This window comes from Bacillus sp. z26, from assembly GCF_058313635.1.
Genome location: NZ_JBZFQM010000002.1, coordinates 534837 through 592507 on the forward strand (window position 1 = coordinate 534837; position 57671 = coordinate 592507).

General features: G+C 36.0%; 53 protein-coding genes and 1 riboswitch (2 of these 54 cut by a window edge). Of the genes, 16 read left to right on the forward strand and 37 right to left on the reverse strand.

Going from position 1 to position 57671, the window contains the following annotated elements; all coding sequences use genetic code 11:
* The 3 genes from AC4G3K_RS07820 to AC4G3K_RS07830 form a co-directional block, all read right to left on the reverse strand.
* On the reverse strand, positions 1-561 hold the beginning of the coding sequence (locus AC4G3K_RS07820; protein WP_491132948.1) for an MDR family MFS transporter. 954 nt of this gene lie to the left of the window's left edge; the window shows 561 of its 1515 coding nt (coding positions 1-561); the start codon lies at positions 559-561; the stop codon falls past the left edge of the window.
* 247 nt (positions 562-808) lie between these two features.
* Complete coding sequence (gene cbpB / locus AC4G3K_RS07825) at positions 809-1255, reverse strand: cyclic-di-AMP-binding protein CbpB (RefSeq protein WP_491076739.1); 447 nt, start codon at positions 1253-1255, stop codon at positions 809-811.
* Positions 1256-1470: 215 nt separating this feature from the next.
* Positions 1471-1710, reverse strand: a complete 240-nt coding sequence (locus AC4G3K_RS07830) for a DUF1797 family protein (protein WP_491076738.1) — start codon at positions 1708-1710, stop codon at positions 1471-1473.
* Positions 1711-2168: 458 nt separating this feature from the next.
* Between AC4G3K_RS07830 and AC4G3K_RS07835 the strand changes: the two genes are divergently transcribed.
* Positions 2169-2408 carry a glutaredoxin family protein gene (locus AC4G3K_RS07835; RefSeq protein ID WP_491076737.1) on the forward strand — a complete coding sequence of 80 codons (240 nt, stop codon included), beginning with the start codon at positions 2169-2171 and terminating at the stop codon, positions 2406-2408.
* A 55-nt stretch (positions 2409-2463) separates the two neighbouring features.
* On the opposite strand, the gene AC4G3K_RS07840 is transcribed toward AC4G3K_RS07835, so the two are convergent.
* The 3 genes from AC4G3K_RS07840 to AC4G3K_RS07850 all read right to left on the reverse strand — a co-directional run bounded on the left by AC4G3K_RS07840 (position 2464) and on the right by AC4G3K_RS07850 (position 4989).
* Entirely contained in the window at positions 2464-3105 is a 642-nt protein-coding gene (locus tag AC4G3K_RS07840; protein ID WP_491132949.1) for a DUF3993 domain-containing protein, read from the reverse strand.
* Between the two features lie 486 nt (positions 3106-3591).
* The gene (gene fadH, locus AC4G3K_RS07845; RefSeq protein ID WP_491076735.1) at positions 3592-4356 is read right to left on the reverse strand and encodes a 2,4-dienoyl-CoA reductase; all 765 of its coding nucleotides are present in this window, start codon (positions 4354-4356) and stop codon (positions 3592-3594) included.
* 423 nt (positions 4357-4779) lie between these two features.
* Positions 4780-4989 carry a hypothetical protein gene (locus tag AC4G3K_RS07850; RefSeq protein ID WP_491076734.1) on the reverse strand — a complete coding sequence of 70 codons (210 nt, stop codon included), beginning with the start codon at positions 4987-4989 and terminating at the stop codon, positions 4780-4782.
* Between the two features lie 232 nt (positions 4990-5221).
* Between AC4G3K_RS07850 and AC4G3K_RS07855 the strand changes: the two genes are divergently transcribed.
* On the forward strand, positions 5222-6100 hold the full coding sequence (locus tag AC4G3K_RS07855; RefSeq protein WP_491132951.1) for a metallophosphoesterase: 879 nt from the start codon (positions 5222-5224) through the stop codon (positions 6098-6100).
* A gap of 92 nt (positions 6101-6192) precedes the next feature.
* Here AC4G3K_RS07855 and AC4G3K_RS07860 read toward each other — a convergent pair whose 3' ends face one another.
* The 3 genes from AC4G3K_RS07860 to AC4G3K_RS07870 all read right to left on the reverse strand — a co-directional run bounded on the left by AC4G3K_RS07860 (position 6193) and on the right by AC4G3K_RS07870 (position 9139).
* Positions 6193-8304: a sensor domain-containing protein gene (locus AC4G3K_RS07860; protein ID WP_491132952.1), complete on the reverse strand. Its 2112-nt coding sequence runs from the start codon at positions 8302-8304 to the stop codon at positions 6193-6195.
* Positions 8305-8399: 95 nt separating this feature from the next.
* Complete coding sequence (locus AC4G3K_RS07865; RefSeq protein WP_491132953.1) at positions 8400-8762, reverse strand: fluoride efflux transporter FluC; 363 nt, start codon at positions 8760-8762, stop codon at positions 8400-8402.
* On the reverse strand, positions 8759-9139 hold the full coding sequence (locus tag AC4G3K_RS07870; RefSeq protein ID WP_491076730.1) for a fluoride efflux transporter FluC: 381 nt from the start codon (positions 9137-9139) through the stop codon (positions 8759-8761). Before AC4G3K_RS07870 ends, AC4G3K_RS07865 begins: the two co-directional genes overlap by 4 nt.
* Positions 9140-9321: 182 nt before the next feature.
* On the opposite strand from AC4G3K_RS07870, the gene AC4G3K_RS07875 reads away from it, so the two are divergent.
* On the forward strand, positions 9322-9816 hold the full coding sequence (locus tag AC4G3K_RS07875) for a YkyB family protein (protein ID WP_491076729.1): 495 nt from the start codon (positions 9322-9324) through the stop codon (positions 9814-9816).
* Between the two features lie 27 nt (positions 9817-9843).
* Here the strand turns inward: AC4G3K_RS07875 and AC4G3K_RS07880 are convergent, their stop codons facing one another.
* On the reverse strand, positions 9844-10749 hold the full coding sequence (locus AC4G3K_RS07880; RefSeq protein ID WP_491132954.1) for a chemotaxis protein: 906 nt from the start codon (positions 10747-10749) through the stop codon (positions 9844-9846).
* A gap of 249 nt (positions 10750-10998) precedes the next feature.
* On the opposite strand from AC4G3K_RS07880, the gene AC4G3K_RS07885 reads away from it, so the two are divergent.
* Positions 10999-11172, forward strand: a complete 174-nt coding sequence (locus tag AC4G3K_RS07885; RefSeq protein ID WP_491076727.1) for a hypothetical protein — start codon at positions 10999-11001, stop codon at positions 11170-11172.
* Between the two features lie 97 nt (positions 11173-11269).
* On the opposite strand, the gene corA is transcribed toward AC4G3K_RS07885, so the two are convergent.
* A complete protein-coding gene (corA, locus tag AC4G3K_RS07890) occupies positions 11270-12229 on the reverse strand; it encodes a magnesium/cobalt transporter CorA (RefSeq protein ID WP_491132955.1) in 960 nt (319 codons plus the stop codon).
* A gap of 162 nt (positions 12230-12391) precedes the next feature.
* Between corA and AC4G3K_RS07895 the strand changes: the two genes are divergently transcribed.
* Entirely contained in the window at positions 12392-13546 is a 1155-nt protein-coding gene (locus tag AC4G3K_RS07895) for an aminotransferase A (RefSeq protein ID WP_491132956.1), read from the forward strand.
* Between the two features lie 53 nt (positions 13547-13599).
* On the opposite strand, the gene AC4G3K_RS07900 is transcribed toward AC4G3K_RS07895, so the two are convergent.
* From AC4G3K_RS07900 to AC4G3K_RS07915, 4 genes are all read right to left on the reverse strand, one after another.
* Entirely contained in the window at positions 13600-14481 is an 882-nt protein-coding gene (locus tag AC4G3K_RS07900) for an NAD(P)-dependent oxidoreductase (RefSeq protein ID WP_491132957.1), read from the reverse strand.
* 159 nt (positions 14482-14640) lie between these two features.
* A complete protein-coding gene (gene ptsP / locus AC4G3K_RS07905) occupies positions 14641-16362 on the reverse strand; it encodes a phosphoenolpyruvate--protein phosphotransferase (RefSeq protein WP_491076723.1) in 1722 nt (573 codons plus the stop codon).
* The gene (locus AC4G3K_RS07910) at positions 16362-16628 is read right to left on the reverse strand and encodes a phosphocarrier protein HPr (RefSeq protein WP_491076722.1); all 267 of its coding nucleotides are present in this window, start codon (positions 16626-16628) and stop codon (positions 16362-16364) included. The genes ptsP and AC4G3K_RS07910 overlap by 1 nt, the downstream gene beginning before the upstream one ends.
* Positions 16629-17015: 387 nt before the next feature.
* Positions 17016-17759 carry an SDR family NAD(P)-dependent oxidoreductase gene (locus tag AC4G3K_RS07915; RefSeq protein WP_491132958.1) on the reverse strand — a complete coding sequence of 248 codons (744 nt, stop codon included), beginning with the start codon at positions 17757-17759 and terminating at the stop codon, positions 17016-17018.
* Between the two features lie 215 nt (positions 17760-17974).
* Here AC4G3K_RS07915 and AC4G3K_RS07920 point away from each other — a divergent pair, with 215 nt between their 5' ends.
* Positions 17975-18472, forward strand: coding sequence for a sigma-70 family RNA polymerase sigma factor (locus AC4G3K_RS07920; protein WP_491132960.1), 498 nt, complete (start codon positions 17975-17977; stop codon positions 18470-18472).
* A gap of 71 nt (positions 18473-18543) precedes the next feature.
* Here AC4G3K_RS07920 and ykzS read toward each other — a convergent pair whose 3' ends face one another.
* Entirely contained in the window at positions 18544-18738 is a 195-nt protein-coding gene (gene ykzS / locus AC4G3K_RS07925) for a protein YkzS (protein ID WP_491076719.1), read from the reverse strand.
* A 269-nt stretch (positions 18739-19007) separates the two neighbouring features.
* On the opposite strand from ykzS, the gene AC4G3K_RS07930 reads away from it, so the two are divergent.
* Together AC4G3K_RS07930 and map are read left to right on the forward strand one after the other, a co-directional pair.
* The gene (locus AC4G3K_RS07930; RefSeq protein ID WP_491077180.1) at positions 19008-19187 is read left to right on the forward strand and encodes a YkvS family protein; all 180 of its coding nucleotides are present in this window, start codon (positions 19008-19010) and stop codon (positions 19185-19187) included.
* Positions 19188-19355: 168 nt separating this feature from the next.
* Positions 19356-20099, forward strand: coding sequence for a type I methionyl aminopeptidase (map, locus tag AC4G3K_RS07935; RefSeq protein WP_491076718.1), 744 nt, complete (start codon positions 19356-19358; stop codon positions 20097-20099).
* Positions 20100-20189: 90 nt separating this feature from the next.
* Here the strand turns inward: map and AC4G3K_RS07940 are convergent, their stop codons facing one another.
* The 6 genes from AC4G3K_RS07940 to AC4G3K_RS07965 form a co-directional block, all read right to left on the reverse strand.
* A complete protein-coding gene (locus AC4G3K_RS07940; RefSeq protein WP_491132962.1) occupies positions 20190-21215 on the reverse strand; it encodes a YkvI family membrane protein in 1026 nt (341 codons plus the stop codon).
* A 292-nt stretch (positions 21216-21507) separates the two neighbouring features.
* Positions 21508-21942 carry a MarR family winged helix-turn-helix transcriptional regulator gene (locus AC4G3K_RS07945; protein WP_491076716.1) on the reverse strand — a complete coding sequence of 145 codons (435 nt, stop codon included), beginning with the start codon at positions 21940-21942 and terminating at the stop codon, positions 21508-21510.
* A 571-nt stretch (positions 21943-22513) separates the two neighbouring features.
* On the reverse strand, positions 22514-22684 hold the full coding sequence (locus AC4G3K_RS07950; RefSeq protein WP_491076715.1) for a Spo0E family sporulation regulatory protein-aspartic acid phosphatase: 171 nt from the start codon (positions 22682-22684) through the stop codon (positions 22514-22516).
* Between the two features lie 207 nt (positions 22685-22891).
* A complete protein-coding gene (locus AC4G3K_RS07955; RefSeq protein ID WP_491132963.1) occupies positions 22892-25063 on the reverse strand; it encodes an ATP-binding protein in 2172 nt (723 codons plus the stop codon).
* Between the two features lie 186 nt (positions 25064-25249).
* The gene (locus tag AC4G3K_RS07960) at positions 25250-27550 is read right to left on the reverse strand and encodes a thiamine pyrophosphate-dependent enzyme (RefSeq protein ID WP_491132964.1); all 2301 of its coding nucleotides are present in this window, start codon (positions 27548-27550) and stop codon (positions 25250-25252) included.
* A complete protein-coding gene (locus AC4G3K_RS07965) occupies positions 27550-28563 on the reverse strand; it encodes a 2-oxoacid:acceptor oxidoreductase family protein (RefSeq protein WP_491076712.1) in 1014 nt (337 codons plus the stop codon). The genes AC4G3K_RS07960 and AC4G3K_RS07965 overlap by 1 nt, the downstream gene beginning before the upstream one ends.
* 341 nt (positions 28564-28904) lie before the next feature.
* Between AC4G3K_RS07965 and AC4G3K_RS07970 the strand changes: the two genes are divergently transcribed.
* Positions 28905-29975 carry an acyltransferase family protein gene (locus tag AC4G3K_RS07970; RefSeq protein WP_491132965.1) on the forward strand — a complete coding sequence of 357 codons (1071 nt, stop codon included), beginning with the start codon at positions 28905-28907 and terminating at the stop codon, positions 29973-29975.
* Between the two features lie 195 nt (positions 29976-30170).
* On the forward strand, positions 30171-31928 hold the full coding sequence (locus tag AC4G3K_RS07975) for a B12-binding domain-containing radical SAM protein (protein WP_491132966.1): 1758 nt from the start codon (positions 30171-30173) through the stop codon (positions 31926-31928).
* A gap of 33 nt (positions 31929-31961) precedes the next feature.
* Here the strand turns inward: AC4G3K_RS07975 and ykzP are convergent, their stop codons facing one another.
* Positions 31962-32117, reverse strand: coding sequence for a protein YkzP (gene ykzP / locus AC4G3K_RS07980; protein WP_491076709.1), 156 nt, complete (start codon positions 32115-32117; stop codon positions 31962-31964).
* Between the two features lie 193 nt (positions 32118-32310).
* Between ykzP and AC4G3K_RS07985 the strand changes: the two genes are divergently transcribed.
* Entirely contained in the window at positions 32311-32505 is a 195-nt protein-coding gene (locus AC4G3K_RS07985) for an alpha/beta-type small acid-soluble spore protein (protein ID WP_491076708.1), read from the forward strand.
* Between the two features lie 179 nt (positions 32506-32684).
* Here the strand turns inward: AC4G3K_RS07985 and AC4G3K_RS07990 are convergent, their stop codons facing one another.
* The 4 genes from AC4G3K_RS07990 to AC4G3K_RS08005 form a co-directional block, all read right to left on the reverse strand.
* Complete coding sequence (locus tag AC4G3K_RS07990) at positions 32685-33461, reverse strand: TerC family protein (protein ID WP_491076707.1); 777 nt, start codon at positions 33459-33461, stop codon at positions 32685-32687.
* Positions 33431-33640, reverse strand: a riboswitch (yybP-ykoY riboswitch). (Overlaps the previous gene by 31 nt.)
* 71 nt (positions 33641-33711) lie before the next feature.
* Complete coding sequence (locus tag AC4G3K_RS07995) at positions 33712-35256, reverse strand: aldehyde dehydrogenase family protein (RefSeq protein ID WP_491076706.1); 1545 nt, start codon at positions 35254-35256, stop codon at positions 33712-33714.
* Between the two features lie 16 nt (positions 35257-35272).
* Complete coding sequence (locus AC4G3K_RS08000) at positions 35273-36370, reverse strand: SDR family oxidoreductase (protein ID WP_491132968.1); 1098 nt, start codon at positions 36368-36370, stop codon at positions 35273-35275.
* Positions 36371-36502: 132 nt separating this feature from the next.
* Positions 36503-38083 carry a peptide chain release factor 3 gene (locus AC4G3K_RS08005; RefSeq protein ID WP_491076704.1) on the reverse strand — a complete coding sequence of 527 codons (1581 nt, stop codon included), beginning with the start codon at positions 38081-38083 and terminating at the stop codon, positions 36503-36505.
* 632 nt (positions 38084-38715) lie between these two features.
* Here AC4G3K_RS08005 and AC4G3K_RS08010 point away from each other — a divergent pair.
* Positions 38716-39555 carry a formate/nitrite transporter family protein gene (locus AC4G3K_RS08010; protein WP_491076703.1) on the forward strand — a complete coding sequence of 280 codons (840 nt, stop codon included), beginning with the start codon at positions 38716-38718 and terminating at the stop codon, positions 39553-39555.
* A gap of 65 nt (positions 39556-39620) precedes the next feature.
* On the opposite strand, the gene AC4G3K_RS08015 is transcribed toward AC4G3K_RS08010, so the two are convergent.
* Together AC4G3K_RS08015 and AC4G3K_RS08020 are read right to left on the reverse strand one after the other, a co-directional pair.
* Complete coding sequence (locus tag AC4G3K_RS08015) at positions 39621-43142, reverse strand: AAA family ATPase (protein WP_491132969.1); 3522 nt, start codon at positions 43140-43142, stop codon at positions 39621-39623.
* A gap of 3 nt (positions 43143-43145) precedes the next feature.
* On the reverse strand, positions 43146-44411 hold the full coding sequence (locus AC4G3K_RS08020) for a metallophosphoesterase family protein (RefSeq protein ID WP_491132970.1): 1266 nt from the start codon (positions 44409-44411) through the stop codon (positions 43146-43148).
* 248 nt (positions 44412-44659) lie between these two features.
* Between AC4G3K_RS08020 and AC4G3K_RS08025 the strand changes: the two genes are divergently transcribed.
* Both AC4G3K_RS08025 and AC4G3K_RS08030 read left to right on the forward strand, forming a co-directional pair.
* Positions 44660-45301, forward strand: a complete 642-nt coding sequence (locus AC4G3K_RS08025) for a Bax inhibitor-1/YccA family protein (RefSeq protein ID WP_491132971.1) — start codon at positions 44660-44662, stop codon at positions 45299-45301.
* Positions 45302-45467: 166 nt separating this feature from the next.
* Entirely contained in the window at positions 45468-46691 is a 1224-nt protein-coding gene (locus AC4G3K_RS08030; RefSeq protein ID WP_491132972.1) for an MFS transporter, read from the forward strand.
* A 265-nt stretch (positions 46692-46956) separates the two neighbouring features.
* Here AC4G3K_RS08030 and AC4G3K_RS08035 read toward each other — a convergent pair whose 3' ends face one another.
* The 6 genes from AC4G3K_RS08035 to ligD (AC4G3K_RS08060) form a co-directional block, all read right to left on the reverse strand.
* On the reverse strand, positions 46957-48495 hold the full coding sequence (locus AC4G3K_RS08035) for a solute symporter family protein (protein WP_491132973.1): 1539 nt from the start codon (positions 48493-48495) through the stop codon (positions 46957-46959).
* Entirely contained in the window at positions 48496-48831 is a 336-nt protein-coding gene (locus AC4G3K_RS08040) for a DUF485 domain-containing protein (protein WP_491132974.1), read from the reverse strand.
* Positions 48832-49040: 209 nt separating this feature from the next.
* The gene (locus AC4G3K_RS08045; protein WP_491132975.1) at positions 49041-50453 is read right to left on the reverse strand and encodes a murein hydrolase activator EnvC family protein; all 1413 of its coding nucleotides are present in this window, start codon (positions 50451-50453) and stop codon (positions 49041-49043) included.
* A gap of 433 nt (positions 50454-50886) precedes the next feature.
* The gene (ku, locus tag AC4G3K_RS08050; protein WP_491076695.1) at positions 50887-51714 is read right to left on the reverse strand and encodes a non-homologous end joining protein Ku; all 828 of its coding nucleotides are present in this window, start codon (positions 51712-51714) and stop codon (positions 50887-50889) included.
* Between the two features lie 79 nt (positions 51715-51793).
* Entirely contained in the window at positions 51794-52999 is a 1206-nt protein-coding gene (gene ligD / locus AC4G3K_RS08055; RefSeq protein WP_491132976.1) for a non-homologous end-joining DNA ligase, read from the reverse strand.
* Positions 52996-53937, reverse strand: coding sequence for a non-homologous end-joining DNA ligase (gene ligD, locus AC4G3K_RS08060; RefSeq protein WP_491132977.1), 942 nt, complete (start codon positions 53935-53937; stop codon positions 52996-52998). Before ligD (AC4G3K_RS08060) ends, ligD (AC4G3K_RS08055) begins: the two co-directional genes overlap by 4 nt.
* Before the next feature lie 393 nt (positions 53938-54330).
* Here ligD (AC4G3K_RS08060) and AC4G3K_RS08065 point away from each other — a divergent pair, with 393 nt between their 5' ends.
* Positions 54331-54678 carry a short-chain dehydrogenase gene (locus AC4G3K_RS08065; protein WP_491076692.1) on the forward strand — a complete coding sequence of 116 codons (348 nt, stop codon included), beginning with the start codon at positions 54331-54333 and terminating at the stop codon, positions 54676-54678.
* A gap of 230 nt (positions 54679-54908) precedes the next feature.
* Here AC4G3K_RS08065 and AC4G3K_RS08070 read toward each other — a convergent pair whose 3' ends face one another.
* Positions 54909-55697, reverse strand: coding sequence for an SDR family oxidoreductase (locus AC4G3K_RS08070; protein ID WP_491132978.1), 789 nt, complete (start codon positions 55695-55697; stop codon positions 54909-54911).
* A 215-nt stretch (positions 55698-55912) separates the two neighbouring features.
* Between AC4G3K_RS08070 and AC4G3K_RS08075 the strand changes: the two genes are divergently transcribed.
* Positions 55913-56953, forward strand: a complete 1041-nt coding sequence (locus tag AC4G3K_RS08075) for an AI-2E family transporter (RefSeq protein ID WP_491132979.1) — start codon at positions 55913-55915, stop codon at positions 56951-56953.
* Between the two features lie 217 nt (positions 56954-57170).
* Here AC4G3K_RS08075 and AC4G3K_RS08080 read toward each other — a convergent pair whose 3' ends face one another.
* Positions 57171-57671, reverse strand: the 3' portion of a protein-coding gene (locus tag AC4G3K_RS08080; RefSeq protein ID WP_491132980.1) for an ABC transporter ATP-binding protein. 204 nt of this gene lie beyond the right edge of the window; only the last 501 of its 705 coding nucleotides appear in the window; its start codon lies off the right edge, out of view; the stop codon is at positions 57171-57173.

The following is a 57671-nucleotide window of genomic DNA, read 5'->3' on the forward strand; positions in this document are numbered from 1 at the left end:
AGAGAGCACTCCAAGCGGGATATTCATCCAAAAGATCCAGCTCCATGATAGATACTCAATCAATAAACCACCTAATACTGGTCCTAAAATAGCAGATATACCCCAAACACTGGATAAATACCCTTGTATTTTTGCCCTTTCTTCTTTCTTGTAAATATCCCCGATAATTGTCATCGCAACCGGAGTAATGGCTCCAGATCCAAAGCCTTGGATTAATCGAAAGGTAATTAAGCTTTGCATGGACCATGCATACCCAGAACCAAGAGACCCCACCAAGAAGATGGTCATACCAAATAACAACACCGGTTTTCTTCCAAATAAATCAGATAGCTTGCCATATATTAATACAGTTACCGTGTTCATTAGCAAATAGGCAGAGAAAACCCAGCTATATAAAGAGAAACCTCCCAGCTCGCCAACGATTTCAGGCAGGGCCGTTGAAACGATAGTCCCTTCTATAGCACCCATAAATAAGGCCAATATAATTGAAATTAGTACAAGCAGCCTCTTTGTTTCCCTACTATCCCTTTTAGGTTTATGCAATGAATTGTATACCTCCATCCTTCCACACTCCCCCCTCCTCCCTTTCATTTTAACTAATTTCGATCCTTAATAAAGAAAACACCAGTTATTTAACTTCGCAGGAGGACTAAGTCACTGTAATCCATACTACCGCTTTTTCTTTCCTCATTACTTTTTATGTACTTTCTTAAAGGTTTATACAAATTAAAAAACGCCCGGAAAATTTATTCCAGACGTTTTATTAAAATTTACCCTATTTCGTAATCATTGATAGAGATGACTGATTTTAATTATATTTAATGATTTTTAATATACGGTTGGTTTGCTTCATAACTTGCCTTCTGGTCAATATTCCTTCGAACGTTCCTGCCGTACCCACAACACATATAAACGGATGGTCAATAAGTAAGTCCATCGCCTTCTCAATCGAATCATTTTCTTTGAGACTTGGAAGACTTGAATCCATCACTTCGGCAACCTTCATCTCTTCCAGTTTTTCAAATTCAATTCGCTCAAGACCCAATATAGCATCCATAATCTTGGGTGTACTGATCAAGCCATGCAATTTATAATCATGGCCCAGTACCGGTATGGCAGTATATCCACTTCGTGTTAGTACCAGTAAAGCATGTTCCAGATTATTTTCCTGTTGCACATGAGCAACACGTTCAGATGGAATCATTAAATCCTTCACAGTCAGGTCAAATCCATCTAACTTTTGTATATCTAACATGGTTAAGAACCCCTTATATAGTTAATTCCTGTTCATCCACTTTTGATTTGGCTTGGAAGACTCAATTGTTCAAACCGACAGTAAGAAATCCTGCTTCTCGAACATCTGGCTTAATTCAATTAGAGCTTTTCAGAGGTCATTCCTTCTACAATTAGGACAAATGCCATCAGGAAAATGATAACGGATTATAACCAAATCACTTTTAAATTTTCAAATTAGCTATAGATTAACTCGAAAATTTCAATTGCAATCATATCAACATTATCAAATTGATACTTCATAGTCTTTCCTTTGTCCTGGAAAATCTCTAATTCGAATGTTTCAGTTTTATCGAAATAAGATACCTGGCATTTAACCTGGCCTTCAACTTCAAACACACGTTGTGCTGTATCAGATACTTTTCCTTGCTCCTGTAGGTTTTTTAAGCGTGATAGAATTCCTTGTAATCGTGACATATCTAATATATGCTCCTTTCATGACTTACCAACAAATAAATATTGTTGCTTATGGACTGGCCATTAGTAACAGAATAGAGGAATAGGCATTATTTGTATACCCAAATTCATTATAACGTATTTGATGGTTATACCCTTTATTTCATCTCTTTTTTTAGAGACTTCCTCATTTTATCATAAAAACGTTCTAAGAAAAATTCCGGGGTTGTTTTTTTCATTAATAAAAACAATTTTATCCTCTTTACAGCTTTAATTAGTCCTCACCCAATCTATTGGATGGGGGACTTAGCACACTTTTTAATGTACCATACTTTATTATGATAACTTCACTATTGTTTCAAATTACCCTGACTCAGCCAAATGGATAAAATAAAGAAAAAATAAATGAAAATATCCCTCTCAGAAAAGATTGATGTATACTATTAGAAACAAAGATTTTGAAAGAAGGAAAGAGAACTTTGAAATCCGTTATCTTTTTTACACAACCAGGCTGCCCGCCATGTGCTTACGCCAAAAATTATTTTGATGAACACAATATTCCGTATACCTTAAAAGATATACAGAAGGATCCAAAAGCAAAAAAAATATTAATGACAAAATATGATTCCTATTCTACTCCCACTTTTGTGATTGGTGAAGAAGTAATCATTGGATTTGATCAGCAACGAATTATGGAACAGCTAAACCTCTCAAAATAACTCATAGAAAAAGCTAATCCTCTTATATAAAAGGATTAGCTTTTTCTATGCAAATTTATTTCAAACCATCTATTCCAAACCAATGAGACATTTGATTAATAAATCCATAGCTAATATAATCGGTCATTCCTTCTATGAAGGTCTGGCTGTATGGTTCTTCCTCTTCACTCACTTTTTGCACGGTTTCTTTACTGCCGTCAAGTACTTCGGGGTCGAAAGCTATCTGATAATCATTAATTACCCATTTATTATGGTCATATATTAGCCCGATTGCTTCATAATGTCCTTCAGAACTGAGTGGTCCGTCAGTATTTTCCGGAAACCATTCATAAACATACCAGTGATTATTCGTTGAACTATAACCGATTTTAGTATCATCGCTGTATGTAAAAAACGGAATATAATAAAGTGCAATATCCGTACCGTAAGTCTGATAGCCATTGCCATCTCTACTTTCTTGTACATTCGTGTTTATAAAATCCTCAGTGTATTCCTCTGAGAAGGACTCTTTTAATAAATCGCGAATTTCGTCCATCGTTCTTGGTTGGTCAGAAAGAGATACTTGCATTTTAAATGCTTCATTCAATAGATTAAATGTATCCTGTTTATCCAATTTACTGTTAGCATCTACTTTAGCAAGAGGCGAAGCTGCTAGTACAAGTATGACAGTAAACAATGATGTTAAAAGCTTTCTCATTATGATCCTCCTTTTTATGAATCCACTATCTCAAGGCCTTAATTAGCTTATTCCCCTTTTTACCAGAATAAACACTTTATCCCGAGAAATAAGACAAATAGGAGTTTGTAACGACCTTTCTTATTTCTTGCCAGCACCTAACCCATGGCAAAGATGCCAAAAAGATGTTCTCGTTCACCCTTCCTCCAACTCCCCTTCACCTTTACCTAGCCTTAGGTATGGTATACATGCTTCCTACGGCTTTCTTAAGCCCTTGCCACACCTTTCCCTTGGGACTGGTAACAGCATGGGCTTACGGAACTTAAAAACGTAACATCCATAGTATAATATTGATCAGAAAAAACTACCCGAGTGTCTCTATTAAAAAGAATCCTGGATGCAAAAAAAAGAATCCAATTCGCTATTTGAATTAGATTCTTTTTATCTGTAATATGCTACGTTCATCAACTTGAGCTTAGCATGGTATTTTATAGGTATTTTCTACCTTTAAAAAGGATACTGATTAAGATGAGCACCGCCATCCATAGTTATACAATCACCATTTATGAAATAAGCCCGATCAGATAATAGATACAATGCTAAATCAGCGATTTCCTCCGGTGTTCCCAATCTTCCAAGAGGAACACTATCGATGGTTCTCTGTGCCGCTTCTTCAGATTGGAATAACTTATCAGCCCCACCAGTTCTTTCAATCGGTCCAGGAGCTATCGCATTTACTCTTATACCGTATTTTTTTCCCCATTCCACTGCTAAAGTTCTAGTCATTGTCAGTACACCTGCCTTTGCAGATGCTGAGTGAATGACATATGGACCGGCATCCCACGCATAGGTAGCGACCATATTAATGATAGATCCTTTAATACCATTTTCAATCCAATACTTTCCAACTAAACTACTGCAGTAAAAAGTACCGTTTAAGACGATGTCAATGACAGATTTCCATCCGTTCGGTGATAAATCCTCAGCAGGACAAATAAAATTCCCTGCTGCGTTATTAATCAGATAATCAATGGTACCAAATTTACTAACCGTCTCATCAATTGTTCTCTTAACATCCTCGACATTACGAACATCCATCTGAACGGCCAACGTATTCTCTCGATCAACCGAAAATTCCTTTAATGTGGTTTCCAGTTTCTCTTTATTCCTTCCAGTTATGACTACTTTTGCTCCCTCTTGTGCAAAGCGTTGTGCCATAGCCTTCCCCATCCCACTTGAACCGCCAGTAATAATCACTACTTTCCCCTTCATAACAACCCTCCGCTATAAAAATGAATGAACATTCATTTTTATTATATCATAAAATTCTGTCAATTATAGTTAAAATAAAAACCAAATAATTTAAATGAATACAAATGAGATAAGTTTTAAATGAAGGGATGAGGGGGACAGCACTAAAACCTTCTCATACATGCTATAAAACTACTTGTATGATTAGGTTTTTACTGAAAATATTCATGTTAAGAGATTAACACTGTGTGGTGAGTGCAGAAAATGGTACTAGAGCAACATTACAGCTCACAGTAAATTTTAAAAGCATAGCTAAATTATTGAAAACGTCTTTCATCCTTTATCAAAAGGTCATGTATAGAACCTAAATAAAAACATAAAAAAGAAAAAGGATAGCCAAATAACTATCCTTTTTAACCATATCTTTATCTTATGCTAATACTTTTATGATTGATTAATGAGTTCATTTAGTTTAGAAAGGGTACATATTAAGGTTTCTTTCTTATTGGTTCCCTTGCTGTTTACCTTTAAATCATTAAGCATAACAAATACTCTGCCTGGATCTCCATTTTTATGAAATCCATACATATACACTTTGATCATTCCTATCTTTGAAGGAAGATACATCATTTCGTATGATTTGGCTCTATTCATCTGCAACACCCTCGTCCTCAGAATAAAACTGTCCATTCAGTTAACTCTTATAAATTAAAAATCTAGTCAATCTAAATACCCATCATTCTTTGATTTTACCTTAATTAAAACCGTTATTCTATAGACCAAATAGCACATATATTTGTAATCAAAAATTAATACTCCTACATCTTAACAATCCAGATATTGAATGATAGGATAAAATATAACATTATAAGATAGGAACATTACAATGAAAAAAATAACCAGACGATTCTTCTTTAAGAAATTATTCATCTATGTAGCAGCTATTTTTTGCTCTCTTGTCGCAGGGCGGTTTTATATGAAAACTATTGAACCATCTTGGATTGATCTAACAAATTTCACCTATTCACATCCACTCATTCCTGAACCATTTCATAATATAAGAATTGTCCAGTTCAGTGATACTCATTTAGGTTTTCAATATAGTCTATCAGATTTAGAGAAAACGGTTGAAACCATTCAATCACTTCAGCCTGATATTATTTGCTTTACAGGCGACTTAATAGATAATCCGAATGATTATCAGGTAACCCCCGAACTCACTACATTATTAAGTAAGCTAGAGGCACCGCTTGGTAAATACAGCGTGTATGGCAATCATGACCATGGTGGTTATGGTACAGAGATGTACAAAGAGATTATGATTAATAGTGGATTTACCCTGCTTGTAAATGAATCAAACATCATTACCCTGAAGGATGGCAGTCAAATCGTAATAAGCGGCGTTGATGATGCAATGCTTGGCAAGCCCAATCTGGATGTAAGTATACCAGAACAATCAGATGAATTATTTACTATACTTATGTCTCACGCTCCTGATTATGCCGATTATACAACCAGTTACCCTGTTCAATTACAATTAAGCGGACATAGTCATGGCGGACAAATTCAATTTCCATTGATAGGCGCTATCGTAACTCCGCCTTTTGCAGAAAAATATAGAGAAGGATCCTATTCAATTGGTCATTTATCTTTGTATGTAAACCGCGGACTCGGGACCACTCGAATTCCCTATCGATTATTTTCACGTCCAGAAATCACGGTTATAGATTTGCAGAATGGTCAAGGAGGCCTGAAGAAGCTATAAAGGCAAACAATAGACTTCTTATATGCACTAAAGTTCGGAGACCTTTTGTTGTCTGTCCTATAGGCATATTGAGGGACTATTGTTTGCCTTTTCTACTTTTTCTTATTCAAAAATTTCTCCTCAGCTTCATTTGCGGGAATTGGTCTTGAAAAATAAAAACCTTGTGCTTTTTCACATTGTATATCTAACAAGAAATCCACCTGTTCCTTTGTCTCAACGCCTTCCGCGATGACTTCGAGGCCTAAACTGTGCCCCAAATGGATAATCGTCCGCGTGATCGCCGCGTCCTTACTGTCAGTCATTAATTCACTTATAAAAGAACGATCTATCTTTAAGGTATTTAGGGGAAACTGTTTCAAATAACTTAAAGATGAATAGCCTGTTCCAAAATCATCCACCGATATACTCAGTCCTAATTTCTTCATTTCTTTTAATGTTTCCTTCGTTTCTTTCGTATCCTGAATCGTTCCTTCGGTAATTTCTATTTCCAATGATGAAGCCTCAATTTCATACTTATCCATATACTGTTGGATTACTTCTACAATATTCGGCTGCTGAAATTGTTTGGGCGATAAATTTATTGCCACTTTCGTAAAATACCCACTTAGGTTCCACTTATTGATTTGCCTGCAGACTTCTTCTAGCACCCACTCGCCAATCGGGATGATTAATCCTGTATCTTCTGCCACAGGGATAAATTCTGCTGGAGAAACATATCCCAACTTGGAATGGTTCCACCTTAATAATGCTTCAAAACTGGTTGTTTCATTTGTAACCAAGTTGATTTGAGGCTGATAATATACGGCCAATTCATTTTTTTCAATGGCTCTTCGTAAACTTGTATCCATTAAAAAAGGATTCGAAAATTGATCGTTGCTCATACGCGCACTGTAAAATAAATAGTGAGCTCTTCCCCTCTTTTTCACTTGGTAAAGGGCATTATCTGCTTTTTGCATTAAAGCTACCGTATCCACCCCATCATAAGGATACATACTGATTCCCAGACTCGCTGTTACATAATATTGCTGCTTATCAATATGAAAAGGCTCTTCGAGAATAGTTATCAATCTATCAATAAATTGGATTGTTCCCTCTCTGGATGTATTCTCCAGCAATATGACAAACTCATCTCCACCCTGCCTGTAAATAGAATGGCAATCCCCCTGAAGAGATAGAAGACGCTGACTGATGACCTTTAAAAGCTGATCTCCAGACTGGTGTCCAAAAGAATCATTCATAAATTTAAAACGATCCAAATCCATATAGATTAAAGAAAATTCACTTTTCAATTTTTTTGCAGTATGTATAGCTTCATGTAAATCCTTCATCAAGGCAGAACGATTTAAAAGTCCTGTCAATTGATCGTGTAAGACCATGTATTTAATCTTTTCTGTGTTTCTCCGCTGTTCAGAAAGATCCCGCATAATAAAATAAACACCTTTTATCTCATTATTCACAACGATTGGTACAGATTTCAGTTGTATTTGTATATAATGGCCTCTTCTATGCAGGAAAAACACATCTGATGTTTCCATTGAATACCCTTTTAAGGCCCTCTCCAGTAAATTCATAATCCTTCCACAGTCATCCGAATGAATATAGTGAAAGAAAGAGTGATTTTTAAGATGCTTCTCCTGATACCCTGTAATCGACATAGTCGAAGGATTGCAGGTTAGAATATCACCATTACGGTTAAGAGAAACAATCGCATCCATATTATGATCCAGTAACGAACGATAGATTTGTTCACTTTCAATAACCAATCCATTCTCTACTCCATAATGGGCTGACAAATGTGTAATACCCACTAGATAAGATATGTTCCCTTCAGCATCATAAACAGGGCTTATGGTTGTTTCTCCAAAACATTCATGACCCTCACGATTAAGTAAAACATCCATAAATGACACAGGCTCTTTATCATTCCTGACTTGTTCATAATATCGCTGCAGTAATCCGGCTTTTTCTTCAGGTAAATAATCATACCATGTATTTCCTATGCAATCTTCCGGTATATTCGTCAATTTATAAGCGGATTCATTTATAAAGGCATAGCGAAATGTATTCTCTGCATCAAATTCCATGACAAACACCAACTCTTCAATATGATGAAACAAAATATTGAAGAGTATATTTTGACTTTTTATATCATTTATCTGTTTATATCCATTATATTTTTTTATGTTATTCTTTAACGTTGTCATAGACATGGCACCTTACAGTTCATTTATTTAGAAATAAATTACATTTCTTTCAATTATTTTATAATATATTGTCGAATATTCATAGTTACTATCGATTAATAAACGAAATTATTAATCAGATGATACCAAACCATACAACAAATAATGGAACCTACCAACGTAAAACATGTATAAATCCATAACAAACGATAATCCTTACTAACCATTAATTCCAAAGCTTCAACTGCAAAGGTAGAGAATGTAGTGAACGCACCCATAGCTCCGATAACAGTAAACATATGGAATCCGGTTCCCTTTTCAATACCAATCCCAGCTAAAATACCAATTAAACTCGAACCGATTAAATTAATCATGAGGGTAGCCACAGGAAATGTACGATTATACTTACTGAACCAGTCTGACATTAAATATCTCAAACAAGTTCCCAAAAAACTACCTATTAATACAAGTAGAATCAAGCCACTCTCCTCCCAAAACTCGAAACAGTTATAAATCCTAACCAAGCCATTCCAAGTCCCACCGCCATACTTACTACTAGATAAATAAAACCAAAAAAAGGATTAAGGGTAATCAAATTAGTTACTTCTAAAGCAAAAGTACTCATTGTCGTAAAACCACCACAAAGTCCAGTTCCAAAAAATAGTTTTAACCTCTCATTTTTTTTATTTTTAAACAAAGTATAAGTTAAGCAGGCCAAAACAAAACTTCCAATACCGTTGACCAATAAGGTGGAAAGCGGGATAGCGTTGTCTGGAGAAGGGAGCCACCGTCCTACCTCATATCGTACTAAAGCACCTAGTGCGCCTCCAGAGCCCGTAATGAATAGCCTATGCACAAAAGATTCCTCCCTTCCTTCAATCTTTACTTACCAAATATTAACCATACACTTAGATCATGTAATCATTCATATATAGGTACAAGAAATGTTTTCTCTTTTATCCCATAGCCGAACACGTTATAATCAAATATAGGCTTATACATTATATGAAGAAATATTCTTAGAAGAAAGGGAAACTTATGAACCAAAATAATGGGAAACATCCCAATCCCGCCTGCTTTACTGCTGATGATTTGGGGGAAGCCATCTATTCTGTGAACAGGCATGCGAAAACTGCACCAGACCCTAAATTCTTATACAAACTAAAGAAAAAAACCATTATTAAAATGCTTGAAGAAGGAAAAGCAAAAAAAATAGGTCTGCAGTATTCGGACCACCCTCACTTAAGCTTCCAACAATCAGATGTACTTATACAATGTGGAAGATACACATTCCATATCCCACCCTCAAAAGATGATTTTCAAACATTAACACATCTTGGCCATTTATCAAAAGAAGTGAGAAATCCATCTTCACGATTATCCTTATCTAAAGCAAAAAAATTATTGATGTCTTATACCGGCTGCAAGGAACATCCCAATGAAGATCAACATAAAGAGAAAAGCAAGAAATATTACAAACCTACTTTTACTCGCCTTGGCGAATCCTATCCATATCAAAGTTGGAAAAAATAAAGCTGCTGAACCTTTCGTTCAACAGCTTTATTTTTGTAAAAAGCGGTCTATTTGTTTAACCAGTTCAGCTATTTCAGGTTTACTGATTTGTGCATCGGCTCCTACCAGCTCTCCCTTATGCTTTAAATCATTTGTTATCAATGATGAAAAGATAATGACAGGCAAGTAAGATAAGGCTGAATTTTCTTTTATTCTTTTTGTAAAATGATGCCCGTCCATTTGCGGCATTTCAATATCTGTTATGACCAACTGTATATCCTCTTGTAAGGTACCTGCTTGTGCCTTACTTTCCAAAAAGGCTAGCGCATCCTGACCATTTTCAAAGAAATCTAGTTGTTCATAACCAGCTTCTTTTAGTGTCTCCTGTAATAGCTTCCGCAATAACGGGGAATCTTCAGCAATTAACAAGCGTTTTTCTGATCTTTCTCTAACCCCTAATTTTTGAATCTGAGCAACCGTTATCCCTGAGTCCGGGTTAATTTCCAGAATGATTTTTTCATAGTCAAGCAATAATAACATATCATTATTCATTTTTATTACACCAGTGATTTGACTATCTACCCCTTGATACATTTCCGATGGTTTTTCAATTTGATTCCATGAAATCCTATGGATTTGCGTAACAGTATGTACATGAAAAATCACTTTCATTTTATTAAACTCAGTTACAATAAATTTATCTTTTTCCGGTTGCATAGATACCGGAAGATTCAGTGACTTCGCAATATCCACTACTGGTAGAATCTCTCCACGCAGTTCAATGATCCCTTCCACATAATTATGGGTCTGCGGAACCCCGGTTATAGGTACAGGATTAATAATCTCCTTAACCTTTATAACATTAATACCAAATTTATGATCCCCGATACCGAATTCAACAATTTCTAACTCATTCGTACCACTCTCGAGCAGGATCCCCTTCTGTTCATTCACTTTAATCAGCGCCCTTCCATTTTCCTTATGCTTTACTTCCCTTATAATAAAAACAATTTTTGATATTGCCCTTTCTATTTATTATCGGATTAAATTAAACTCTTTACATTCAAAAATAAAATTTATTCCATAACTATGTATATTATGTGGAGCTTTACTCAAAGTTATAGACGGTTGTCCAGAAACGGATTATCATACGGTTAAAGCATAAAGATCAATCTTATATGCTAAGAAAGAAGGTCTCCGATTATGAAAGGTACTGCCATTTTATATGAAGAAAGCCATGTAGTTGCTTGTGTAGAGGATATTAGGTTCACTGATGCAGAGAAATATATGAATATACACATTGAAGAATCTCATGATGTTAAACCCCAACTTACGATTTGGCATCCCGAAGAAATAGATTGGGAATACGGTTATTAATAAAAAAGGCCCACTGTTGAATATATTCCCCTCTAAGCTTATTCTTTAATCCGCCTACCCTTAGAGGAGCATATCATACTGCGGAGGCCTTCCTTTTTTATAATTTTTTTTGATAGGTTCGTCGGAATAACCATCCTTTTAACATAAATAAAATCATCATGATTACCGATATAATCACCATGAACGAAATGACATACCAATAACCATTTTTTAAAGCTAAACCTGGCATTTTAGAAAAATTCATTCCATATAGTCCTGCTATAAATGTTAAAGGCATGAAAATAGTCGTAATAATTGTTAAAGTCATCATCGTTTCATTCATTTTGTTTGAACTGACGGCCATATAACTATCTCTCAAATCCGTAGAGAATTCTTTATATCCATCAACTAGTTCTTTTAATTTCAACAGATGGTCATAGACATCGTTCAGGTAATGATGATGTTCAGAAAGAGCACTTATTCTTTCAGAATGAATAATGCTGTACATTAATTCATTCATTGGCAATATAATTCTTCTTAATTTTGATATCATCGTTCGAATCTCATACAGTTGATTCATTGGATCATTTTTGAAAGAATATTGCAGATGATCCTCCAAAAAATTCAACTGTTCCTCTATTTGATATGCTCTCGGGAAATAAGCATCTACCACTGCATCCAGGATTTTATGAAGGATATGGATAGGTGTATCCATTTGGTCGGCTGATCCCCATACTTCCTCCATTTCTTGAATTGGATTTGAATGGACCGTCACTATTACTTTTTCATCCACATAAATATCTATTTCATTTCTTTCCAGTTTTCCATCTAACGAATAGATTACAAAAAACATATACGATTGGTAAAAATCAACTTTAGGTCTCTGATTGATTTGGTCAAGGCAATCCTCAACCGTCAGAGGGTGAAATTTAAACAGTTTTCGAAGAAGTTTATCTGCCTCTGATTCTGTTGGTGCAACCATATCGATCCACACCAGGTTAAAGTCCTTCTTTTGATATTCTTCTAATGTTATTGGCTTCATACACCCGTTTTGTTCCTTAGCAAGTAGCTGGTACATATTTTCCCCCCAATAAAACTAAACATAGTACCCATAGTATTCCCAAATACATATAAGCATCATTCAGAATCTTCTTTGAATCATTAAACTCAGGATAGTGTACACATTCTTAAAGCAACCTTATAATAAGAAAAGAAATGTTTTTAGGAGGTATGATTTGGAATGGAACACTTAATAAATCCTCATGTAAAAGGAATTGAAATCTCCGGTATTAGAAAGTTTTATAATATGGTATCCGAGATTGATGATGTACTGTCTTTCACACTGGGTTTACCCGATTTTCCAACACCCTTACATATAAAAGACAAAGCAATGGACGCCATTCAAAGTGATTGTACCACCTACACCCATAATGCCGGTCTACTGGAACTCCGGCAAGAAGTAGCAAAATTTATGCACACCCATTATTCACTTGACTATGATCCTGTTGAAGAAATTCTCATCACCGTAGGGGCAAGCCAGGCGATTGACATTGCCTTTCGAACTATTTTATCACCTGGAGACGAAGTCATTTTACCCGGACCTGTATATCCCGGTTACGAACCCTTAATTCAGTTAGCAGGGGGGAGTGCAGTCCATGTGGACACAAGAAATACCGCTTTTAAAATAACCCCGAAATTAATCGAGGCCAACCTAACTGAAAAAACAAAATGTATTGTTCTCCCTTATCCATCCAATCCAACCGGTGTTTCATTGATGAGAGAAGAACTGGAAGAAATCGCAGACCTTGTTAGAGGGAAAGAAGTGTTCATCCTTGCTGATGAAATCTACAGTGAATTAACCTTGGACAGAAATCATACGTCGATAGGATCTATTATAAAAGACCAAACGATTACCATAAATGGGGTCTCAAAATCACATTCAATGACCGGATGGCGAATCGGTTTCCTGATGGCACCAAAATCCATTGTTAAACATATGATAAAGGTTCATCAATATAACGTATCCTGTGCCACGTCAATCTCACAAATGGCTGCTCTGGAGGCTTTGAAAAATGGCGAACATGATTCAGCCACAATGAGAGAGGAATATACAAAACGGCGCGATTACGTTTATAGAAGACTTACTGCAATGAAACTGCAGACTGTGCTTCCTGATGGAGCTTTTTACTTTTTCATTAAAATACCGAATGGCTTTAAAAGTTCTTTGGATTTTGCCTTAAAGCTTGTTCAGACTGAAAAAATAGCTGTTGTGCCTGGTTCTGCCTTTTCGGAGTTTGGTGAAGGATATTTTCGTTTATCCTATGCCGTTTCCATGGAACAACTTGTAGAAGGATTAAACAGACTTGAACATTTTCTGAATCAACAGACAAAATAAAAGGAAGCATTTCGTTCAGGCATAGTGCCTATTCACGAAATGCTTTCTTTTATTTAAAAATTGGTTGGTCCAGCATAATATTTATATAAAGCCTGGGTACCGCAATCCTCTTTTCCCATATCCGATAATTTTTCATACATGGATTTGGCAAGAGACAATCCGGGAAAGTCCAGCCCCAATCGCTCTGTCTCTTCTAACGCAATCTTTAGGTCTTTAATAAAATGCTTGATATAAAACCCTGGTTCAAAATCACCTTTTAGTATTCTCGGTGCTAAATTAGTTAAGGAAAAACTTCCTGCCGCACCGGTTGAAATGCTTTTTAACACGGTTTCAGGATTTAAACCTGATTTTTCCGCATACACAATGGCTTCACATACACCAATCATATTAGTAGCGATGGCTATTTGATTACATAGTTTCGTATGTTGCCCCGATCCTGCATCCCCCTGATAAATAATATTTGTCCCCATTGCTTTAAATACTGGCAGCATAGTATCAAAATCCGCTTGATCGCCGCCAACCATAATAGCAAGATTAGCATTTTTAGCACCAATATCACCACCAGACACTGGCGCATCAAGTACATGTAATCCTACTTCTTTACCGGCAGCATATATTTTTTTTGCCAGTGTCGGAGCAGATGTTGTCATATCAATCAAATAAGAGCCTGCTTTAGCATAGTTCAATAAACCTTCCGACCCCAAATAAATTTCTTCAACATCTGATGGATAACCTACCATCGTTATCAGGACGTTCGTATTCTCTGCAATTGCTCGGGGAGTTCCCTGCCATTCTGCCCCTTCGGAAAGTATATCTTCACATTTGGATTTTGTTCTGGAATAAATACTGACAGGATAACCCGCCTTCATAAGGTTTCTTGCCATACTTTTACCCATGACACCAATTCCGATGAAACCAATATGTAAATTTTGCATACTATTCCCTCCTATACCTCTATAATAACAAAAAAAATCAACTGGTAAACCAGTTGATTAAGAAAGGGGGGTCACTAAAAGCATGTTGCTGTTTTGTGTCCATCTTTAATTTACCCCTGCATACAATTAAATAAACACGTCTCTTTATAAATTACTAAATTATTTCTTAGCAGTTGCTTCTTTAACCATTTCAACAACATCTGCTGCTGTTTGCATTTGAATAGCCTTTTCAGCCAACTCCTGCATTTCAGTTCGAGAAAGTGTTTTAATTTGGGAACGTGCACGCAATACAGATGTTGCGCTCATTGAAAACTCATCCAACCCTAAACCAACAAGCAACGGAATAGCCAGTTCATCCCCAGCCATTTCTCCACACATTCCGGCCCATTTGCCTTCTTTGTGAGCTGCGTCGATAACCATTTTCACCAAACGTAAAATGGCAGGATTATATGGTTGATACAAGTAAGATACACGTTCGTTCATTCGATCTGCAGCCATTGTATATTGAATCAAGTCATTCGTTCCAATACTGAAGAAATCTACTTCTTTAGCAAATAAATCTGCGATAACTGCAGTAGAAGGAATCTCTACCATAATTCCTAATTGTATGGAATCTGATACTTCAATGCCTTCCTGTATCAATTTAGCTTTCTCTTCTTCAAGTACTTTTTTAGCAGAACGGAATTCATCCAATGTAGCAATCATCGGGAACATAATTCGTAAATTTCCATATACACTTGCACGTAGAAGTGCTCTTAGCTGAGTTCTGAAAATAGATAACTCCTCAAGGCATAAACGAATGGCACGGAACCCAAGGAATGGATTCATTTCCTTTGGCAGGTCAAGATATGGAAGCTCTTTGTCTCCACCGATGTCCAATGTACGAACGACGACCGGCTTACCGTCCATGCCTTCTAGTACGGCTTTATAAGATTCATACTGTTCTTCTTCACTAGGAAGATTATCTCTGCCCATATACAGGAATTCAGTTCTGTATAATCCAACAGCCTCAGCACCATTTGCTTTTACTCCTTCAAGGTCTTTAGGAGTACCAATATTAGCTGCCAATTCAACATGATGGCCATCTTCAGTTACTGTTTTTTCATTAACAAGCTTTGCCCATTCAAGTTTTTGCTTAGCATACTCATCAGCCGCTTTTTTATATTCTTCGATTAGTTCAGGTGTCGGATTAATGTGCACTTCACCTTTAAGCCCATCAAGTATGATCATATCGCCATTTTGAATCGTTTCAGTTGCTTGTTTAGTTCCTACAACGGCCGGTATTTCAAGTGAGCGAGCCATAATTGCGGAGTGTGAAGTACGTCCACCAATATCTGTTGTGAAACCTTTAACGAATTCTCTGTTTAATTGAGCGGTATCTGAAGGCGTTAAATCTTCAGAAACGACAATCACTTCTTCAGCAATCATGCTTGGATTTGGAATTTGCACACCCAGCAAATGACTGATTACCCGTTTTGTCACATCGCGAATATCTGCTGCTCTTTCTTTCATATATTCGTTGTCCATTTGTTCAAACATGGTAATGAACATATCAGCAATTTCACGCATGGCAAATTCAGAATTGATACTTTCAGACTTAACTTTATCCTGTACAGCACCAAGCAGCTCAGGGTCATTCAAAACAAGGATATGAGCATCAAAAATGGCTGCTTTATCTTCACCTTGTTCTGTTTTAACCTTCTCACGGATTGTTTCCAATTCGGTCTGGGCTTTCTTTACAGACTCCTCGAGGCGTGTTAATTCTGTGTCAATGTCAGAAATAGTGCTCTTTGTTACAGTTAAATCTGGCTCCATTAAACGATAAGCTTTTGCTATGACGATTCCATTAGATGCCGCTATCCCGTTTAACATAGTTGTCATTAGTTAGCCAATCCTTCTTTTGTAAGTGTTTCTTCGATCGCATTTAATGCGTCTTGTTCGTCACTTCCTTCAGCAATAATCGTGATATCAGATCCACTGCCGATTCCAAGAGACATAACACCCATGATTGATTTAAGATTTACTTTCTTTTCTTTATATTCTAAGTTGATATCTGAATTGAATTTACCTGCTGCTTGTACTAGCAAAGTTGCCGGACGAGCATGAATTCCTGTTTCTGCAGTTACATGAAAAGTTTTTTGTACCAAAGTAATCGAACTCCTTTATTAATAGTTATTGTTGTGTTTTGGCCATAATTAATTCTAGCTGCTTACATCTTTATGATTTTACCCAGTTTCAACCGGTCCTATGTATAAAATGATGTACAGTTGAATTATGTACCTTTCCTCACAATATAGGCTATACCCTATAAGAAGAATGTACAGAAAAAATCTAAATTTTTCAACTGCTTTTACATATTTAGAACCATAAATTAATCTAAACTATAATAATGAATGAAACATAAATGGTTCACAACTATATATATAGCTTGGCAATACAAGTAAGTATTGTATATCTTTCTCGATTTTACAACAAAGGTATTTATAATGACAAATTTGAAGAACCTGTCCAATCATTTTATCTATTAAAATATATCAATCTTTATAAATCATTTTTCTGGTCATACCGCCATCAATCACCAAATTTTCTCCATTAATAAAATCGTTTTCGGGGTCACTTAAAAACAAGCATGCTTTTGCTATGTCTGATGGCTTTCCGACTCTGCCTGAGAAATGCTGAGTGTGATCCATTTCACGTAAAGCAGAGTAATGATCCGTTTGGATCCAGCCAGGGCTTATACTATTTACACAAATGCCTTTTTCAGCTAATGAAGCGCTTAATGCATGAGTTAGGGCAAGGATTCCACCTTTTGACGCAGCATAGGCTTCTGAATTTGGTTCAGATTGGATTGCACGGGTAGACGCAATATTAATAATCGAACCACCCTCTTCGTCCATGATTTTAGCTCCTTCTCTTGAAAGGATAAATACACTTCGTAAATTTGTATTAATAATACGATCCCATTCTTCTGTTTCCAACTCAAAAAACGGAGTAAATGCTGACACCCCCGCATTATTTATAAGGATGTTGAGCTTATTCCATTTATCTTTAATTACTTTCATTAGATGAAGGCAGTCTTCTTCTTTACTGAGATCAGCTCCAATAAATGAAACTTCGTGTCCCTTTCCCCTTAAATCTGCTTCTACTACCCTTCCTGTTTCTTCCTCTATATCGGTTAATACAACAGTTGCTCCCTTTAATGCATATTGTGTTGCGATTTCTTTTCCAATTCCGTTTGCAGCGCCCGTTACTAATACAACTTGATTTTTACTATTCATATGCCAATTTCCTTTCTTAAATTATTAAAATGTACAGATTCCACAAAATAAGTCCATAATTTTAAAAATATAATCCATTTTAATTAAAAATAAACGATTTTCGGCTAAATAACACATCATATTTTCGTATTTCATTTTTTTACAACAACGAACTTACCCCTTACTTTAGAGATACCCGGGAAAATAGAGGTCGCTCCTCACAAGGAAGGGTCAATGTGGATAATTTTGATTTATTAGTTAGCCAATATAATCCATTAATTCATCATATGATAAAAAAGCTTCATATCATATGTGATCATGATGAATATTATCAAATAGGATTAATTGCTCTTTGGGAGGCAAGCCTTAACTTTGATCCAGCAAAAGGTCAATTCCTCTCTTATGCATATAAATCCATACAAGGTAAAATGCTTATACAGCTTTGTAAGTCAACTAAAATAAGTGAAAGAGAATCAAAAAAATCACCTGAATACTGGGATCTTTTAAAAGTTGAAGATGATGTGCTTAGCCTGGAATGGTACTTTCCTAAGCCTTTACTTACATCCTTAACAAATAACCAATATAATTGGCTGTTTGAATACATTCAATTTGGTAAAACCATTACAGATATTGCATACGAATACAACACAACCTATGCAACGGTAAAATCCTGGAAACAAACGACATTAAAAAAAATAAAGGGCTATCTTCATACGCATCCAGACGCTTTCTAACTGTAAATGTTCTTCTTACGCCATAAACTAACACAAACCCAATTTTAAGCAATTGGGTTTGTCTATTCCATTTAACTACGGGGATCCTTAAAATATTGATAGGTTAGATCACCGCCTATATGAGCTGTACCGCGAAAATGTTTAAAATCTTCCCTCTCCACTAGCACAGAGCGAAAAGCCATGAAATCCTGTTTTTTAACATCCAGTTTATCTATATCGCCATTCTTTAATTGATCAAATAATGATTGAATTTCTTCTTTATTCATTAACATAACCTCCTTAGTTATACATCAACATCATACTCTTTAACTCCCATCGTAAACAAGTATTCCATATGGTCAGAAAAATAGTGATTATTTGCTCTATTAAGATTCCAATTAATCACAATTTATACTATAATTACAATATTAATTCCACATAAACTAAATAGTAGGGATTTTTACTATATAAGCAACCTTCCAATCCCCATATTCAAAGATAAGTTTACTATTTAGATATCTTGACAACTTTACTAAACTGAAAAGGTGTGAACATGATGAAGAAAGCTGATGTAGGCAATTTGATTGAATTTCGCAATGGTTTACGCGGAATTGTTGAGAAAGTGAATGAAAACTCTGTCATTGTGGATTTAACTTTAATGGAGAATTTTGATGAATTGGAGCTGGAAGAAAAAACGGTTGTCAATCATAAAAATTATAAAATTATATACGAATAATCTAAAGAACGAGGCTTAATTGTCCTCGTTTTTATTTTTAGCCTTAACATCCCTTACTTTAATTTTGTTAGAAACTTAGATATAATAATAAGAATCGATTCCATTTGGAACCTTTCAACTAAACTTTTCATACGAATGAAGAGCATAACAGAAAGCGGGTTTAGTATCATGATTGTAAAAAACGATAAAGACTTAGAAGGATTAAAAGCAGTAGGCGCAGTAGTCTCACGTGTCAGGGAAACTCTGAAAGCCGCAACAGTTCCTGGGATTACAACGTTGGAACTTGACTTAATCGCAAAGAAATTATTTGAAGAAACAGGTGCTGTGTCTGCTCCAAAAAACGAGTATGATTTCCCCGGATATACATGTATCAGCGTGAACGAAGAAGTAGCTCATGGAATTCCAGGTAAACGGATTATAAACGAAGGCGATATGGTAAATATCGATGTCTCCGCCGTATTAAATGGATATTATGGTGATACGGGCATTTCATTTCCCGTCGGCTCTACAACCAGTCAAAAAGAAAACTTATGCCAATGTGCAGTAGATGCCTTCCATCACGGAATCAGCAAAGCAAAAGCCGGATCCAAAAAAAATCAAATTGGTAAAGCTGTTTACAATACAGCCAAACAAAATGGATTTAATGTAATTAAAAACCTAACTGGCCATGGAATTGGAAGAAGCCTGCATGAAAAACCAGATCATATTTTAAACTATTATGATCCATGGGATTCTGAACTTCTTCAGGAAGGCACAGTTTTAGCTGTTGAACCGTTTATCTCCACAAAAGCTACAATGGTGACAGAAGCCGGTGATGGCTGGACGTTTATAACAAGCGATAAGAGCTTGGTTGCACAATGTGAGCACACCATTATCGTGACAAAAAATGAACCGATTATTTTAACTTTATAAATAAAAACACTAAAGAGAAGGGAAACTCCCTTCTCTTTCTTTATGCCTGCTATACAGGGAGCTTTTATCCCTCACTAATGGTAACAGGTCTTATTTTCTCACAGCTATTAATAGTAAAAAGCTTAAACTAATGTACCCAAAAATCGGATACAACAAAGAAATTAACGGGCCGTAATCCATCTGTCCTACACATAAACAAATCGCGAATATCCCAACATAAAGCGACCAGGAAGGTAATTCGGTTGTTTTTTTCAGTTGCCTTTCAAGCCCAAAGGCATTCCCAATTAAGCTTGAAAAAATTTCTCCAAAAATAATGAATAAATAGAGCCCATATAAAAACGGTGCAATCTGTTTCATTACATAGGCAGTTGGTATATTCATAAGCCCTATTCCCGTCACGGATGATAGGGAAATATGGCTGCTCACCAAAATAATGGCTAATATAAAACCTCCTAAATTAGCCCCTTTTCGGATTATATTTTCATCCTGAATTTCGACTGCAAGCGGGACAAGGACAGCCTGCGTCAATGCCAGATTAAATGCCGCATAGGAAAAGGGTGATAAAATGATTTTCCAGCTAACTGAATCCGGAACGTTAAACAAAGTATGGATAGGATTGATATTGACTATAGAAATGCACATTAGGGCTAAATTAAAGACAATCATCGCCGGCACCACAAACGTATTAATCGATAATAATCCCTTAGTCCCCCAGCTCATCACAACAACTGAGAGAAACGTCGTAAAAATCATTCCACCGGTTTTAGAAAAGCCTAATTGCTCTTCAAACAGGCCGCCAACTCCTGCCATCATAACACCTGTAACCCCAATCAGCATACCCATAAACAGAATATTGACAACAAAGGATATACTTTTACCAAATAGCCAATCGTTGAATTCCATATAATTTTTTAAATTTTTATGTAAAGCAATAATCATTATTTTACTGCCAATCCTAATAAAGATAAAACCTGCAAGGACAATGCCAAATAAACCATAAATTCCATATTGGGTAAAAAATTCATATATTTCCTTACCAGTTGCAAAACCCGCTCCAATTACCGTACCAACATATACAGCTGCAACCTGGAAGATACTTACACGCTCATTATTCACCCTTGTCCCTCCCCCGCTTATTCTCACTTTATGCAGGTTGAGTGTCTTTATGAATAAATGTTTTTTGTAAGGCCTTGGATGGAATATAGCCCATTTGAAATATAAAAAGACATCTCTCCTATCTTGGAATAATCAGAGTATATATGACACTGTCTGTTCATTACTCAAATCTGGTCAATTTCATCAGGCAAAAAAATAGCTGTCGAAATAATCGACAGCTAACCTATGTATAAGAGCTTATCCTATTCTTTTATTAGAATACAGACCTCTATGATTAAATGGGTACAGATATTTATTTAAGAGGGACAGATTTGCCTATTTTTTTTAGAAGTTCAATCACAATTTTTTTCTCTTCAGCTGTTAAATCATCCATTAAACCCTCAATTCGTTCCTGATGCTCAGGAAATATACCTTCCAGGAATTCCTTGCCCTTATCAGTTATTTGCGCATAGGTCACACGTCTGTCAGAAGGGCTTGCAACTCTTTTTAATAATTGTTTTTTTTCCAGTTTATCTACAACATAGGTTATACTGCCACTGGCAAGTAATATTTTATCTCCTATATGCTGCAATGGCTGATCTCCTTTATGATAAAGAAGTTCAAGTACTGCAAATTCGGTAGGGTTAACTCCTGATTTTTGAATATATTTATTTGTATAGTCACTGATTGCCCGGTAAGCTCTCGACAGGACAATAAATATTTTTAAAGATTGATTTTGTTCTTCCATATCTAATCACCTACATTTGACGGTTAAAATTCAGATTATCATCCGCGTAATTATACTTCTTTCCATTTAAAAAGTAAAACTATATAGTAATGGTGTTATTCGTATTTATACAATAGTTCAATCTTCCGATTATGGTGGTCCTACTACCTTTCTGTTCCTCTAGTCTATTTGAGGCTATAATTTTCTTTTATAAGTATACATCTTAAGAGCAGAGTCATTGAAACTTAAGAAGATTTTGGCTGGAAGATGTATACGGAAGATATAAAAGTTTTAGTTCATACAGTTTGGGTGTCCCCATAAGCTTTCATTAGCATCTGTTCCGATTATGTTGACTCGCAGAATGGTATATGAATCAGCCTAGCCCTAATACATCGGATGAACCTACTGAGGAGGATTGGATTAATTGCTCTTACCTAAAACTGTTTGAAAGGTCGGATTCGGCTTTGCATCTTACACTTGATCCTAAGAGAATAGCCATACAGTATGGAGGAGTTGTTTTAAAAAAAACGGAGTGATACTCAATTAAGAGACAACGCCAATAACAATCTTTAATCATTCCTAAAACAATTTACTAACTAACTATTGAGTATTCCATTCTGATATGCTCTATTATTAACTGGTCAAGCTGCCTGCTCAATTTTAATGTTCCTTCATCTAAAAAACCATTTGTCGTGGCATGACTAATCATCTTTTCTCTTATAGTTCGTATGGCTGTTTCAAGACTTTCTTTTCGATTCTGCAAGAAAAAGCTCCTCCTTCTAATTTCCACAAATACATTAAAAAGAATTATGCCAAAATTACAAAACATTGTAAATACTATCGCAAAAATAGACAAAAAACAATGATGATTACTTATTTTTTATACATTATTCAGCAAAATCCTCAAATCAAAAAATAAGAAACCCCCATTGGATGAAAGAGTTTCTCACTTCCTCATATTTCTTTATTATTATGAGAATTCATGATTAATAGGCAGATAGATTTGAAACAGAGTTCCTTTCCCTTCTTCACTTGCCACTTCAATCCAGCCGGCATGCTCTTCAATAATTTTATAGGTAACCATCAATCCGAGACCTGTACCCTTTTCTTTGGTTGTATAAAATGGTTCTCCTAACTTATCAAGGACAGCCTCTGAGATTCCAGTTCCATAATCCTGTATCGAAATTATTACATGATTATCAAAAAATAATTCTGTTGTAATATCAATAAATCCACCTGCAGGCATGGCTTCAATAGCATTTTTGATTAAATTTATAAAAACTTGCTTAAGTTGGTTGCTCTCACAATGGATCGGAGGGATTTTGGAAAAATGTGTATGAAATTGAATATTCAGCATAGATGCCTGTGCGCTTAAAAGATCCAACGTATTAGCAATAATGGTATTAACCTGTTTGACTTGATAGGAAACAGCCTGTGGCTTTGCAAGGATTAGAAAGTCCGTGATTATCGTTTCAATTCTTTGCAATTCAGATGATATAACCTGAAAATACGTTGAATATTCGCCATGTAAACTTCCTTCCAGCAATTGAATAAAACCTTTCAAAGCAGTCATCGGGTTTCTGATTTCATGGGCAATCCCAGCAGCCAACTCTCCCACTACATTTAATGTGTCTGATTTTTTCAATTGTTCCTCCATCCTTAGTTTATCCGTTACATCTCTAAAGATTGTTAAATTCTTACCAGGTATTATATCCAGCCTCGATGAAAAATCCAGTTGTTTACTTTGTCCGTCTCTGCATGCAAGTTCACACACAAAGTGATGGTGTTTATTTTTGTTAATTAACGATATATGCCTCTGTAAATGTTTGATCTGCTGGCCGCTCAGCTTAAATATTTCTCGTAATCCTTTGTTTTGTATATCCTTAATTGGAGCCCCAATAATCGCAGCCCCAGGTTCATTAATATCAAAAATCCTGCCGTCTGAACCCCAGATAATAATCCCATCAAAAGTACCGTCAAAAATTTTCTTGAATTTATTTTCTGATATGCGAAGCTCTTGTTCCATCTCTCGCTTATCACTAATATCCTTACAGAGAAAAAGGGTATATGGACTTTTGCTAATCTGTTTCTTTGTTAACTCAAGAATCTTCTTTTTCCCACTTGAAAAATGGCAGATTAGTTCCGTTTTCTCTTGGTCATCCATGCTTTTCAAAGTTTCCGAATAGAATAAGGTATCTGTCTTATCACCTCTGATATCCATTATATTCATATTGATTAAGTCTACATGGGACTTTTCAAACAAGGCACAAACATGTTCATTGGCCTGAAGGATCTTTCCTTTAGAATCTACCATAAAAATCCCATCCATTGATTGGCAAAACACATTTTGAATTCCTTCAATCAGATGATGATGATCCGATTCTTCAAGGACATCATAGATAACCGTATAGTATAAACCGCTGTAAAAATTAAAATGGGTAGTATATTGGTATGTAATCTCCTTTGAATCCACTAGAAGTTCAATTAGACGCAAATTGGAACTATTCGAAGGTAAGTGATTGAGTATTGTTTCAAAGTTATCTTTGTAAGCCGTTGTAATAAATTGATATAGGCTTTTTCCAAGAATTTTTGCTTTATCTATATTTACGAGCTCACAAAATGCTTTATTTCCATCTACAATAATACCTTCTTTTGTATGGATGATGATATAGCACTTTAAGTCATTTATGATATCGGCGTACAGATTATCCTGACTTGCATCACCCTTCTTAAACCCATTATTTGATGGAAGTAACATATAGGTTATCCTCTCAGAATGTGGATCCAGAACAGCATTTACTTCAAGTCCAACTGTAAATGGTCCAGAAGCCTTTAAAAACCATTTATCCTCTGAATAACCCTTCTGATTCAATTTACTAATATGGTCTTCAATGAACGTATTGGGTACTGATAAAAGAAACTCCCGTAGATTACCAGGTGAACCCTCGCTCCCTAACTGCCTGTACAAATTAACCGCCTGCTCATTTTTTGATATTATATTCAATTCCATATCTGTTATAATAATGGCTTTTGTAAATAAGGAAAAAAAGTGCTCCCATGTTTGCTGACTTGTACGCAAATTTGTATTTTCTTCAATCATACTTGTATTATTTTCCCGTCCATTCAAATCCGTATTAGTCAAGGGGGATCCTCCTCACACTAGTGACATATGATACGATACTTATTCTACAAAATTATGGAAAAACCTTTTTTTAATTAAACAGAACCAGACTAAGTACCCCCATCAATACAATGTGCCTTAAAAAGAAAAACCCCCGAAAGAGATTCGATAAATGAATCTCTTTCGGGGGTTTGAAAGACGAAACAGTTAAAGAGTAGGATTCTCATGCTTGGCAAGCAATCGATTCCATCTTCTATTCACTTCTTGTTCAAATTCCTCTAGCATCCAAGCATTCTCTTCTTTTAGCAAATGCTTAGTTTTCCCCATATACGTTAACCATTCGGATAGTTCAATCCGCTTTTTCCTTGCTTCCGGGTTATACGTTATGGTTGTCTCTCCATTTTCAACTTCATACAGCGGGAAGAAACATGAATTCACAGCTGCTTCCATAATTTTTGTTCCATAGCGTTCTTCTGCTTTCCAATTCAATGGACAGGTGATTAAAATTTTACCGTATACAGTCCCTATATTTTGTGCATACCATTGCGCTTTAGCCGCTTTTTTAATTAAATCCTGCGGGAAGGCTTCTGATCCTGTAAAAACATAGGGAATACCAGTCGCAGCCATTATTTGAGCTGTGTCTTTATGGTGGAACGCTTTTCCTTTTTGCGCTCTCCCTACCCCTGTTGTACTTGTCATATGGCCCATTGGTGTAGAATAGGACATTTGCGAACCAGTATTCATATAGCCCTCATTATCGTACTCAAGCATAATTAGTTTATGATTACGTAAAGCTGTCCCAATAGCGGAACCCATTCCAATATCCATTCCACCATCTCCGGTAATCATGATAAAAGTCGCGTCATCACTGATGGAAATTTCACCCCGGCGTTTTTTCTCTAAAAATGCTTCGAGAGTTCCGGATAACGTCGCTGGTCCATTTTGGAAAAGATTGTGTATCATCGTCTGTTTATGAGAACTGTAAGGATAAGCTGTTGTCACTACATAGGCACAACCTGTTTGAAACAGGACCACGATATCCCCTTCAATTCCTTTAAAGAACAATTCCAATGCAGGGAAGATTCCACAACCCGGACATGCTCCATGACCTGAAGCCAAACGCTTCGGCTTGCTCATCAATGAGCGTAAAGGAGGAATACGAACCTTTAATTTTCCGCTCTCCTCATCTGGGGTAACCTGAATTAGCCCTGTTTTATATTCATCACCACTATGTGACTCTACTGCAGGCTCTGGCGCGACTTCAGGAATTCCCGGATTGACCCCATAATAATCAAATGTTTTTTCAATGGAGCCGTTATTTAATGCTTGCAGCGTCATTTCAAAAAATGCATTTGCATCTTCAGGATAAAAGTCTTTTCCTCCCAAACCAAACACACGGCTTAACACAATTGTTTGGTTATCTCGATCTTCCTGTAAGGCCGATTTCACTTCATGAGTCAAATTAGGACCATTCGCACCATAGGAATCTGCTCGCTCTCCAACTAATAGCACTTTCACATTCTTAAGAGCCTGTCTGATTTCTTCAGCCGGGAACGGACGGATGATATTAGGGCTGATTACACCAGCTTTAATGCCTTGTTTTCTTAAATCATCGACAACATCCTTGGCTGTTTCAGCTGCTGAATTCAACAGGAATAAAGCTACTTCCGCATCTTCCATCTCATAAAGATCCAGAGTTTCATATTGACGTCCTGATAGTTCTGCATATTCACGAGCCACCTGCTTATAGATCTCCCCTGCCTTATACATGGCTTCCGACTGCTGGTAGTGATTATTCATTAAGTCATCCCCGTTCATATGGGCACCAATCGTTACGGGATTATGAATATCAACATGCGGAAAATTAGTTGGCGTTTCGCCTACAAATTTCTGAACAACAGCTCTGTCACTAAAATAGTTCACTTTTCTCTTTTGATGAGAGGTAAAGAATCCATCATAAGCAACCATAACCGGTAAACGAACATCCGCATGCTCTGAAATTTTTAAAGCCATGATATTCATATCGTAAACAGCTTGTGGCGTTCGGGCAGTTAAAATGATCCAACCTGTATTTAAAGCAAAGTATAAATCAGAATGATCTCCCCGAATATCAAGTGGACCACTGATCGACCTTGTCACAAGGTTCATCACCATTGGAAAACGGGTACCTGATTGAACCGGCAACTGTTCGAGCATATACATGAGACCATTTGCACTTGTTGCATTAAACACCCTGGCTCCTGTAACAGCAGCACCATAACAAATTCCTGCTGAACCATGTTCTCCATCAGCTGCAATCAACTGGATATCGTGTTCACCTCTTGATCTCATAATATCTAAATACTGAGCAATTTCAGTTGAGGGGGTAATGGGGAAGTATCCCATGACATGATAATTAATTTGGGCTGCCGCCATTGCTGCCATTTCATTACCTGATTCAAAGGTAGTCACTTGTTCGGCCATTTTATCCTTTACCAATTCAGACAGTTCCATTTCTGATATCGCCATTATTTCATCTCCCCTGCTTCAGTTGATAACGTTTGTTTTACAGTATTTTTCTCAGCAAACCCTATAATTTCTCGCATTTCCTGGAGAGCGCTAGTTGGACACGCTTCTATACATTTTAAGCAGCCTTTACAGTATTGATAATCAATTCCTGTTAAAAACATTTGCTTACGCCCGCGCTTATCTTCTCCCTCTTCCCAGACAAAACAAAAATCCGGGCATGCTGTATCACAGGCAGAACAATGTATACATTTTTCAACATCCCATTCAGGCAAAAACCCTTGTCTAGATCCGGATAAATCTTTTAGTATGCTATTTCCCTGAGCGATAATCGTGCCACCAATGACTTGGGTTTCATATCCCAATGCCGGTAATTCTCGTTTATAACTTTTACCTTCTGCATCTTTAGGTGCTTCATAGTGCTTAAAACTTACTTCATGATAACCCCGTTCAAATGTACGAATATTCGGCTCAACTAAATGCGGATATTTCTTTTCAAATGTTTTTCTAATAACTTCTTTCATCGATTCCGGATTAAGGAAATCACATATACGGAATAAGGCTCCAAGCATAGCCGTGTTTACCTTGGTCTTTTCTTCAACTGCTATACCAAGGGCATCGACTATAGCTAATGTCCCATATTGGAGATTTAAATCCTTTCTTATTTGATCGAACATCCTCGTCGAATTAACGAGCACAATTCCATCCGGACGTAGGCCGCTCACAACATCGACCATTTTATACAATGCTTCATGAAAAACTCCGATAACATGCGGTTCTTCAATCGGACTGTGATCACGTATTTCAGTGCCCGCATCACAGAAACGCACAAAACTCTTCACTGGGGATCCTTTTTTTTCAGAACCATAAGAAGAGAAGTTGGACCCATTAAATCCATGCCCAAGTACACCTGATTCAGCAAGCATCTTCCCAGCCAGATTCGCCCCAAGTCCTCCGATTGACTCCAGGCGAATCTCATAAAAACCTTGTTGATTCTTTTTTGGAAGAACGGTCATTTATCTTTCCTCCCTATTTCCTTACGATAAAATTTGCGGTTTACCTATAGATATTTATTACAAATATATTGAAAGTTAATAAATACAGTTCTAGTTGGTATTATTTTTATATTGAATCTGTTAGCTGTTTTCCATTTAAACTATATACAACAGCTATCTATATTTTTGTATTACAGATACATCCCAATCTACCATTTAGATTATAGTACGGAAATAGATGATTATCACATTGATAATCATGGTTTAATTGGATGGTTATACTAATTTTCCATCTGACTTGTTTATTACCTTTAAGAAGGGGAATAATAGAAAGAATTTGCCAGGAAATTTAGGAGGCAGCTATGAGGCAGAGAGAAAGCTATTTTGACAATGCAAAATTCATATTAATGTTCTTTGTTGTCTTTGGTCATATTTTACGAACGTATATTAATGAAAATGAAACAATCTATGCTCTATATAATACAATTTACACCTTTCATATGCCTGCTTTTATATTGCTATCAGGCTTTTTTGCAAAAGGCTTTAAGAAAAAAGGCTATATAAAGAAACTGAGCACGAAATTAATTCTTCCCTATTTACTTTTCCAAGTTCTCTATACGCTTTATTATTATTATTTATTCGATAAATCAACTCTTAGGTTCGAAGCATTGGAACCTAACTGGTCCCTGTGGTTTCTATTAAGTCTATTCTTTTGGAATTTAATGCTTTTCGCTTTTACAAAATTTAAACCTTTAGTAGGTATTGGATTAGCAATCGGAATTTCTTTACTGATCGGATATTTTGATACAATCTCTACTTATCTCAGTTTATCGCGGACATTTGTCTTTTTCCCGTATTTCCTGATAGGCTATCATTTACAAAAAGAACATTTTCAAAAAATAACGACTGTAAAAAATAAAGTTTTCGCATTGGCATCCTTTGGTATAATTTTTATTTGGTTCACCTTTTTTCCAGAGTTAGACTCCCAATGGCTACTCGGTTCAAAGCCTTATTCTGAGATTGAAACTGTATCGTACTTGTCTATGTTTAAACGACTTGGATTTTTCACCATTAATTTTTTTATGATTATGAGCTTTATGGTTCTTGTGCCTAAGGGAAGTTATTTTTTTACAAGTTGGGGCAAGCAAACCCTATATGTATATTTATTGCATGGCTTTTTTGTACGTACTTTCAGATTTACAAGTTTTAATGAGTACTTTACGACGGTAGAAAGTTATATTTTATTGGCAGCAATGTCGTTGATCATTACAATTATTCTGTCAAGTACTCTAGTCAGATCAATTACACAGCCCATGATTGAGTTTAATACCCGTCATACAAAAATAATGCTGTATAAATTAAAAGGCTATTTACATTTTTATAAACAAAAATTTGATTTATCTAAATCCATGAATCGCAGTCCTTCAGAATAAGAAATATTCCGAAGGACTTTTTCTTTATTATTTCAGCGTCCTTTTATCATAGCCCTATTATTCCTTCTGTTATCTCTCATGAATAAATAGTACCAGCCTTAAATCTTATGTAAAATAACACCATTACTGTAAAGCCATTCACATATATGATAATATGAATTGTTAGCAAACGGTGAAAGGAAGTATGACAAATACATGAGAATTATTGGAACTACTTTAAATGCCAAATATATTCATACCAATTTAGCCCTTCGTTATTTAAAAGCTTATGCAGCACCGGAGTATAATGTAGAAATCATTGAATACACCATTAAAGATCCGGTTATGAACATCGTTACGGACTTGTATAACCAAAAGCCAGATGTCATTGGCTTTAGTTGTTATATTTGGAATATGGAAGAAATAAAAAAAGTCATTACGATACTCAAAAAAATTAATCCGGATATCTACATTGTGCTTGGCGGTCCAGAGGTGACATACGATCCATTCTTCTGGCTTAAAGACATACCTGGAGCTGATTTTATTGTAATAGGTGAAGGAGAAGCCACATTTAAAAATCTTATAGCTGAAATAGATGGCAATAAAGACTTTCACAGTGTTCAGGGAATAGCGTTTCTTGAAGGTGAAAAACCTATCCTGACACCTGCTGCTCCAAAGGTAGATTTAAAGTCTATTCCATCACCATTTAGATTTGAAGAGGACATCCCTAACTTATCGAAGCGGATTACGTATATTGAAACAAGCCGTGGTTGCCCTTTTAACTGTCAGTTCTGCCTCTCATCCATTGAAACCGGCGTTCGTTTCTTTAACAGAGAGGATATTAAAGAAGACATTCGATTTCTGATGAAAAATGGTGCAAGAACGATTAAATTTATGGACCGTACTTTTAATATCAGCCGTAGCTATGCTCTCGATATATTTGAATTTCTCATTAAAGAACATGAACCAGGTTGTGTTTTTCAATTTGAAATTACAGCGGATATTATGAAGCCTGAAGTAATTGAATACTTAAACAAAGAAGCTCCTCCCGGCTTATTCCGCTTTGAGATCGGAGTCCAATCAACAAATGATTATACGAATGAATTAGTAAAACGAAAACAAAACTTCGACAAATTAAAACGCACAGTCACCATGATTAAAGACGGCGGGAAAGTAGATCAGCATCTAGATTTAATTGCGGGCCTACCTGAAGAGAATTATAACTCCTTCCGAAAAACATTTGATGATGTGTTTGAAATGCGGCCAGAAGAACTACAATTAGGCTTTTTAAAAATGCTTCGAGGTACAGGTTTGAGAACTCAGGCTAAACAATGGGATTATCAATATATGGATCAAGCCCCATATGAAATTGTCAGCAATAATGTAATGCCGTTTTCCGATATCATAAAAATCAAGCAGGTTGAGGATGTACTGGAGAAATATTGGAATGATCACCGAATGGATCTGGGAATGGAGTATATAGTTAGCACTGTTTATAGCTCTCCCTTTGATTTCTTCCAAGAATTCGGAAGCTATTGGGACAAAAAAAATTGGTCCCGTATCGGGCATCAGCCGGAGGATTTATTTAAACGCCTGGTTGAATTTATCAGCGTTACGTATCCTCAGAATCTCGATACACTTAAATCACTATTAAAAGTGGATTATTTATCACCACTTACCTTTAAACCACGTAAACCATGGTGGGAATATTCTATGACTAAGACAGAGAAATCTCCTATTTATCAGGCTGTTTTGTCTAATCCTCACTTGGTTGGAGAAGAATTTAAAGAACTGAAATTAAATGAAAAAGAACTCTATAAGCATGTACTGATTGATGAACTTTCCATTGATATGATGCATTATTTAGAAACAGGCGAAATCATAACGGCTCAGACCTTGTTGATTGCATACTTCAATCCTAAACTTGGCGGTTCAAAGCTTTTTTATGTACATTCTGATGTATTTATAAAATGAATAGAGCTCGACTGATGTCGAGTCTCTATTTTTTTATTTGCCTTGTTTACCACGTTTGGAATTACGGTTTGCCCCCTTCATAGGATTCTCACCATGTGTAAATTCTGCGGAAAACTCTGTATCCTCCAGATTTTTTTTAGGTGTTTTACTCAGTTTATTAACTGCATTCATTTCAGCCTTGCGTTTCATTTTAGACACTCCTTTCCTTTTCTGTTAGTATCCGTTTCAATTATCAGTTTCATGCAGAATTTCTTCCTTACTTAAAAGGGAAACCATGCCTATTCATCCATACAATAAACTGCATTAGATTATAGCTTTCATCCATATTAAAAATGTGGACGAATCATAACGTCCACAGTAATAGCAATGTGAGGTGAATGAAATGTCCAACAGTAATAAATTATTGGTACCAGGTGTACAACAAATGCTTGATCAATATAAATATGAAATAGCTGCCGAATTCGGCGTTACATTAGGTTCAGATACGGTTTCCCGTGCAAATGGTTCAGTAGGTGGAGAAATAACAAAACAGCTTGTTAAACATGCACAAGCGCAACTAGGCGGAAAAACTAAATAAATGGCATAAAAATGTCCGGTCAAAACCGGACATTTTAGACTGTAAGCAAAGTACCTTGGGAGACCTTGTCTACAGTATTTTTCTTTTTTGCTGTTCTCTCCTATCCGGTTTCCCGCAGAACTAAAAAACCGGAATACTTGGCAGAAACCATGTATTCCGGTAATCATACAACTATTAAATTACATTTCCTGATCAATTTGGTTATTGGCTTTAACATCTTTACCTGAGACAAGGAATCCAATGACAACAATTGCTACTAGTACACCCCAGAAGATGAGTTTCCATGTTGTTGACTCTGGGAAATGATGATCAATGATTGCAACGCCTGGATGTGCAAAAGTCATGACTGCAAGCTTCACTCCAACCCAGCCGACAATAAGAAAAGCTGCTGTCTCAAGGGATGGACGTTTGTTCAGCAATACAACAAACTGTGTTGCTGCAAACCTCATAATGACCAAACCAATGAATCCTCCAAGGAACATGACGATGAATTGTCCCCCATTAATGCCTCCAATTTGGAAAGAACCAACTTCCGGTAAAGTAACAGCCAGAGCAACAGCTGCAAGCATAGAGTCAACCGCAAACGCCAGGTCTGCTACCTCGACTTTCAGAACAGTCATCCAAAAACCGGATTGCTTTCTTTCCTTAACATTTTCTCCTTCGGATTTTATTAGGTAGTGTTTTACTAAATAATTAATCATAATATATAGCAGATATACGGCTCCAATCGCCTGTATTTGCCACATATCAACAAGTAAGGAAATCAGGAATAAGGAACCAATCCTAAAGAAGAAAGCTCCAATCAATCCATAAAATAATGCTTTTTTCTGTTGTTCCTTCGGAAGATGCTTAACCATAACAGCCATAACGACTGCATTATCGGCTGCCAAAATTCCTTCAAGTCCAACTAACACCAATAATACCCAGGCATACTCCATAAATATAGCCCAATCCATAAGTCCAATTACCTCCTTAAATTTTCCAACCCAACAAAAAAGACCAATGCCAAAAAAGTATCTTTTTGACAAAGGTCTTGCTAGACATTGTTTAGATGCCAACAAAGCCGATGGTAAAAAACCACGTAATGACGACTTTGTTTTAGGTTTCCCTAACGCTACTCCCCTTTGAAAGGTTTGTATGAAGTTTGTATACCTTATTATATTGGCTCCCATTTAGAAGTGCAAGCAATAACTTATAAAATCGAATTCATTTTGATAGTTTAATAAGTTTTAAATATTCTTTGAGCACAGTAATCATTGATGACTGTTTACCAAAATAGGCAGTTAAGAGTGAATGGAAATGCTGATATTTCCCTTTATAAGGGTACCACTGAATTTCTGATTTTTTGAATCCCAAATCTTCCATCACCGCTTTTTCATGACAAAATATACGAAGGCCTTCATCTCCATGATACCTTCCTATTCCACTATCTTTAACACCTCCAAAAGGCAGATTATTATTGGCAACTGTTATTAATACATCATTAATTAGGACAGCACCTGACATTAGCCTTTTGGCAGTGTTTCTTCCTTTTTCCTTATTCGTAGTCCAAACACTGGCATTTAAACCGTAATTGGAATTATTAGCTGCACGTATGGCATCTTCTTCCGTATCGACAGTTAAAATAGGCAGAATAGGCCCAAAGGTTTCTTCCTGCATAACCAGCATATCTTCTGTGACGTTTGTTAATACGATGGGTTTAATATACATAGAATTTTCATCCCATTCCGCTGGCGGTTCTCCTGTTAGAATTGTTGCCCCTTTTTCAAGTGCATCTTCAACATGCTCTCTTACAATAGATATTTGCTGAATAGAGGTCATAGAACCAATATCTGAATCTTTGCCATTCCCTTGCTTTAATTGATTAACAATGGGTAACAGTTCCTGTAAAAAAGGTTCAAGTGCTTCACGCTCAATAATTAACCTTTCTACACTCATGCAAACTTGGCCGCTGTTCGTAAAAGCTCCCCAAACAGCTGCTTGGGCTGCGCGCTTCAAATCAGCATCATTAAACACAATCATCGGATCCTTTCCGCCCAATTCAAGAGTGGTAGGAATGAGATCGCGTGCTGCTATTTCCTGAATAATTCTCCCCGTTGCAACAGAACCGGTAAAAAATATATAATCTGGTTTCTGTTTAGTCAGACTAGAACCAAGTTCTTTACCACCATGCGCTACCTGAAAGACATCCTTTGGGAACCCTGCCTCCTCAAATAGGCCTTCTATCATTTTACCCACTGCTGGAGTAACTTCAGATGGTTTTAAAATAACTGTGTTTCCGCCCGCAAGTGCCGATACAATAGGGACCATCGCTAAAAGGAACGGATAATTCCATGGAGATATAACCAATACAACTCCTCTTGGCATGTAGTGAATACTCGATTTGTGACCAATCAACAAAAATGGCGTACTCACTTTTTGAGATTTCAATGACTTTTTGGCATGTTTCTCAATGTGCTTAATGGCATCCAGGGTTGGCATAATATCAGCCACTAAAGCATCCGTTTTCACTTTTCCAGTATCCTTAGAAATAAGTTCAGCTATCTCATCAAGCCTATCAACAATAGTCAATCTCAATTGCTTAAGATAGAGTAGACGTTCTTCAACGTTTACTTGTGACCAGGGAACAAATGCATTTTTTGCTTTATTCATCATTTCACCAGCAGAACTTGCCGGTGTCTCTTCATACTGCATAATTACTTCCCCAGTTGCAGGTGCATATACATTTACTTTTTCTTTTAAGGCTTCCATATTTGTTCCTCCTCAATTATGTAATCTCTATATGAAATGCCCGATTATTCTTATTGGCTCTATAATATTCTACCATTGGTGTCACGCCCTCTTTAAAATCAGGACATTTAATGCCCCCTTCAGCAAGATCAGCCTGTGCCTGGGTACAGTCAAAATCTCCTTTCCATGTAAAATAGTCGAGAGATTCTACTTCCACACCCAAAAATTTTCTTAAGGGTTTGATTGATAAAGCCATTTTGGTCATTCCAAATGGAATATAACCTATTGGTTGCTTATCATTATACTCTTTCATAAACATCTTATAAATATCTGTAACCGTATAAGGTTTTGGGTCCGTTAAATGATAAGTTTTCCCAGCACCTTTAGGGCTCAACGTCAGATAGGCTGTTGCCTTTATGATATAGTCAACAGGAACCAAATTTATAACACAGGTCGAATTTGTTATGTTGGGGATAATTGGAAGGAACTTGATTCTGTCCAAGAAATTTAATATAAAATATGGGCCATCAAACTTAATGGTTTCTCCAGTCAATGTGTTTCCTTTCACGATACCTGGTCTTATAACTGTAACAGGTACTTGATGCATGATTTTCCGAACTAGAACTTCCGCTTCATATTTGGTTTCTTCATAATAATTTTTGAATTGGTCTGGCCTGATAAGTTCATGCTCATATAATTTTCCTTCACGCCTTCCAGCCACATAGGCTGTACTGAAATAAGTATATCTTTTTAAGTTAGGAAGGGATAATACATATTCATTTACATTGCGTGTTCCCTCTACATTAACCGAATAAGCTAAATTTTTTGGGACGGCTAAATCATAAATGGCAGCCAAGTGAAAGAAATGAGTAATATCTTCTTTTTTGAAACCGTTTTCTTTTTTACTTATGTTTAAATTTGGTTTTGTGATGTCCCCTTCCATGAGAATAAACTGTTTTTCATCTAGATGAAGATCGTTTAAAATTTTCAATCTTTCATTTACAGCCTTATGCCACTCAGATGGCAGTACAACAGCAATCAATTTATCAAATAACTGATCCTGTTTTTTTAATTCTCTTATTAATTGATTTGAAATAAAACCTGGAAAACCGGTAAAAAAATAGACATGTTTCATTCTTTACTCTCCTATCATCCTCTTTTCCTTATTTTAAGAATATTTAGAAAAATATGTCAACATTTAATTGTTATAGAACAGTAAAAAGCAGGATTTCTTCCCTTACTGGGTTAAAATCCTGCTTAAACTTAATTAACGTTCATGCTGATCCATTGGATTATATAGTTCGATAGAAGGGTTTTTCTCTTGGAACCAACGTAAAGCAAAGTCATTTTCAAATAAGAAAGCATATTGATCATAGCGGTCACGGACTAGAATACTTCTTGAGCTTGAAAGCTTTTCATCGATTTTTTCATTTGTTGTCCAACGCGCAATCTTGTCACCCATTCTTTCCATGATGACTTCTGTGTTGTATTCGTTTTTCATACGGTGCTCAAATACTTCAAATTGCAACTGTCCGACTGCTCCAAGAATATAGGATTCAATCCCAACCGTTTTAAATAATTGAATGGCACCTTCCTGCACCAACTGGTGGATTCCTTTATGAAAATGCTTTTGCTTCAACACATTTTTGGCACTTACACGTACAAACATCTCAGGTGTAAATTGTGGCAATCGTTCGAATGAGAACGCTTCTTTCCCCGAAGTTAGTGTATCACCAATCTGATAGGTTCCTGTGTCATATAATCCTATAATATCTCCGGCTACTGCTTCAGCAATATTATTTCTTTCCTCAGCAAGAAATTGTGTAGAATTATTAAGTTTCATCGGCTTGCCAGTTCGGCTTAATTGAACAGTCATTCCTCGTTCAAACTTCCCGGAACATATGCGTAAAAATGCAATCCGGTCGCGGTGCATAGGATTCATATTCGCCTGAATTTTAAATATGAATCCGGAAAAAGTATCCTGAATCGGTTCAACTGGACCCATGGTGGAAGGTCTTGGCTGTGGCTTTGGTGCAAACTCTAAATACGTATCCAAAAACGTTTGTACACCAAAGTTTGTCAGGGCACTTCCAAAAAATACAGGAATTAATTCACCATTTTTTACTTTTTCACGTGAAAATTCATTACCTGCCTCATTTAATAAAAGAACTTCTTCCAATGTTTGCTCATATAAAGGAGATTCAACAATTGAATGATCTCCAGCCACTTCGCCTTCTTCATTTAATTTTAAATAATGTTCGTCATCCTCGGCTTTAAACATCTCAATACGGTTATAATAACGGTCATATATACCGAGGAAGTCCTTACCCATCCCAATTGGCCAATTCATTGGATAGGACTCTATTCCAAGTACTTCTTCCAGTTCCGCCAATAACTCAAGCGGTAATTTACCTTGTCGGTCCATTTTATTAATAAATGTAAAGATTGGAATACCTCTCATACGGCAAACTTTAAATAATTTCAGTGTCTGTGCTTCTATCCCTTTGGCTGCGTCAATAATCATAACCGCACTATCCACTGCCATTAACGTACGATACGTATCTTCACTGAAATCTTGGTGTCCAGGTGTGTCAAGGATATTAACACGTGTCCCATTATAATCAAACTGCATAACACTGGAGGTTACAGAAATCCCACGTTGTTTCTCAATTTCCATCCAGTCACTTGTCGCAAATTTGCCGGTTTTTCGTCCTTTTACAGTACCCGCATCACGGATTGCGCCTCCAAATAACAGCAATTTTTCTGTTAATGTTGTCTTACCTGCATCCGGGTGAGAAATAATTGCGAAGGTCCTTCTTGATTCAATCTGTTCTTTTAAATTAGTCATGTGAGCCATCCTTTTATATATAGTGAAACTTTCTACTATTCATTTCCTGACAATTTCCAACAATACTTTAAAAGCCTGCTAAACAATTTGAATAGCTGCTTGATCCCCAAAATACGCTAGTATGGTGATTCCTTATATTATTAGAGTCCTTAAATACATCTTATCAAATATACCATGTAAAAAAATAATATGTGAATAGGCGAACCATAAGTTTTAATCAAACAGTCATATTTTCTCATATATAGTGAATCACAGTCAATTCGTGTTCATACAAGTATTTTATTAATCATTGGGGCAAAGTAAGTTTACAAAAAAAAAAAAACGAGCAATCATGCCCGTCCCTTACGCTATTTTTTTCTCTTCGTTATTTTTTTTGTAATATAACTAATCAAAAGTGGCGCAGCTGCTGCAATGATTCTTTTAAAGAGTTTATTTTTCAAAATAATCACCATCCTTATACTTCCTATACCCGTATTACATGGAAGATAATCACACGATTAAGCATGTTTTACCTTATTTGAATAGATAAGCCTATCAGAAAAGTGAATAATTTCACAAACTTATTGATTAATTAAAGAAGTCATAGTAGTTTATTAAATGGACATTTTTTCAGCACAGGAGGATTTAACATCATGGAAGAACAAGGATTACAGTATTTAGTTGCCCTTGCCAATAAAAAGAAAAAATTGTTAGACCATTTCCCTCTTCATTATTTCTTGAGAGCAATGATGGCAGGAATATTTGTAGGGTTTGTCATCATTACCTGCTTCAGAACAGGAGAATATTTCAGAGTAGCCGATTCACCTTTCGCTTACCTTTTCCCTGCCCTTTTCTTTGGTATCGCATTAATATTAATTATTTATGGCGGTGCAGAATTATTTACGGGTAATACCGCTTATTTCACAGTTGCTTATATGCGTAATGCAGTTACACTGAGAGATTTAGGCAGAAACTGGGGCGCTTGCTATCTTGGGAATGCTGTTGGAGCCATTTTCTTTGCCGTTTTATTTTATCTTACGGGCATATTCAGCCATATTCCAAACGAGCATTTAATGCATGAAATTGTATCCTATAAAATGCATGGATCTGTTACAGCTTTATTCTTTAAAGGGATCCTTTGTAACTGGCTTGTTTGTTTAGCTTGTTACTTGCCTAGCCAAGTAAAAGGTGACGGAGCTAAAATGGGAATGATGATCGCAGTCGTATTTTTATTCTTCTCATCAGGCTTTGAACATAGCATTGCGAACTTATCTTTATTCTCTATTGCTTTAGTATCACCGCACCCTGATACCATTACAATCGGAAATGCGATTTACAATTTAATTCCCGTTACTTTAGGAAATATTGTCGGTGGAGCGATTTTCGTAGGAATGTTATATCAATTCTTAAGTAAATCAAGTACAAAGCTTCAATTACAGGATAACATGAATAAAATCACTGAAATCACAGAGAAACAGAAAAATACAAAATAATTCATACTCAAATGAAACCAACAGAAAGAAGACCAATTCACACTTTATGAATTGGTCTTCTTTATTTAATTCAGGACTGCCTCTTTATGGATGTGTATCATTTGATAATCCTCTCCATCGAGTGTTTGCTCCAACAAGTGAACTAAATGATAATGATGAGTAAAAAAGATTACCTGGGTCTTTTTCGATAAATCCTTTAAGATTGATAAAGTGACCTTTGATCGGTCATTATCAAAGTGAACTAAAATGTCATCGATGATAAATGGAATAGGTTCATTTTCTTCACAATATTTTTCAATACTCGCAACCCTTAAAGATAAATATAATTGATCTTTTGTCCCATCACTCATCGCTTCAATTCCAATTTTCTCATTATTTCTGAGACCCATTAGCACTTCTTCATCTTTATCATTATAATCAACGGTCAACCCTTCAAAGGAGTTCAAGGTTAATTTCGCAAAAAGCTTTGATGCTTTTGTTAAGATCGGATTTTGATTTTCAGAACGGAAATATTCTATACCCTTCTGTAATACAAAGGTAGCTAGTTTTTTTTGGACATATTGATCGGTCAATTCCGCCAGCTCAGCCAAAATACTTTCTCTTTCTTCAGCGGCCTGAACAGCTGCGTATGAATTTCCCTTAATCTTTTCTTCATATTCTTTTCTGCAAACACCAAAGATTTGGTTTTGCTCCGTTCTTTTCTCTTCCAAATCGGCAAGCTCTGTCTTCAATTCTGCCATTTGACTTTCCAAAAAATCTAAATCAAGCTTATCTATTTCATCTTTCATTTCTTGAATCGATAAGCCATTGCCAATCTCAAGTAACACCTTCTCCAGATTAATCAATTCTCCAGATAGCTTTTGCTTTTGTCGATATTTATCTTCAATAATTTGCATTTCCTCGATAGTCTTTACACGAGCTGTCTGTAACAATTCATCAAGATGATTAAGCGCCATCTCCTTCTTATCCTTCGCTAATCGATATTCTTTTTTTCGTTTATCCAATTGCGCATTCCATTCGAGTTGATTTTGTTTACACTTTTTCTGCTCCTGCAACTGATTGGTTAAATCATAGACAAACGATTGGATATTTATAGGTTCGGGTAACTGTAAAGTGTCAGCTACAATTCTGATATGGTCTAAATATTCACGGACAAATAACATGCCAGCTTTTGCTTTGCTATTAATATCAGTCCATTCATCATACGTAGCTGTCAATTCATTGTACTTATCAAGCATTTCCAATGTGTAATCAATTGAAGCCTGTCTTTCAACTTGCAAGGGGCTAGTAGCTTCCTTCCATGCCTCTTGCCAATTGACTAACTCACTTTGCTTACTCTCAACCTCTTGGTCGATTTGTTTAAGATCAGCAGCCTTGCTCTTCCACTCTTTTTCCAACGAATTTCTCTCATTGATACGCTCTGTTGCTAAATGGATTACTCTATTTGCTTCTCTGATTAAGTCAGTAAGAGTCCATTGAGCATCTAGATCATCGGTTACTTCAGAGAGGGCAAGGTATAGGCGACTTTTGATGGCTAATCGTTTTTCTGTCAGCTCATCCCAAAGTTTCTGTTTCTTTTTATATTCGCCTTGATTCTGTTTAATAACTGTGTATTTTCTTACCCATTCTTTCATTTCAGTTGGCGATAATGGCTCAATACCGAACGGTTCCCAAAGCTCATTCCATTTCTGGAAAAACTGACTCATCTCATCTTTGAGGCACTCAAGTTTTGTCTCTGCAGTAGCAATCTTGGTTTCTGATCTCTTCATATCCTGCAACGACTTATTCTTCATGCCCACTTTTGCAGATTCTTTCCACATAATATCTGAAAGCTCATCCGTTGTTTTCAAATCATGCTCGAATTTATCTTCTACCTCAAGCTGGCTGCAGTAATCCTCAATTAATTCACGATCAATGGCTTCACCTTTAAGTTTATTTTTAATTAAGCTCCAACCACGGTCGCGAATCTGACGACTTTTCTGTAAATCATCTTCTGTAGGAATAACAGACAAGGCTTCTAATTCAGCAATTGATTTTTCTGCTTCCAGAATAATCGTTTTCTCAACTTTAATACCACGTTCCAAATTAGTTTTATCTTCATTAAATCTTTCAAGTTGCTCGATGTACTGATTAATGGTTTCTTCTAAAATGGAAACATAAAAGGAATCAAACTCCTCTATCGAACCCTCCCATAGTGGTAAATAGTTGAGCTCTTCCATTGTTTTGTCTTTAAGATCCTTTATTTCCTGTGATAGAACATCAATAGTTTTTTCAATATTTCCTTCTATTTGGGCGTGGTCAAGTACAAGTTTAAGCTTGGCAATATCCTTTACCTCTCCAAAACCTTCCCATTTCGCACGCATTAATGCAACAGTTTCCCTTAAACCTTCATGTCGTTTATTAATTTCTTTTATCGTTTCATGTAAGATCCCATATTGCTTATAAAGCATACGGATCTTTTCTTTGCGAGAAATGGCAATTCTAAAATCCTCAATATTGACACTATCTACACTACGATAGCCCAGCTTAAGGAGAATATCGTTCATCCGATTAAGCGCCTGCTCAGCCTTTGCCTCATTTACATGTAAGTCTTTATTTTCTTTCTCGTATGCACCAACTTGGCTGAAAAGAGATTGAATCATAGACTCACATGTTAAAAGTTTTTCATCGATATCCAGTTTGGCTAACTTTTCTTCGAGCGCCATTATTTCTGTATGGGATATTTTAGCATTTTCATCAGAATGTTTTAATTCATTTAATACATTTTCTCTTTGTAAATTAAAATCGTTGGGTAAATCCGGAATTTCAGTGAAGCTCTTTTGTTGCTCGATTAATGTGTCTCTTTCAATAAGAATCGGAGCAGCTTGGTTTAGCTTGGATAATTTTTTTAGAGTTGCGTCTACCTGGAGGTACTGCTCCCTTAATTCATCCAGCTGTTTCTTACCATGATGATAATCATCTTCCAGCTGCTTCCATTGTCTGGCAAGCATTTGCGAATCATTAAGTCGGCGAGCTAATTCTTTTTCTTTCTTTAATAATTCATTAATCCTTGGTTTTGAACCACCTGATTTATATAATTCCTTACTTGCCGAATCAAATTCTTGCATAATTTTCTTTACTGCATTAATCCCAGAGGCCGCAGCAAACAAACTTTCTCCGACGCTACCATTTGACTCTAGCAAGGCTTCTCCGCCTTCCCGCAGAGTTTCATGATTGAGTGCAAACATATTTCGAAATGTTTCCTCTGACAACACATTTATATACGGTGATAAAACATTGTCTGGTAACGCTTCTCCGTTTTCACTAAGAATGGTCTTTGACTTTCCTTTTCTTCGTACGAAGGACAAAGAGTTACCTGATGAATTGGATAGGCGGGCCTTTATACGTAAATTTGAATTGGGATGTATAAATGAATCCTTAGAATTATGCGGAATGCCATACAAGAGTTGAGTAATGGAACGCAGCATAGTACTCTTTCCAGCTTCATTATTTCCATACAGGACGTGTAAAGATTGATTTGGTTGAAAGGTAACCGGATAATCAGTAAAATGACCAAACGCAGTCAGATTTAACTCTTCAAAACGCATGCCTTATTTACCCCCTTCCATTTGTAGCTCAAGGCTCACCAGTTGTTTAACTTCCTCCAGCTTTTCTTCCAGCATGGAAACTGAATCAGGTACAACCATATTCTCTCCTCTTTTTAAATCGGTCGGCAATACGTTGGTAATCGCCGAAAACTCTTTTCTCACATCTTCGAGCAATTCATCCAGATCACTGGTCTCAAGCCAATTAAAAATGGAATTCGCTGGATTGTTTTCACCAGAGAAATGTTTGGACTCTACCGGTGGGGCCGTTTTATTCTTTATTTTCTCTATCCATATTTGCCCATGCCCAACAGCGAAAGCAGCGGACCTAATATCATTTAATACTCTTTCTTTATTTTTCAAAAGCTCCTGATATATAGAAGTATTGCCACTAACGGCTACTCTGGCTGCGAGCATTCTACCATCTGCATGATCTAAGTGTTTTTCCAGTTCCTCTTCAATTTTTTGAAGAAATTGATCGTAATCAGTTAGACGTGCAGCATCTATCTCAATGATCTCCCAGCGTAATACATCCAGTGATATATGATTTAATTCCTGTATGCGACCATCGCTAACTTTAATTAAGGAACATCCTTTTGGACCTGTCTCTTTACTGTGTCGGCTTTGAATATTTCCTGGAAAAAGAATGACTGGGTTTCTTTCACATAAAAATTCCCGTTTATGGATATGCCCTAGAGCCCAATAGTCATATTCTTTTCCCTTCATATCCTCTATGGAACATGGAGCATAGTTCTCATGACCTTCCCGACCGACAGCTGAAGTATGCAGGATCCCTATATTAAAATATCCACTCTCTTTCGGAGGATAGTTTTTGGCAAGGTTATCTTTAACTGCCCGGGTAGAAAAACTCTGTCCATGAAGGGCGACACCCAGCTCGTCAATAAAAATACTATTGCATTTTTTATCATCAAACACATATACATTATCAGGCAGTTTTATTTCTTTAGTTATGATACTTGCTGCGTCATGATTCCCTTTTATCATATAAACAGTGATATTATATTTTTTTAACCTAGCCATTTCATTAGCAAAAAAGAGACCTGTATTGTAATCCTTCCAATCCCCATCATACAAATCCCCTGCAATGATTATGAAATGGACCTCTTTTTCAATCGCTAAATCTATTAAATTTTTAAATGCATCTCTGGTGGCACTGCGCAATCTTTCGACAGGTGCTCCCTCATATCTTGATAATCCTTTTAAAGGACTGTCCAAATGAATATCTGCAGCATGTATAAATGAAAAATTCAAAAGTTCTCCCCCTTTCCCAGTTCTTCTAACCATAGAATAGCATAAAGTGGAATGCCCGGCAGTCAAATTTTCACACTACCAAACACTTACAAAGATGTTAACTCACCACATAAACAGAACGTTTGTTCTTATATTTAATTATATACAATCCGTTTCGATTTGTCTCTAGTAGATATATTTATATCAGATGAAACCTTTGATAAAGTATAACGTAAATAATAGTACTACAAAAAAAGAGAGGTAATTGGATGAATTCGTATACTGAAAGTAATAAATACCATATTCCTGCCGTTATAAGAACATTCGCTATATCTTTAGCCATTTCCTTATTTGGATTTATAGCCGGTAATTTTGTCCCTCCATCCTTGTTCTTACCACTGATGATCATTGAATTCGGCATGTTGCTTGCAGCATTTTTTGTGAGGCGGAGGAAACTTCTCTCATATAGTTTCTTATATGCGTTTACTTTTATATCAGGCATCACCTTATATCCTGTAATCGCAAACTATTTGGTAACAATAGGACCACAGCCCATCATCATGAGCTTGGCTGCTACAGTAGTTGTATTTGGCGGACTCTCCCTATATGCCGCAACAACAAAGCGGGATTTAACATTTTTAAGCGGATTTTTGTTAGCCGCATTGCTCGCCATCCTTGTTATTGGTATATTTAATATTTTTTCACCCTTATCCTCTACCGCTATGCTTGTCTATTCATTTATAGGGATACTCGTTTTCAGCGGGTATGTACTATATGATGTAAACCGTATGAAACAGTACGGAGTAGCTGAAGATGAACTCCCCTTAGCTGCACTCAATTTATATCTTGATTTTATTAACCTGTTCCTATTTATCCTGAGATTTATCGGGATCCTATCATCAGATGATTAACAAAATGAAGCACTGTGAGCTATATTCACAGTGCTTTTATATTTAATATCCCACGATACTTGTCATATTTTCACATCACATTAGCTCATGCATTTGTACATAATTTCTCATCTTGTGTGGCAAAGTAATTGCACAGAACTGCTTAGAGAGATGAGGGAATTATTAAATGAGTTCACAAACGGATACCAATAAAATTAGTTTTTGGTGTTTGGCCAGTATAGCAGCAGTGCCACTAATAATGACATTAGGTAATTCAATGCTTATCCCTGTTCTACCTATTTTAGAAAAGAGAGTTGGAATCTCCTCTTTCCAATCCAGTTTGATTATTACAAGCTATTCCGTTGCCTCCATAATTTTAATACCGATTGCAGGCTATTTATCCGACCGTTTTGGGAGGAAAATGATCTTACTGCCTAGTTTAGTTTTAGCTTTTATCGGTGGGCTAGTATCAGGCTTTGCCTCTTGGAAAATGGAAAACCCATTTATGGTCATTATAATAGGACGTATCATTCAAGGAATAGGATCATCTGGTGCTTTTCCAATCATATTACCCTTAGTTGGCGATCTTTTTAAAGACGATGATAAAGCAAGCTCTGTTCTCGGAATTGTGGAAACATCCAATACCTTTGGAAAAGTTTTAAGCCCCATACTAGGAGCTGCATTAGCCATTTCTCTATGGTTTCTTCCTTTCTTTGCTATATCATTTCTTAGCTTGATAACCTTTTTTATGATTCTTTTTTGCATAAAAGTTCCGAAGCGAAAAGATGAGCCTCCCACTCTAAAAGAATTTTTACAGGGTACAAAGAAAATTTTTAAGAAGGAAGGAAAATGGTTATACAGTATATTTCTCACGGGTGCATTCGTTATGTTAGTTCTATTTGCCATTCAATTTTATTTATCTTCGACCCTTGAATCCAAATATGACATTCATAATATTAAAAAGGGATTTGTACTCGCTATCCCCTTATTTTTCTTATGTTTAGCTTCATTTATTACAGGAAAGAAAATAAAGGACAATATAAAATTGATGAAAATGCTCATCTTGGTTTCAATTATTATTAGTGCATTAACCATCACATTCGCATCTTACTTTGATAACATATACTTACTTATTGGGATATTATCATTATTCGGTGCTGGACTCGGCACCATTTTACCATCATTAGATGCAATCATTACTGAAAACATAGATAAGAAACAAAGAGGTACGATTACATCCTTTTATAGCTCAGCACGCTTTTTTGGAGTGGCAGCTGGTCCTCCACTCATGTCTTATTTTATGAAGCACAACGAAGCCTATCTTTTTTATAGCTTTGGTGCCCTATCATTAATTTTATTTTTTATCGTCCTTAAATTTATCAAAAGCGAAGAAAAAGAAAAAACAGCTTAAAAAAATATGTTCCTTAGCCACTACTGGCGAACAGGGACATATTTTTTAATGTAATAATTAAAAATACACATGAATTAAGTTAAATCAAGTCATGTTAGAGGTGAAATATCTCTTTAAAGCTGATTAAATTTTAAATATTTCTTGGGAAATATAGAAAAAATAAATGATGAGATAAAACAAAATCAGTGCTTACTTACACTGATTTTGTTTATTACTGTCTATTGTCGTTATATCAGGAGTTCAAACACTTTTAATGGTCATACCATTATTGGGTAGTATCTAAACCCGTATTGGATTTAACCAAAATTTCATCATATTTCGCTTCTTCCTCTTTCTTACGAGATAATAAAGTACCAACATACCCAGCGAGGAAACCGAGCGGAATGGATACTAAACCTGGTGTTGTCAAGGGAAATAAAGGTTCACCAACTAATATGGCTTTTCCAGCTTCTGGACTGAACACATTGGGACTGATTAAGACAAGTCCAACGGAGGTGATCAACCCTACTACCATCGCACTGATTGCTCCAGTTGTATTAAATCTCTTCCAGTAAATTGTATAAATAATGACAGGTAGATTCGCACTGGCAGCCACGGCAAAGGCTAATGACACAAGAAAGGCGACATTTAAATTTTGTGCGACTAAAGCTAAAAGAATAGATAACACAGAGACACCAACAGAAGCATATCTTGCCATTTTCACCTGGTCTTTTTCTGTTGCTTTCCCTTTCTTCCATATTTCATTATAAAAATCATGAGCAAAAGCGGATGCCCCTGTCAATACGAGGCCGGCAACAACTGCCAATATCGTTGCAAATGCAACTGCTGAAATAAAAGCGAATAAAATATCTCCACCAAGTGCTTTCGCCAGTAATGGTGCTGCCATATTCCCTGCTGCATTTGCATTTACTATGTCAGTACTACCAACAAAGGCAGCTGCTCCAAATCCAAGAAAAATGGTCATGACATAGAAAATCCCAATAATCCAAGTGGCATATACAACTGAGCTTCTTGCTGTTTTAGCATCCTTTACTGTAAAGAATCGTACGAGAATATGCGGTAAACCAGCTGTTCCAAGAACAAGCCCCATTGTTAGAGATAATGTATCCAGCCCATCGGTATACTTTACTCCTGGATTAAGAAATGTTTCTTTTAAAGGAGTAGCTGTACTCATCTGTTCAAACATATTAGCAATATTAAAATTAAATTTTGCAAAAACGATCACTGAAATAATAAATGTTCCCGCCATCAGCAAAACAGCTTTTACTATTTGGACCCAGCTCGTGGCATGCATGCCTCCAAAAATTACGTATATGGTCATTAGAGCTCCAACAATTAAAACAGCCGTTGTATATTCCAAACCTAGCAGTAATTTAATTAAGGCACCAGCCCCTACCAGCTGAGCAATCATATAGAATATAGAAATGGACATCGTATTAAAAGCGGCAACACCCCGTATTTTTTTCGCATCAAACCTCGCCGCCAACATATCTGCCAACGTATACTTACCAAGGTTCCTTAACGGTTCGGCTACTAGATACAATACAACCAAATAGGCAACCAAAAAACCTATACTGTAAAAAAAGCCATCAAACCCAGTTAAAGCGACTGCACCGGCTATTCCTAAAAATGATGCTGCAGACATATAATCTCCTGCAATGGCCATGCCATTCTGCCAACCCGTCAGACCACCTCCGGCTGTGTAAAATTCATTCGCATTTTTGGTTTTTTTAGAAGCCCAATACGTAATAAACAATGTAACAAGTACAATACCTAGGAACATATAAAAAGCCGTATAGTTCATTTATTGTTTACCCCCTCTTTTCAACACCTCTTCACTTAATCGATCAAACCGAGCTGCTTTTTTGGAATAAATCATACATAATGCCCACGTCATAATAAATTGCGCAAAAGCAAATACCCATGCCCAGGTGATATGCCCATAAAATGAATGATTTAACACGGTTGAGTAAGAGGTCATTATAGGAAGCGCAAAATAAAAAATTAGAAAAAACAATGTAAAAGGTATGATGAATTTTTTCTTTTCTTTTAACAATTGTTGAAATTCAGGACTTTGAACAATGGCCGAGTAATTTCTATGATTCTTCTCTTCCTCCCTGGCTATCTTCGTTTCTTCCATCTTAATCCCCTCTCTTAAATTTAATTAAAACGCTTACAAAATATTCTAAATATTCTAAACAATAAAAGTATACTCTATTGTTATCCTTTGGTAAACATTATTTTGATTTATTTTATTTAAACACATGCTCTTGTCTCTCTAAAAAAGCAAAACTTAATTTCAGTTATTCCAAAAAAAACAGAGACCTAGATAGGCCTCTGTACTTTAATTTATAGATATTCAGAAGGATTCACAACATTTGATTTACTTGCATTCCAAGGTCCCTTATGGAGTTCAAAATGTAAATGCTGGCCTGTTGAACGTCCAGTACTTCCCATTAATCCAATTTGTTGACCTTTGCTCACAGTTTGTCCTGCACTTACCTTCACACTGTTATCTCTCATGTGTGCATAGACAGTTGTGTATTGTACTCCATCAATATAATGTGTAATAAATACTACATTTCCATAACTGGAAGATTTGTAAGATCTGGAGACCACACCACTTGCAGAAGCAACGATTGGAACAGTACCAGGTGTTGCAATATCAACTCCTCCATGAGATTTTCCCCATCTTGGGCCATATCCGGAAGTATAATAACCTGCAGATGGCTTCATGAATAAACCGGATGAGCTACTAGGAGCAGGTGCACTGGATTCTTTTACAGCAGATCTTTGAACTGGTGCACTTTTTACTGGTGCACTTGTTGCTGGTGTACTCGATGAAGAAGATTGTTTACTTTCTACTTGAGCATTTTTAGCTTCTTGAGCTTCTTTTCTAGCTTCTTCTTCTTTTTGCTTGGCAAATTCAGCCTGGCGTTTTTTCTCTGCAGCAGCAGCGGCTATCTTTTCTCTAACGATTTCAGCTTGACGTTCTTTTTCCTGTTCAATCGCTTTCTGCAAAGCAGTTTCTTGGCCTGCTAAGATAGAAGATTCTTCTTCCATGCTTAATTTATGTTCTTCCAAGTGTTTCTCTTCTTCTTTAAGTTTTTTCATCAGATTATTTTTTTCTTTTTTCTGATTCTCTTGTTTTACCTTCAAATCAGTTAGTTCTTTTTTCATTGTTTCCAAGCTTTGAAGTTTATCTTCTACTTCTTGCTTTTTATTCTCTAATTCTTTTTTATCTTTTTCTTGCTCTGCAATTAATTCATTATCAGCTTCCATGATTGTACTGACCGCATTAACCCGTTCAACAAAATCACCAAAGTCGCTTGAGCCCACTACTACTTCCAGATAATTCATCTTTCCGCCTGTAACTTGATAGGATCTTGCACGTTCTTTTAATAACTCTGTTCTTGCTTCAATCTTCTTTTCAAGTTCTATGATATCTTTTTTTAATTGTTCGATATCCTTTAATGTATTGCTAATTTTAGTATTGTTATCATTTATTTTGGAATTCGTTTCAGTAATCTCTGATTCTAACTTTTGAAGCTGATTGGTTAAATCAGTTTGTTTATCAACTACATGATTTATAGATTCATCTGTTTTAATGATATCTTGATTTACCTTTGCTTTTTCATTTTTAATCTGATTCTCTTTTCCCTCTAATTCAGATAAGGAAGCGGCAGTAGCATAGCCTCCGGATAATAATGAACTAGCTCCAACCACTAGAGCGATGTTAAATGCAATTATTGACTTCTTCAAGCAATGATCCCCTTTCAATGTCTCTACATGATAGACTTCGTATCTTGCCTCTATATATAAGTGATATAATTTTAAAAGAATATTTACCAACCAATCCATTCTTTGGTACTGCCTTATTATATCAGTCTGATATAATATTTCTACCATTTAAACATTACATTTATATTTCGACAAATCTTGCATTTGTAATAAATTTAATAAACGATGTTTTCTTAGTTCTTTAGACATGTATTTCTCTTTTCAATCTACTGAATGATATATACAAATCTTTTGAACCGGTACTAAAAACCCACCTTATAAAAACCTTCTTAAATTCGACAAAAAGTTTATATATTCTGATTATTAATAAGTACAATAAAAAAAGCCGATTCTTCATAATAGAAACGGCTTCTAATTAGTTAATCAACGCTTGCTTTTGAAAGCAAGCGTGATATTATGAAGTTTCTTTCTTTCTTCGCGGTGCTCTTTTTTTCGCTGGTTTTGCTGCAGATTTGGTTTGGTCAATGGAAGCCTGCAGCGCGGCCATCAAATCTACTACATTGGATGTCGCTTTTTTGCCTGCAGCAGGAGTGACTGTTTGTGACTGTTTTTTCTTTTCTATTAATTCCAGTAAAGCTGTTCTATACTCGTCATGATATTTTGAAGGATCAAACGTAGTTGTTAACTGATCAATCAATAAAATCGCTGTGTCCAATTCCTTCTGGACAATTTCTTCAACAGCTGGAATATTGGGTACATCCGCAGCCTTTCTTACTTCATCTGGAAAGTGAATGGTTTCCATCAATAAAGTATTTCCTAAGATCCGTACTACAGCAAGTGATTCCTTCGCGCGGATTGTAATTTTCGCAAGACCAACCTTGCCTGAGGTTTCCAACGCTTTTCTCAGCAAGGAATACGCCTTAGTGCCACCCTCGTTTGGTGACATATAATAGCTCTTTTCAAAGTAAATAGGATCAATTTCTTCTATTTTAACAAAATCTATGATTTCAACTGCCTTATCCTCTTGCTCTTTCTTCAGCTTTTCCAGCTCTTCTTCATCCAGAACAACATATTTCCCTTTTACGTACTCATAAGCTTTGACTATATCCTCTTGCTCCACCTCTTCCCCGCAAACCGAGCATACTTTTGAATATTTTATAGGTGCATGACATTTATTATGTAACGTTCGCAATGGTATATCTTTATTTTCGGTAGCAGCATGGAGCTTTATCGGGATACTAACGAGTCCAAAACTAATGGTTCCCTTCCAAATTGTATGCATAAATACACCTTCCTTTTAGAATATCTTAACCAAAATCATAAATCATTAGTCTTATACTGATCTTTGTCAGATTAGATCTTTAATTTTGCTTTTCTTTTATAAAGTTTATAATTTTTTTCATTTGATTCGATTGATCCATGGCAAAGTAACTGTCAAATGGATTTATCCCTTCAGAAACCCGCTTCTTAACGATATTCATAGAATATTGTTCTGTTTTCAACCCTGTCTTTATTTCTTCCCAAAACAATGGCGCTGCAATACAGGGGTTTTGTGTCTCTCTCGGTGAATACGGACAGATGATCGTCTTGTCTTTATCATGCTGGATATAGTCGATATAAAGCCGGTTTCCTCTATTTTTTTTCAATCGTTCCGTTGTAAAATCATCAGGAAATTGATTAACCAGAAAGTTGGCGATGAATTCAGTGAATAATCGTGTTTCAGGATAGCTGATTGTCCCTTCGATCAATGGAATATGGATTTGGATTCCTTTTCGTCCTGACAATTTCACATAAGCAGTTAATTGAAATTGATCGAGAATTTTCTTCATTTCCAGTGCTGCTTTTACGGCTAGCTGTAAATCACCTAATTGAGGCGGATCAAGATCAAAAACAATTTCTGCAGGATTTTGTTTCTCCAGTTCATTGAATGGAATATGAAATTCAATTGCCGCCTGGTTCCCGAGCCACAAAAGAGTTTCGATATTATTACACACGGTATAGTTAATATCATGATTTATAGCTGTTTCCACAAACCTCGGTGCATAATCCGGAGTTGATTTTTGATAAAATCCTTCTGAACCCACACCTTCTGGATACCTTTTAACCGTTAAGAATCTATCCTTTAAAAAGGGGAGCATGAAGTCAGATATGGAAAGAAGATAGTCTATATATACCTCTTTTGTTACTGATTGTTCTGTCCAAATCAATTTCCCTGGATTCGTAATGGTTACCTTCTCAAATTGGGACAACGCCAATTTAGTCCATGTACAAGTTGTCCACTTCTCGTTCACGGCTAAATTTACATAGACAGGTGATACTAATTTAAATTTGGTAATGGCTTTGTATTTGATTTGTATACAAATCCCAGGCGGTACTTTATAGATTCCTTTTTGATGTTCGGTACCTGTTTGTTGCAAAATGGTTAGGATCGCTTGTCGCTCTTCATCCGTAAATCCTTCTTTTACTTTCCCCAATTCAATAATTTTATCCATATAGAGGACAGCCACCGTACAAACTTTTTTGACGCTATCATATTCAGTTAAAAAACAAAGTCCTTTATACCTCATAGGTCAAGCTCCATTAAGCATTTTTCTGGATCATGTTCAACAAATGATTCCAATAAAGGCTGCCTTAATGTCATTGATTCGGTCCATTCCAGATAGGTGACTTTGACCGTATAAATAGGCTGTACCCATTGATACTTCTTGGCTTGGTCCAATTTTGTACTAAAAGGATTTTGGGACTGGGAGGCTTTCTCCATAAATTGTTGAATTACCTTCCATCCCTCTTGTGTATAGTATCCTTTCCCTGCACGGCCGATATAGTGAAGTTTTCCTGAAGAGTCATATAACCCTAATGCCAAAGATTGCAATTCGCTCCCCTTTAACAAATAACCACCTACAACAGCGATGAGGTCTTTATAAAACTTAATCTTTTGCCACCGTCCATCTTTTCCATTCAAACTATATGGTTTATGCAAATCTTTAGCAATAATTCCCTCCAGATTTTGTTCCATGATAGCTTTATACAAGGTATCTCCATCCCGAAAATTTTCAACAACTTGTACATATTCTGTAGGCATGATAATAGACGATAACAACCTTTGACGTTCTTCAAGCTCCTCTTCGATGACCCATTTACCATCCAAATATAAAATATCGAATATCATGTATATAATAGGTCTTTCCTTTATTGCATCCATAATATAAGGGGAACGATTCATTCTATCCCGCTTCATAACTTCATGAAACGAGGGTTTCCCGTTATGCAAAGCAATAATTTCCCCATCAAGAATTACTGAAGATGCGGAACAAAAGGTATCCAGATCAGTCAATTCCGGATACTGCTTTGTTCGATTATTTAAATTTCGATTGATCAATTCTACCTTATTATCCATTTTATAGACCAGCATACGGACGCCATCCCACTTAACTTGGTATATCCATTCCTCACCTTTTGGGATCACTTCAGCAGAAATCGGCTCAAAGGGTTTTACTGGATCCATATCTATCTCCTTCCATCTAATATGAATTTCATTCGATTATACAGTATGAGGAAAATTATACAGAATATATTGGTGTAACTATGGATAATGCTTCTGGCACTATTCTCGCTAAGAAATCAAAACAATATACCTATTTCTATTTTTTCTTTCATAAATATGGATAATTTATCTTGAAGAGAGTATTTTTATTGAATAGTATGAGGAGGAAGATGTTTGAAGTAAGTTTGAGTTGACGTAATAAGAAAAACAAAGTCTTTATCTTACAAGTCCATACCTAAATCTATTTCAAACAATGATTTAAACCTTATATCATAATAAAGATATCCTCAGCAAATAGTAAAAATCGCATCAGTTTCCAATTATGCTATTTGTATCAGTGAAAGGAACACAATTATGGCTTGCGTACACCAATTTGGAATTCTTGATTATTTTGATGACCAAAAGAAATACAATGATTACACCCCCCACACCTACAATTGCATTTCTGTAGATGACGATATAATCAATTCGTTAAGTAGAGATCTATCAACTATGAAAACATACTATCATTCATTCAATCGCGCTGAATGGGGATTAGCTTATTATGGAATAACAATTATTCCACCTGAATCTTTAGCCTTATTTTATGATGTTGTTGTATCATCTCGTGATTTCAAGTGTTCCAAAGAACTAAGTAGACTGGCTTCAAAAATTATGAAAGCAGCGGAAGAAAAGAAATATATGATTCATTACGGAGTTTAAATCCCTCTTTATTCATCTTTAAAAGAGAAGTATTTTTGCTTAATTAAAAGGCAGCCAAGGTTTTGGCTGCCTTCATTATTATAAATTAATTCCATACTAACTCTTTCAAACTATCTTCACCGTTCCAATAAGTTTCGTATGTAACCAAAAATCGATCTACTATTTAGCAGACCCCTATCTCGTGTTACTTACCTGCATAATATAGAGGATGCTTCTGGATACAGAATTATTTACAATAACGATTCTGTACCATCTACATATATTTCAGTACCGGATATGTGGCTTGATTCATCAGATGCGAGGAAATATACCAAATTAGCTACCTGTTCCGCAGATCCTGGTCCATCTGCCAATGGCTGCATTCCTTCTGGATACTCGATTGGTATTTCGATTTCCTTTAAACTTTCAGATTTAGTCGTGCTGTTATCGATATTCGTTTCTATAGCACCCGGACAGATTGCGTTAACACGGATTTTATATCTTGCCAACTCAAGTGCTGCCATTTTCATAAATCCAATTTGGCCTGCTTTTGATGTACTGTAGGCTGCCATTCCAAAGCCCGAGTACCTTCTGTTACCATTAATGGAGCTTGTAATAACAATACTTCCTCCATCTGTTTTCATATGTGGAATGCAATATTTCACAAATAGGAATGTGCTTCTGAGATTTGTTTCAATTACTTCATCCCACTCCGCAACCTCAAATTCTTCAATAGAAGACCATGTGCCGTTTATACCAGCGTTACTGAACAGGATATCAAGCCTTTCCCACTTATTCATAACCGCAGAAATACCTTCACGAATCTGTGCTTCATCACGGATATCAACCTGATAAATACAGGCTTCTCCTCCGGCATTCACAATCTCTTCTTTAACTTTTTCTGCATTTTCAACATTTATATCCATAATACATACACGAATGTCATTTTCAGCAAATTTCTTAGCTGCGGCTGCTCCTATTCCAGAACCTCCACCAGTAACGATTGCGACTTTTTTCTTTGATTTTTCTGACAAAGTCATACGTTTCACATCTCCCATGATTCATTTCTACTTATTTATCCATTTCGCATAAGAATGAAACGTACCACTCGTTAGTTTATGTGTATATTCCTAGGTAAATTTCCTATATTGTCTAATTTATTTTTAGTTTTTTACCAAACCCTCTTATAAACTTTATATCTAACAGATATAATTAAGATATCAAGCATGATGCCGAAAGGAGAAACAACAGGTTTATGTTTTCACTCAACCAATTTATCAAAAGCAGAGGATTCATTCGTTTTCTTACTATCTTATTTTTAATAGGTATCTTTTATGCCCTAAGAGGAATGATGAACTTAGTTTTGTTCACCTTTATTTTTATTTTTTTAATGGGCGGACTTGAAAGAATCATTTCCTCTACTATTTCCAAATTTAGTCCAATACGGATTAAACCTCAAATTATCATTACCCTGCTATATACAATTATAATTTCCGCCTTGGTTATGATTGTTTATAAATATATACCTATCATTACCCTGCAAATAACCGAACTTGTAAAAGTGATAACTGATTTTTATAAGCATCCGCCGGATAATACAGCAATTGATATCGTGATCAGCGCCATGCAACAATTTATATCACCTTCTGAGATCGAAGCAAATGCGGTTGCTGTATACAGTTACATAGCAAATATCGGTAAAATAAGTCTGCAGCTATTTTTGGCCCTGCTGTTGAGCCTATTTTTTCTCTTGGAAAAAGATAAAATTAAACGATTTAGCCGTTCATTTAAAAGAAGCAAACTGGGCTTGCTTTTCACTGAATTAGAGTATCTGGGTACTGTCTTTGTGAACTCATTTGGTAAAGTCATCGAAGTTCAATTTTTAATTGCATTTGTAAATGCCGGTTTATCGACTATAATTCTCTATTTCTTAGGTTTCCCACAGCTATTGGGTCTTGCCATTATGATATTTTTATTGGGCCTTATACCTGTAGCCGGGGTCATTATTTCTTTGATTCCCTTATGTACAATTGCCTATAATATAGGCGGAGGCATGCATGTATTATATGTAGTTATCTTAATAGCGATTATCCATGGTTTGGAAAGCTATGTTTTAAACCCGAAATTTATGTCTGCCAAAACTCATTTACCTACCTTCTTCACATTCTTGGTCCTGGTATTTGGAGAACATTTCTTAGGGATTTGGGGACTAATTCTTGGGATTCCTATTTTCATCTTTGTCTTAAATATGCTTGAAGTTCCAGAAACTGAAGTAGTTGAAACGAAGAAAATTTAGCGTGAAATAAATCCTATTTTAATCTTTTATAAAGGATTAAAAGGCATCAGACCTGTATTAAAACGGTCTGATGCCTTTTAATTTTGTCTTACTTGTGAGCAGTTAAGATCATTATTTTTGCACTCTTATTTAATAGGAAGACCACTGGTAAAATATAAGAAAAATATCCAATTATATTCACCAAGAGTACTGTTCATTTTTTTTCCTTTTCCTAATTTCAAACCCTTTGTCTATATAACGTCAATAATTTCTTTGTAAATTCATCTATATTTGAAAAATCATTTTCTAGTGTTTTAGCAAGCTGTCCTTTTTCTATAAATAAAACCTGGTCAGCAATCTCTGCAGCAACGTCCATCATATGGGTAGAAAATATCGTAATGGTACCTGATGCTTTTAGCTTTTTAATGCTAGCAATAAATTCATTAATCCAATATGGATCGAGCCCATTGGTCGGTTCGTCCATAATTAACAGTTGGGGTTCATTTAAAATAGATTGTCCTAATAACAGTCTTTGCCGCATTCCTTTTGATAAATTTTTTACAAGTTCTTTCCGCTTGTCACTTAATCCCAAATTCTCAATTACATCTCTAACTCTGGCATCAGATACCTCTCGAATTTTAGCATAAAAAGACAGAAACTCTTCAACATTCATTTCTCCCTGCGCATAAAATTCATCTGGCATATAACCAATCTGTGATACATACTCCTTATTTTGCTC

Coding starts and splice junctions, on each gene's coding strand:
- cbpB (WP_491076739.1), bottom strand. CDS start 1,255: ATGTTAGATATACAAAAGTTAGATGGATTTGACCTGACTGTGAAGGAT.
- AC4G3K_RS07830 (WP_491076738.1), bottom strand. CDS start 1,710: ATGTCACGATTACAAGGAATTCTATCACGCTTAAAAAACCTACAGGAG.
- AC4G3K_RS07840 (WP_491132949.1), bottom strand. CDS start 3,105: ATGAGAAAGCTTTTAACATCATTGTTTACTGTCATACTTGTACTAGCA.
- fadH (WP_491076735.1), bottom strand. CDS start 4,356: ATGAAGGGGAAAGTAGTGATTATTACTGGCGGTTCAAGTGGGATGGGG.
- AC4G3K_RS07850 (WP_491076734.1), bottom strand. CDS start 4,989: ATGAATAGAGCCAAATCATACGAAATGATGTATCTTCCTTCAAAGATA.
- AC4G3K_RS07855 (WP_491132951.1), top strand. CDS start 5,222: ATGAAAAAAATAACCAGACGATTCTTCTTTAAGAAATTATTCATCTAT.
- AC4G3K_RS07860 (WP_491132952.1), bottom strand. CDS start 8,304: ATGACAACGTTAAAGAATAACATAAAAAAATATAATGGATATAAACAG.
- AC4G3K_RS07875 (WP_491076729.1), top strand. CDS start 9,322: ATGAACCAAAATAATGGGAAACATCCCAATCCCGCCTGCTTTACTGCT.
- AC4G3K_RS07885 (WP_491076727.1), top strand. CDS start 10,999: ATGAAAGGTACTGCCATTTTATATGAAGAAAGCCATGTAGTTGCTTGT.
- corA (WP_491132955.1), bottom strand. CDS start 12,229: ATGTACCAGCTACTTGCTAAGGAACAAAACGGGTGTATGAAGCCAATA.
- AC4G3K_RS07895 (WP_491132956.1), top strand. CDS start 12,392: ATGGAACACTTAATAAATCCTCATGTAAAAGGAATTGAAATCTCCGGT.
- AC4G3K_RS07900 (WP_491132957.1), bottom strand. CDS start 14,481: ATGCAAAATTTACATATTGGTTTCATCGGAATTGGTGTCATGGGTAAA.
- ptsP (WP_491076723.1), bottom strand. CDS start 16,362: ATGACAACTATGTTAAACGGGATAGCGGCATCTAATGGAATCGTCATA.
- AC4G3K_RS07915 (WP_491132958.1), bottom strand. CDS start 17,759: ATGAATAGTAAAAATCAAGTTGTATTAGTAACGGGCGCTGCAAACGGA.
- ykzS (WP_491076719.1), bottom strand. CDS start 18,738: ATGAATAAAGAAGAAATTCAATCATTATTTGATCAATTAAAGAATGGC.
- AC4G3K_RS07930 (WP_491077180.1), top strand. CDS start 19,008: ATGAAGAAAGCTGATGTAGGCAATTTGATTGAATTTCGCAATGGTTTA.
- map (WP_491076718.1), top strand. CDS start 19,356: ATGATTGTAAAAAACGATAAAGACTTAGAAGGATTAAAAGCAGTAGGC.
- AC4G3K_RS07945 (WP_491076716.1), bottom strand. CDS start 21,942: ATGGAAGAACAAAATCAATCTTTAAAAATATTTATTGTCCTGTCGAGA.
- AC4G3K_RS07960 (WP_491132964.1), bottom strand. CDS start 27,550: ATGGCGATATCAGAAATGGAACTGTCTGAATTGGTAAAGGATAAAATG.
- AC4G3K_RS07965 (WP_491076712.1), bottom strand. CDS start 28,563: ATGACCGTTCTTCCAAAAAAGAATCAACAAGGTTTTTATGAGATTCGC.
- AC4G3K_RS07970 (WP_491132965.1), top strand. CDS start 28,905: ATGAGGCAGAGAGAAAGCTATTTTGACAATGCAAAATTCATATTAATG.
- AC4G3K_RS07975 (WP_491132966.1), top strand. CDS start 30,171: ATGAGAATTATTGGAACTACTTTAAATGCCAAATATATTCATACCAAT.
- ykzP (WP_491076709.1), bottom strand. CDS start 32,117: ATGAAACGCAAGGCTGAAATGAATGCAGTTAATAAACTGAGTAAAACA.
- AC4G3K_RS07985 (WP_491076708.1), top strand. CDS start 32,311: ATGTCCAACAGTAATAAATTATTGGTACCAGGTGTACAACAAATGCTT.
- AC4G3K_RS07990 (WP_491076707.1), bottom strand. CDS start 33,461: ATGGATTGGGCTATATTTATGGAGTATGCCTGGGTATTATTGGTGTTA.
- AC4G3K_RS07995 (WP_491076706.1), bottom strand. CDS start 35,256: ATGGAAGCCTTAAAAGAAAAAGTAAATGTATATGCACCTGCAACTGGG.
- AC4G3K_RS08000 (WP_491132968.1), bottom strand. CDS start 36,370: ATGAAACATGTCTATTTTTTTACCGGTTTTCCAGGTTTTATTTCAAAT.
- AC4G3K_RS08005 (WP_491076704.1), bottom strand. CDS start 38,083: ATGACTAATTTAAAAGAACAGATTGAATCAAGAAGGACCTTCGCAATT.
- AC4G3K_RS08010 (WP_491076703.1), top strand. CDS start 38,716: ATGGAAGAACAAGGATTACAGTATTTAGTTGCCCTTGCCAATAAAAAG.
- AC4G3K_RS08015 (WP_491132969.1), bottom strand. CDS start 43,142: ATGCGTTTTGAAGAGTTAAATCTGACTGCGTTTGGTCATTTTACTGAT.
- AC4G3K_RS08025 (WP_491132971.1), top strand. CDS start 44,660: ATGAATTCGTATACTGAAAGTAATAAATACCATATTCCTGCCGTTATA.
- AC4G3K_RS08030 (WP_491132972.1), top strand. CDS start 45,468: ATGAGTTCACAAACGGATACCAATAAAATTAGTTTTTGGTGTTTGGCC.
- AC4G3K_RS08035 (WP_491132973.1), bottom strand. CDS start 48,495: ATGAACTATACGGCTTTTTATATGTTCCTAGGTATTGTACTTGTTACA.
- AC4G3K_RS08040 (WP_491132974.1), bottom strand. CDS start 48,831: ATGGAAGAAACGAAGATAGCCAGGGAGGAAGAGAAGAATCATAGAAAT.
- ku (WP_491076695.1), bottom strand. CDS start 51,714: ATGCATACAATTTGGAAGGGAACCATTAGTTTTGGACTCGTTAGTATC.
- ligD (WP_491132976.1), bottom strand. CDS start 52,999: ATGAGGTATAAAGGACTTTGTTTTTTAACTGAATATGATAGCGTCAAA.
- ligD (WP_491132977.1), bottom strand. CDS start 53,937: ATGGATCCAGTAAAACCCTTTGAGCCGATTTCTGCTGAAGTGATCCCA.
- AC4G3K_RS08065 (WP_491076692.1), top strand. CDS start 54,331: ATGGCTTGCGTACACCAATTTGGAATTCTTGATTATTTTGATGACCAA.
- AC4G3K_RS08070 (WP_491132978.1), bottom strand. CDS start 55,697: ATGACTTTGTCAGAAAAATCAAAGAAAAAAGTCGCAATCGTTACTGGT.
- AC4G3K_RS08075 (WP_491132979.1), top strand. CDS start 55,913: ATGTTTTCACTCAACCAATTTATCAAAAGCAGAGGATTCATTCGTTTT.